Source organism: Zoogloea dura, assembly GCF_012927165.1.
GTDB lineage: Bacteria > Pseudomonadota > Gammaproteobacteria > Burkholderiales > Rhodocyclaceae > Zoogloea > Zoogloea dura.
In genome coordinates, this window is record NZ_JABBGA010000005.1 from 1 (window position 1) to 56,844 (window position 56,844).

49 protein-coding genes and 1 riboswitch (1 of these 50 only partly in view) are annotated in these 56,844 nt (G+C 68.0%); of the genes, 15 read left to right on the forward strand and 34 right to left on the reverse strand.

The features are described 5' to 3' along the window. The 27 genes from HHL15_RS07805 to ubiU form a co-directional block, all read right to left on the reverse strand. Positions 1-175: transposase family protein (locus HHL15_RS07805; protein ID WP_169145293.1), on the reverse strand; the 175-nt coding region annotated here is incomplete at its 3' end. Continuing rightward, positions 126-3,041: a PAS domain-containing protein gene (locus HHL15_RS07810; RefSeq protein WP_169145294.1), complete on the reverse strand. Its 2,916-nt coding sequence runs from the start codon at positions 3,039-3,041 to the stop codon at positions 126-128. The genes HHL15_RS07805 and HHL15_RS07810, both read right to left, overlap by 50 nt. Positions 3,042-3,174: 133 nt before the next feature. Further along, complete coding sequence (locus HHL15_RS07815; protein ID WP_169145295.1) at positions 3,175-4,911, reverse strand: bifunctional protein-serine/threonine kinase/phosphatase; 1,737 nt, start codon at positions 4,909-4,911, stop codon at positions 3,175-3,177. Between the two features lie 48 nt (positions 4,912-4,959). After that, positions 4,960-5,772 carry a formate/nitrite transporter family protein gene (locus tag HHL15_RS07820; RefSeq protein WP_169145296.1) on the reverse strand — a complete coding sequence of 271 codons (813 nt, stop codon included), beginning with the start codon at positions 5,770-5,772 and terminating at the stop codon, positions 4,960-4,962. A 42-nt stretch (positions 5,773-5,814) separates the two neighbouring features. Continuing rightward, the gene (gene nirD, locus HHL15_RS07825; protein WP_169145297.1) at positions 5,815-6,153 is read right to left on the reverse strand and encodes a nitrite reductase small subunit NirD; all 339 of its coding nucleotides are present in this window, start codon (positions 6,151-6,153) and stop codon (positions 5,815-5,817) included. Between the two features lie 11 nt (positions 6,154-6,164). Continuing rightward, a complete protein-coding gene (gene nirB, locus HHL15_RS07830) occupies positions 6,165-8,708 on the reverse strand; it encodes a nitrite reductase large subunit NirB (RefSeq protein ID WP_169145298.1) in 2,544 nt (847 codons plus the stop codon). 387 nt (positions 8,709-9,095) lie between these two features. Then, entirely contained in the window at positions 9,096-10,325 is a 1,230-nt protein-coding gene (locus tag HHL15_RS07835; protein WP_169145299.1) for a hypothetical protein, read from the reverse strand. Between the two features lie 45 nt (positions 10,326-10,370). After that, on the reverse strand, positions 10,371-11,141 hold the full coding sequence (locus tag HHL15_RS07840; protein WP_169145300.1) for a hypothetical protein: 771 nt from the start codon (positions 11,139-11,141) through the stop codon (positions 10,371-10,373). 12 nt (positions 11,142-11,153) lie between these two features. Then, on the reverse strand, positions 11,154-11,666 hold the full coding sequence (locus HHL15_RS07845; protein WP_169145301.1) for a hypothetical protein: 513 nt from the start codon (positions 11,664-11,666) through the stop codon (positions 11,154-11,156). Beyond that, a complete protein-coding gene (locus tag HHL15_RS07850) occupies positions 11,663-11,941 on the reverse strand; it encodes a DnaJ domain-containing protein (RefSeq protein WP_169145302.1) in 279 nt (92 codons plus the stop codon). Before HHL15_RS07850 ends, HHL15_RS07845 begins: the two co-directional genes overlap by 4 nt. A gap of 136 nt (positions 11,942-12,077) precedes the next feature. Beyond that, positions 12,078-14,528, reverse strand: coding sequence for a sensor domain-containing protein (locus tag HHL15_RS07855; RefSeq protein ID WP_169145303.1), 2,451 nt, complete (start codon positions 14,526-14,528; stop codon positions 12,078-12,080). A gap of 84 nt (positions 14,529-14,612) precedes the next feature. Beyond that, positions 14,613-15,449: a methylenetetrahydrofolate reductase [NAD(P)H] gene (metF, locus tag HHL15_RS07860; RefSeq protein ID WP_169145304.1), complete on the reverse strand. Its 837-nt coding sequence runs from the start codon at positions 15,447-15,449 to the stop codon at positions 14,613-14,615. 45 nt (positions 15,450-15,494) lie between these two features. Beyond that, positions 15,495-15,911, reverse strand: coding sequence for a PIN domain-containing protein (locus tag HHL15_RS07865; protein ID WP_169145305.1), 417 nt, complete (start codon positions 15,909-15,911; stop codon positions 15,495-15,497). Then, positions 15,908-16,255 (reverse strand): FitA-like ribbon-helix-helix domain-containing protein, encoded by a 348-nt coding sequence (locus tag HHL15_RS07870; RefSeq protein ID WP_169145306.1) that lies wholly within the window; start codon positions 16,253-16,255, stop codon positions 15,908-15,910. Before HHL15_RS07870 ends, HHL15_RS07865 begins: the two co-directional genes overlap by 4 nt. A 63-nt stretch (positions 16,256-16,318) precedes the next feature. Continuing rightward, positions 16,319-17,731: an adenosylhomocysteinase gene (gene ahcY, locus HHL15_RS07875; RefSeq protein WP_169145307.1), complete on the reverse strand. Its 1,413-nt coding sequence runs from the start codon at positions 17,729-17,731 to the stop codon at positions 16,319-16,321. Positions 17,732-17,835: 104 nt separating this feature from the next. Beyond that, a riboswitch (S-adenosyl-L-homocysteine riboswitch) is annotated at positions 17,836-17,942 on the reverse strand. Between the two features lie 42 nt (positions 17,943-17,984). Further along, positions 17,985-19,826 (reverse strand): protein-disulfide reductase DsbD, encoded by a 1,842-nt coding sequence (locus HHL15_RS07880; RefSeq protein ID WP_169145461.1) that lies wholly within the window; start codon positions 19,824-19,826, stop codon positions 17,985-17,987. 76 nt (positions 19,827-19,902) lie between these two features. Next, the gene (gene cutA / locus HHL15_RS07885; RefSeq protein ID WP_169145308.1) at positions 19,903-20,238 is read right to left on the reverse strand and encodes a divalent-cation tolerance protein CutA; all 336 of its coding nucleotides are present in this window, start codon (positions 20,236-20,238) and stop codon (positions 19,903-19,905) included. Between the two features lie 8 nt (positions 20,239-20,246). Next, the gene (locus tag HHL15_RS07890) at positions 20,247-21,038 is read right to left on the reverse strand and encodes an ABC transporter permease (protein ID WP_169145309.1); all 792 of its coding nucleotides are present in this window, start codon (positions 21,036-21,038) and stop codon (positions 20,247-20,249) included. Between the two features lie 4 nt (positions 21,039-21,042). Beyond that, positions 21,043-22,398 carry a diguanylate cyclase gene (locus HHL15_RS07895; RefSeq protein WP_169145310.1) on the reverse strand — a complete coding sequence of 452 codons (1,356 nt, stop codon included), beginning with the start codon at positions 22,396-22,398 and terminating at the stop codon, positions 21,043-21,045. Positions 22,399-22,481: 83 nt separating this feature from the next. After that, positions 22,482-23,432 carry an ATP-binding cassette domain-containing protein gene (locus HHL15_RS07900; protein ID WP_169145311.1) on the reverse strand — a complete coding sequence of 317 codons (951 nt, stop codon included), beginning with the start codon at positions 23,430-23,432 and terminating at the stop codon, positions 22,482-22,484. After that, positions 23,432-24,040 (reverse strand): glutathione S-transferase, encoded by a 609-nt coding sequence (locus HHL15_RS07905; protein ID WP_169145312.1) that lies wholly within the window; start codon positions 24,038-24,040, stop codon positions 23,432-23,434. The genes HHL15_RS07900 and HHL15_RS07905 overlap by 1 nt, the downstream gene beginning before the upstream one ends. Continuing rightward, a complete protein-coding gene (locus tag HHL15_RS07910) occupies positions 24,037-24,684 on the reverse strand; it encodes an alpha/beta hydrolase (protein WP_169145313.1) in 648 nt (215 codons plus the stop codon). The genes HHL15_RS07905 and HHL15_RS07910 overlap by 4 nt, the downstream gene beginning before the upstream one ends. Before the next feature lie 2 nt (positions 24,685-24,686). After that, on the reverse strand, positions 24,687-24,995 hold the full coding sequence (locus HHL15_RS07915; protein ID WP_169145314.1) for a (2Fe-2S) ferredoxin domain-containing protein: 309 nt from the start codon (positions 24,993-24,995) through the stop codon (positions 24,687-24,689). A gap of 63 nt (positions 24,996-25,058) precedes the next feature. Beyond that, positions 25,059-26,135, reverse strand: a complete 1,077-nt coding sequence (locus HHL15_RS07920) for a VanZ family protein (RefSeq protein ID WP_169145315.1) — start codon at positions 26,133-26,135, stop codon at positions 25,059-25,061. 91 nt (positions 26,136-26,226) lie between these two features. Then, complete coding sequence (gene ubiT, locus HHL15_RS07925; RefSeq protein ID WP_169145316.1) at positions 26,227-26,703, reverse strand: ubiquinone anaerobic biosynthesis accessory factor UbiT; 477 nt, start codon at positions 26,701-26,703, stop codon at positions 26,227-26,229. 23 nt (positions 26,704-26,726) lie between these two features. Continuing rightward, entirely contained in the window at positions 26,727-27,632 is a 906-nt protein-coding gene (locus HHL15_RS07930; protein WP_169145317.1) for a U32 family peptidase, read from the reverse strand. Positions 27,633-27,639: 7 nt separating this feature from the next. Continuing rightward, positions 27,640-28,653, reverse strand: coding sequence for a ubiquinone anaerobic biosynthesis protein UbiU (gene ubiU / locus HHL15_RS07935; protein ID WP_169145318.1), 1,014 nt, complete (start codon positions 28,651-28,653; stop codon positions 27,640-27,642). Between the two features lie 187 nt (positions 28,654-28,840). Here ubiU and HHL15_RS07940 point away from each other — a divergent pair, with 187 nt between their 5' ends. The 5 genes from HHL15_RS07940 (at position 28,841) to HHL15_RS07960 (ending at position 36,093) form a co-directional block, all read left to right on the forward strand. Beyond that, positions 28,841-29,842 (forward strand): ABC transporter substrate-binding protein, encoded by a 1,002-nt coding sequence (locus tag HHL15_RS07940; RefSeq protein WP_169145319.1) that lies wholly within the window; start codon positions 28,841-28,843, stop codon positions 29,840-29,842. Next, entirely contained in the window at positions 29,839-33,138 is a 3,300-nt protein-coding gene (locus tag HHL15_RS07945; protein WP_169145320.1) for an EAL domain-containing protein, read from the forward strand. Before HHL15_RS07940 ends, HHL15_RS07945 begins: the two co-directional genes overlap by 4 nt. A gap of 69 nt (positions 33,139-33,207) precedes the next feature. Further along, positions 33,208-34,716, forward strand: a complete 1,509-nt coding sequence (locus HHL15_RS07950; protein WP_169145321.1) for a sodium:solute symporter family protein — start codon at positions 33,208-33,210, stop codon at positions 34,714-34,716. A 48-nt stretch (positions 34,717-34,764) separates the two neighbouring features. Then, positions 34,765-35,397, forward strand: a complete 633-nt coding sequence (locus HHL15_RS07955) for a flavin prenyltransferase UbiX (RefSeq protein WP_169145322.1) — start codon at positions 34,765-34,767, stop codon at positions 35,395-35,397. Positions 35,398-35,490: 93 nt separating this feature from the next. Next, positions 35,491-36,093 (forward strand): LON peptidase substrate-binding domain-containing protein, encoded by a 603-nt coding sequence (locus tag HHL15_RS07960; protein ID WP_169145323.1) that lies wholly within the window; start codon positions 35,491-35,493, stop codon positions 36,091-36,093. Here the strand turns inward: HHL15_RS07960 and mutY are convergent. After that, positions 36,053-37,135, reverse strand: a complete 1,083-nt coding sequence (gene mutY, locus HHL15_RS07965; protein ID WP_169145324.1) for an A/G-specific adenine glycosylase — start codon at positions 37,133-37,135, stop codon at positions 36,053-36,055. The two genes, HHL15_RS07960 and mutY, sit on opposite strands and share 41 nt — an antisense overlap. Positions 37,136-37,229: 94 nt before the next feature. On the opposite strand from mutY, the gene HHL15_RS07970 reads away from it, so the two are divergent. The 5 genes from HHL15_RS07970 (at position 37,230) to HHL15_RS07990 (ending at position 40,214) form a co-directional block, all read left to right on the forward strand. After that, the gene (locus HHL15_RS07970; RefSeq protein ID WP_169145325.1) at positions 37,230-37,727 is read left to right on the forward strand and encodes a flavin reductase family protein; all 498 of its coding nucleotides are present in this window, start codon (positions 37,230-37,232) and stop codon (positions 37,725-37,727) included. Positions 37,728-37,731: 4 nt separating this feature from the next. Beyond that, positions 37,732-38,529: an alpha/beta fold hydrolase gene (locus tag HHL15_RS07975; RefSeq protein ID WP_169145326.1), complete on the forward strand. Its 798-nt coding sequence runs from the start codon at positions 37,732-37,734 to the stop codon at positions 38,527-38,529. Positions 38,530-38,549: 20 nt separating this feature from the next. Continuing rightward, entirely contained in the window at positions 38,550-38,921 is a 372-nt protein-coding gene (locus HHL15_RS07980) for a diacylglycerol kinase (protein ID WP_169145327.1), read from the forward strand. An 8-nt stretch (positions 38,922-38,929) separates the two neighbouring features. Then, positions 38,930-39,136, forward strand: a complete 207-nt coding sequence (locus tag HHL15_RS07985) for a hypothetical protein (RefSeq protein WP_169145328.1) — start codon at positions 38,930-38,932, stop codon at positions 39,134-39,136. 70 nt (positions 39,137-39,206) lie between these two features. Then, positions 39,207-40,214, forward strand: a complete 1,008-nt coding sequence (locus HHL15_RS07990; protein WP_169145329.1) for a nucleoid-associated protein — start codon at positions 39,207-39,209, stop codon at positions 40,212-40,214. A 1,014-nt stretch (positions 40,215-41,228) separates the two neighbouring features. Here HHL15_RS07990 and HHL15_RS07995 read toward each other — a convergent pair. From HHL15_RS07995 to HHL15_RS08010, 4 genes are all read right to left on the reverse strand, one after another. Next, positions 41,229-41,696 (reverse strand): hypothetical protein, encoded by a 468-nt coding sequence (locus HHL15_RS07995; protein ID WP_169145330.1) that lies wholly within the window; start codon positions 41,694-41,696, stop codon positions 41,229-41,231. Positions 41,697-41,736: 40 nt separating this feature from the next. Continuing rightward, positions 41,737-42,315 (reverse strand): pyridoxamine 5'-phosphate oxidase family protein, encoded by a 579-nt coding sequence (locus HHL15_RS08000; RefSeq protein ID WP_169145331.1) that lies wholly within the window; start codon positions 42,313-42,315, stop codon positions 41,737-41,739. 82 nt (positions 42,316-42,397) lie between these two features. Next, on the reverse strand, positions 42,398-43,201 hold the full coding sequence (locus tag HHL15_RS08005) for a tetratricopeptide repeat protein (protein WP_169145332.1): 804 nt from the start codon (positions 43,199-43,201) through the stop codon (positions 42,398-42,400). 163 nt (positions 43,202-43,364) lie between these two features. After that, the gene (locus HHL15_RS08010) at positions 43,365-44,399 is read right to left on the reverse strand and encodes an RNA methyltransferase (RefSeq protein WP_169145333.1); all 1,035 of its coding nucleotides are present in this window, start codon (positions 44,397-44,399) and stop codon (positions 43,365-43,367) included. 102 nt (positions 44,400-44,501) lie between these two features. Between HHL15_RS08010 and HHL15_RS08015 the strand changes: the two genes are divergently transcribed. After that, on the forward strand, positions 44,502-47,168 hold the full coding sequence (locus tag HHL15_RS08015; protein ID WP_169145334.1) for a bifunctional diguanylate cyclase/phosphodiesterase: 2,667 nt from the start codon (positions 44,502-44,504) through the stop codon (positions 47,166-47,168). Here HHL15_RS08015 and HHL15_RS08020 read toward each other — a convergent pair. Beyond that, positions 47,135-50,290 carry a PhnD/SsuA/transferrin family substrate-binding protein gene (locus HHL15_RS08020; RefSeq protein WP_169145335.1) on the reverse strand — a complete coding sequence of 1,052 codons (3,156 nt, stop codon included), beginning with the start codon at positions 50,288-50,290 and terminating at the stop codon, positions 47,135-47,137. The two genes, HHL15_RS08015 and HHL15_RS08020, sit on opposite strands and share 34 nt — an antisense overlap. Positions 50,291-50,462: 172 nt before the next feature. Between HHL15_RS08020 and HHL15_RS08025 the strand changes: the two genes are divergently transcribed. The 3 genes from HHL15_RS08025 to HHL15_RS08035 all read left to right on the forward strand — a co-directional run bounded on the left by HHL15_RS08025 (position 50,463) and on the right by HHL15_RS08035 (position 53,452). Then, the gene (locus HHL15_RS08025) at positions 50,463-51,602 is read left to right on the forward strand and encodes a GGDEF domain-containing protein (protein WP_169145336.1); all 1,140 of its coding nucleotides are present in this window, start codon (positions 50,463-50,465) and stop codon (positions 51,600-51,602) included. 107 nt (positions 51,603-51,709) lie between these two features. Then, a complete protein-coding gene (locus HHL15_RS08030) occupies positions 51,710-52,924 on the forward strand; it encodes a glycosyltransferase family 4 protein (RefSeq protein ID WP_169145337.1) in 1,215 nt (404 codons plus the stop codon). Positions 52,925-52,927: 3 nt separating this feature from the next. Continuing rightward, a complete protein-coding gene (locus HHL15_RS08035) occupies positions 52,928-53,452 on the forward strand; it encodes a phosphatase PAP2 family protein (protein WP_169145338.1) in 525 nt (174 codons plus the stop codon). A 372-nt stretch (positions 53,453-53,824) separates the two neighbouring features. Here HHL15_RS08035 and HHL15_RS08040 read toward each other — a convergent pair whose 3' ends face one another. Next, a complete protein-coding gene (locus HHL15_RS08040; RefSeq protein ID WP_169145339.1) occupies positions 53,825-54,688 on the reverse strand; it encodes a zinc dependent phospholipase C family protein in 864 nt (287 codons plus the stop codon). Between the two features lie 155 nt (positions 54,689-54,843). Here HHL15_RS08040 and HHL15_RS08045 point away from each other — a divergent pair, with 155 nt between their 5' ends. After that, positions 54,844-56,844: the 5' portion of an ATP-binding protein gene (locus HHL15_RS08045; protein ID WP_169145340.1), read on the forward strand. It continues 1,440 nt past the right edge of the window; 2,001 of the gene's 3,441 nt are visible here — the first part of the coding sequence; it begins with the start codon at positions 54,844-54,846; the stop codon falls past the right edge of the window.

The window sequence follows — 56,844 nt, forward strand, 5'->3', positions numbered from 1 at the left end:
GCAGCTTGATGCGCCCCCACTGGCTGATGTCCTCGAAGTCATCCGCACCGCTGAGGACTGCGCAGACGGCAACGGTCAGCAGCTCGCTCAGCGGGTGGCGCGTTTGCTGAGCGTTGCGCCAGTCCTCAAGCCCCTCGAAAACCTCGACCATGTCTATCAGCTTGCCCGTTTCCATCGTCCGCCCAAAAAGGCAGGAAACTACACAAAACAGAGGGCTGTGGACAGGGGATGGGCAAGCGGCTGATCGTGAACGTTATTTCGGGGTGGGAGATGTCGGGTGGGTAGCTGCGGGAGCCCTGCTGGTCGGCAAGGGTTGAGGTCTGCACCTTGACGATGACATTCCCGCCGGTTGAAAACTTCAGGGCGTTGCTGACCAGGTTGGTGAGGATCTGACCCAACCGGAGTGGGTCGCCCTCGAGGACGTGGGTATCCTCGTCGATGTCGTAATAGAGCTCGATTCCCTGGTTCTCGGCGCGCAGGGCGACCACGCTGGAAAGCCGATCGAACACGCTCTCCAGCACGAAGCAGGCATTTTCCATTTCCAGCTTCCCGGCTTCGATCTTGGAGAAGTCGAGAATGTCGTTGATGATGGTCAGCAGGCTTTCCGAGGCCGACTTGATCTTGGAGACATAATTGAGCTGCTTGGGACTCAGCTCGGTGGCCAGGGCCAGTTCGGCCATGCCGATGATGGCGTTCATCGGCGTCCGTATTTCGTGGCTCATATTGGCCAGGAATGCGCTTTTTGCCTTGGTGGCGGCCTCCGCTTCCGATTTGGCCTCCTGCAGCCGGGTGATATCGAAGAACCACGCCAGCACGGCCGGGCTGCCACCGTAATCGATGTTCATGTACGAGCCCATCGCCCAGACATGCGGTTCGCCCGGATCATCCGGAAAATAGATCTCAACCAGTCGATTGAGCACCATCTCGCCCCGCGACAGGGACGCATAGATATCTTCGAAAACCTGCGGGTCGGCGTAATAGCGGCTGACGTCCTCGTGATTGGCTTCATCCTTGTTGCGGCGAACAAGACTGCAGAATGCCTGATTCACGAACAGGATCTGGTGGTCCTCCGCGCGGGCGATGCGCACGGCCATGGGCGAGGCCGATAACACCTGCTCCAGCATTTCCTGCTGGCGACGGAGCTGTGAATAGTCGATCAATGCCGAACGAGTGCATACGAATCGTCCTGAATCGTCGAGGACGGCGGAGGCTGATAGCAGCACCGGAAGGGTATCGTCATTCCTGCACACCAGTTCCAGCGGCAGTTCGTGCAGTGTCTCTCCGGCGCGGACCTTTGGAAAGTTCTGGCGGAATGTCTCGATGGCCGATGGTGTCAGGAACTCGACCATGTGCCGCTTGCCGACAATTTCGTCGCGGGAATAGCCGAGCCACTCGAGTTCGGTGTTGTTGATCTTCTGGATGACGCCATGCTCATCAAGAGAGTGGTAGCCGCAGGGGGCGTGGTTGTACAAGTCATCCAGTTCGTCGGCCTGCTTCTGGATTTCCTGCTCGGCGGCCTTGCGCTCGGTGATGTCGTAGAGCAGAACGAAGACACCCCGGACCGACCCTGCAGGCCCGTCCGGAATGTAATGGGTGAGGAAATGCCGGCAGGCCCGGCCCGGCTTCGACAGGATGCGTTCGAAGGACTGCCTCTCGCCCAGCAGGGCGGCCTGGACATGAGCCTCGCTGAAACAATAGGCGTCCTCGCCCAGGAGTTCGCGCATCCCGATGCCTTCCATTTGATCGGGCGCTTTTTCGAACCAGTCGAGATAGGCGCGGTTGGCAAAGCGGTTCTGCAGCCGGGTGTCCCAGTAGGCGATCATGCCGGGAAGCGCATCGGCGATGGCCCGGGTAAAGCACTCGCTGCGGGCCAGTGCTTCCGTCCGCTTGCCGACCACGACTTCCAGGTTGTCCCGCTCTCGCTGCAAGGCCAGGAGCTGCTCCTGGATGACCTGGTAGAGCTGGTTGAAATGGTGGAGGAAGACCCGGATCTCGCGGCGCCCGGTTTCCTGCAGTTTCGTCGGCACCCTGTTTGGCAGGGCGTCGATGATTTGGGTTGCGCCGCTTTCAAGAGGCCACAGCTGGTTGCCCATGAAGCGCCAGACAATGAGTCCGGTGACGAGCATGGCCAGCAGCGAGCCGATCCAGATGGTCTGGGTCAGGTCGGCCAGCGGGGCAAGCGCATGTTCCGCAGGCACGTAGGCGACGACCAGCCAGTTGATTGCCCGGAGGTTCATGGCCTGGGAAATGATCTCGTGTCCGGCCGCGTCGATGGAGCGACCCACACCCTCGAACCCGTCCTTGATCCTGCGTTCGAGCAATGGGTCGGCAGCGCCTGCCTGCACCTCCTTCAATACCTTCGATGCATCGGTATGGGCGGCATATGTGTGCTCGGCCAGCGCAATGACCTGGTAACCGCCAAGATTTCCGCCGCCTGCAAAACCGGATATGTCGAAATGGCTGCCAGGGCCAAGGTGGTCCGAGCCGCAGATCACGGCGACCACGTTCCCTGATTTATCCAGCACAGGGACCGCGAATATCAGGTTTGGACGCCCTGAGAAACGGCCGATGACAGGCATCACGACCGGCTGTTTGCTCTGCAGGGCACGGTCGAGATAGGGCGTGTTGCGGTAATCGGCCCCGATTTGCTGGCGGGCGGGGGCTTCGGCAAGACGGCGCCCGCCCGGAGAGAGCACGTAAACATCGCGCCCGAAAAAGCGGGAAATGCTGGATTGGCTGTCGAGGTGATGCTGGACGGTAGTGCTGTTCGACCAGTCTTCAGGGGGCAGACGGCCGGCGATGGCCTGCAGCGAATCGATGCGTTCGCTGATTTCGCTCTCGAGCCACTTGGTGACAAAGCCCAGATCGCTTTGCTGCTGCGACTCCAGTTGAGCCAGGAAGCTGCTCTTCAGGCGATCCTGGGCCATCGCTGCAATGGCAAGAATGCAGATTGCCTGGAGGAGCAGCACGCCAAGGGTGAGCTGAAAGCGGAGGGAGTCCCAGATGAAATGCGCGCCCTTCGGTTTCCTTGGTTCCACCATGTCGTCCCCGGGACTTCTTTTGGTTTGCTTTGCTTGTCGGGAAGTATACCCAGGACCTGCCACATGGCTGAGACAAGTTCCCGCCTGGCGTCGACAAACCGGTATCGGTGTCCTCGCCTGGTGCCGCGGCGGATCAGTGGCCCAGTATTCTCAGGGCGAGCAGGGCCCCGGTGCTGAGGCCGAGCAGGGCGGTGGCGGCTTTCCAGAACATCACCGGGTTGCGTTCGATCAGGGGCGGGCTGCGCCGGTCGTGGAATTCGCGGCGGGGGGCCTTGAGGTCGTGGATGAACTCGGAGATCACTTCCTGCCGTTTGGCCGGGTTGGGGTGCAGGGCCTTGGCCAGCACGGCGTCCACCCAGGCGGGCAGGTCGGGGCGGTGGTGGCGCAGGGGGATGTAGCGCAGGTGGCGCAGGTCGGCGGGGCTGCGCACCCGGGCGGCGTCGAGGCCGTAGGGGAGCTGGCCGCTGAGCGTCTCGTAGGTGATGGCGGCCAGCGCGAAGAGTTCGCTGCGCGGGCTGCCGCCTTCACCGAGCAGGTATTCCGGGGCGGTGTATTGGAGCGTGCCGGGCACCGCCAGGGTGTGGGCGTCCGGGTGGTATTCGGCCAGGCCAGCCACGTGGGCGTTGGCCAGGTCGATGAGCTTGAGCGTGCCGTGCTGGTCGATCATCACGTTCTCGGGGCGCAGGTCCTGGTGCAGCATTTCGCGCCGGTGCAGGGCCTGCAGGCCCTGGGCGAGCTGCTCGACGAGGGCGCGCACGCTGTCCAGCGCGGGCCGTGGGTTGTCCACCCGCCACTGGGCCAGGGTCTGGCCGTCGATGTACTCCATGGCCACAAAGAGGTGGCCGCGCGGCCGCTCGCCGGCCCAGGCCTTGATCACGTGGGGGCTGTCGATGCGGCGGGCGACCCACTCCTCCAGCACGAAGCGGTCGAGGTAGTCCGGGTCCTGGGCCAGGTCCACCGAAGGCGTCTTGATGACCACCTGCTGGCCGCTGGCCTGGTCCACGGCCAGGTGCAGGTGGCTGCGGGCGCTCACCTGCATGTCGCGCAGGATGGTGAAGCCTTCGAATTCCATGCGCGGGGCGAGGGGCGGCGGCAGGGCCAGGCCTTCGCGGCGCAGCTGGGGATGGGCGGCGTCGCCGGCCGGCAGGGCCTCGATGCGCAGCAGTTGCAGGGTGGCGTCGTCGTCGCTGCCGCGGCTGCGGGCGAGGCTCACCAGCTGCGCGGCTGCCGTATCCAGATCGTCGGCATGCGCTTGCAGGGCCTGGTGGACGTCGCCGGCTCCGAGCCCTGCATGGGCGCCGTCGGTGGCGAGCAGGTAGGTCTCACCGAGCTCGGCCTCCCAGCTGCGGTAGTCGATCTCGACGTGGGGGCCGGTGCCCAGGGCGCGGCTCAGGCAGGATTCGGTGGACGACAGGCGTAGCCGGTGGTCGTCGGTGAGCTGCTCCAGGGCCTGGGCGTGCAGGCGGTAGATGCGTGAGTCGCCCACATGGAGCAGGTGCAGGTCGCGGCCCTTGAGGATCAGGGCGCTGAAGGTGCACACATAGCCCCTGTCCTTCTCGAAGCGGGCGTCGCTGCCCATGGTCTGGGCATGCAGCCAGGCGTTGGTGGCGCTGAGCACCCGCTCGGCCGCCCGCCGCACCGACCAGGCCTCGGAGGTGGCGTAGTAGTCCTCGAGAAAGCTGCGCACTGCGGTCTGGCTGGCCACCTGGCTGACGGCGCTGGAGCTGATGCCGTCGGCCAGGGCCAGGGCGATGCCCTTGCTGGCCAGCTGGTGCCCGCGCGGCAGGCAGGCACCGTGAAAGTCCTGGTTGGCATGGTGCTCACCCGCCAGGGAGGCCTGGCCGAGGGACACCCGCAAGCTGGCGGACATGGATGCGGGGCCCCGGGGAGGTTCTCAGGTTCAGGCTCAGGCCCGGGCTCAGGCGGCGCGGCGCTTGGGGGCCGTCTTGTAGTGGGTGGAGTAGAGGGTGGCGCCGACGAAGGTCAGGCCGCCGACCAGGTTGCCCAGCACGGTGGGGATCTCGTTCCAGATCATGTAGTCCATGAAGGTGAAGTTGCCGCCCAGCATCAGGCCCGACGGGAACAGGTACATGTTGACGATGCTGTGCTCGAAGCCCATGTAGAAGAACACCAGGATGGGCATCCACATGGCGATCACCTTGCCCGACACGGAGGTTGACATCATGGCCGCCACCACGCCGGTGGACACCATCCAGTTGCACATCACGGCGCGCACGAAGAGGGTCAGCATGCCGGCGGCGCCGTGGGCGGCGTAGCCGACCGTGCGGCCCTCGCCGATGTGGCCGATCTTCTGGCCGATGGCGTTGGGGGCTTCGGTGAAGCCGTTGGTGAAGATGATGGCCATGAACACCGCCACGGTCAGCGCGCCGGCGAAGTTGCCGGTGAACACCAGGCCCCAGTTGCGCATCACGCCGTTCCAGGTGGCGCCGGGGCGCTTGTCGAAGACGGCCAGCGGGGCCAGGGTGAACACCCCGGTGAGCAGGTCGAAGCCGAGCAGGTAGAGCATGCAGAAACCGACCGGGAAGAGCAGGGCGCCGACCAGCGGATTGCCGGTATTGACCGACACCGAGACGGCGAAGGCCGCCGCCAGGGCCAGGATGGCGCCGGCCATGTAGGCGCGGATCAGGGTGTCGCGGGTGGACATCAGGAGCTTGGATTCGCCGGCGTCTACCATCTTGGTGACGAACTCGGCAGGGGCAAGATAAGCCATGGAGTTTCTTTCTTGAATTCAGTGATTGCGGGTGGCGGGCGGTCAGCCCAGGGCCACCTGCACGCGGCCGTCCTCGATGCGCACGCTGTGGGCGCGCACCGAGTACTCCGGGGCTTCGAGGCAGGCGCCGGTGGTGAGGTCGAAGTGGTTCTTGTAGAGCGGCGAGGCCACCACGACGTGCTCGCCGAGGTTGCCGACCAGGCCGCGGGACAGCACGCTGGCGCCGGACTTGGGGTCGATGTTGTCGATGGCGTGGAAGCGGCTCTCGCCGATCCGGAAGACGGCTACGTGGCGGCCCTCCACCAGGGCACTGACGCCGGTGTTGGGGAGGATCTCGTCGGCCGCGCAGACGGTGGTCCAGGCAAGGGGTGCGATGCTCATGGTCGGGCTCCTCAGGCGGGGGTGGCGACGGTGTCGGGGGCGTCGATGGCGGCCGGACGTTCGTCGGGGCGGGCCGGGCGGATCTGGCCGCGTTCTTCCACGAAGATGATGTGTTCGTCGGGCTGTTCGCTATTCACGAAGGAGCGGAAGCGCTTGCGTACGTCCGGATCGGTGACGGCGGTCTTCCACTCGCACTGGTAGGTGTTCACCACGTGCTGCATCTGCGTCTCCAGCTCGACGGCGAGGCCCAGGCTGTCGTTCACCACCACGTCCTTCAGGTAGTCGAGGCCGCCCTCCAGGTTGTCGCGCCAGGTGCTGGTGCGCTGCAGGCGGTCGGCGGTGCGCACGTAGAACATCAGGAAGCGGTCGATCAGCCGGACCAGCTGCGCCTTGTCCAGGTCGGCCGCCAGCAGCTCGGCGTGGCGCGGCTTCATGCCACCGTTGCCGCACACGTAGAGGTTCCAGCCCTTCTCGGTGGCGATGATGCCCACGTCCTTGCCCTGGGCCTCGGCGCATTCGCGGGTGCAGCCGGAGACGCCGAACTTGATCTTATGGGGGGCGCGCAGGCCCTTGTAGCGGTTCTCCAGCTCGACCGCGAGGCCCACGCTGTCACCCACGCCGTAGCGGCACCAGGTGGAGCCGACGCAGCTCTTCACGGTGCGCAGGGACTTGCCGTAGGCGTGGCCGGACTCGAAGCCGGCGGAGATCAGCTCGTCCCAGATGAAGGGCAGCTGCTCGACCCGGGCGCCGAAGAGGTCCACCCGCTGGCCGCCGGTGATCTTGGTGTAGAGGCCGTATTTCTTGGCCACCTGGCCCACGGCGATGAGGCCGTCGGGAGTGACTTCGCCACCGGCCATGCGCGGCACCACGGAGTAGGTGCCGTCCTTCTGGATGTTGCCGAGGAAGTAGTCGTTGCTGTCCTGCAGGGCGGCCAGGTCCTTCTTGAGCACGAACTCGTTCCAGCACGACGCGAAGATGCTGGCCGCGACGGGCTTGCAGATGTCGCAGCCGAGGCCCTTGCCGTGCTTGGCGAGGAGTTCGTCGAAGCTCTTGATCTCGCCCACCTTGATCAGGTGGAAGAGCTCCTGGCGGGAGTAGGCGAAGTGCTCGCAGAGGTGGTTGTTCACCGCCATGCCGAGGCGCGACATTTCGGCCTTCATCACCTGGGTGACCAGGGGCACGCAGCCGCCGCAGGTGGCGCCGGCCTTGGTGCAGGCCTTGAGGGCGCCGATGTCTGTGGCGCCATCGGCCACGGCGGCGCAGATCTGGCCCTTGCTGACGTTGTTGCAGGAGCAGATCTGGGCGCTGTCGGGCAGGGCATCCACACCCAGGCCGGGCTTGGCCTGGCCGTCGCTGGACGGCAGGATGAGGAATTCCGGGTCGGCCGGCAGGGCGATGCCGTTGAGGGCCATCTGCAGCAGGGTGCCGTATTCATCGGCGTTGCCCACCATCACGGCGCCGACCAACTTCTTGCCGTCGGCGCTGGTGACGATCTTCTTGTAGATCTGCTTGGTTTCGTCCACGTAGCGGAAGCTGCGACAGCCGGCGCTGCGGCCCTGGGCGTCGCCGATGCTGGCCACATCCACGCCCATCAGCTTGAGCTTGGTGCTCATGTCGGCGCCGGCGAAGGCGGCGCCCTGTTGGCCGGTGATGTGGCGGGCGACCACCCGGGCCATGTCGTAGCCGGGGGCGACGAGGCCATAGACCTGGTCCTTCCAGGCCGCGCATTCACCGATGGCGTAGATGTCGTGATCGCTGGTACGGCAGTGGTCATCCACTGCCACGCCGCCACGGGCGCCCACCGCCAGGGCGTTCTGGCGGGCCAGTTCGTCCCGCGGGCGGATGCCGGCGGAGAACACGATCATGTCGGTCTCCAGGTGGCTGCCGTCGTCGAACACCATGCGGTGGCGGGCGCGGGCGCCGTTGGTGATCTCCACCGTGTTGCGGCTGGTGTGGACGTGCAGGCCCAGGGCTTCGATCTTGCTGCGCAGGATGCGGCCGCCGTCGTCATCCACCTGCACCGCCATCAGGCGCGGGGCGAATTCGACCACGTGGGTCTCCAGCCCCAGGTCGCGCAGGGCCTTGGCGCATTCCAGGCCGAGCAGGCCGCCGCCCACCACCACGCCGCTCTGCGAGCGGGTGCCGGCTTCGGTCATGGCCTCGAGGTCTTCAATGGTGCGATAGACGAAGCAGTCGCTGCGGTCGTTGCCGCGCACCGGCGGCACGAAGGGCACCGAGCCGGTGGCCAGCACCAGCTTGTCGTAGGCCAGCACCTCGCCGTCGGCGGTGGTGACGGTCTTCTGGCGGCGGTCGATGGCCGCGGCGCGGGACTTGAGGCGCAGGGAGAAGCCGCTCTTGTCGAAGAAGCCCGGTTCGACAAGGGACAGGTCGTCGGCCGTCTTGCCGGTGAAGAATTCGGACAGGTGGACCCGGTCGTAGGCGGCGCGAGGCTCCTCGCACAGCACGGTGACTTCAAGAGAGGCAAGGGAGAGCGCGTGGAGTTCTTCGAGGAACTTGTGACCCACCATGCCGTGGCCGACAACAATGATCTTCATGATTAATCCTGCACGTCCGGGCTTCCCCGGGGGACCGTGCTGGGTGTCTTCGCCAGGCTCGTGGAATGAGCGGCGCAGACATCATGGCCCCCGCGAAACGCGGATCGAAGTCGAGGTTGGAACGACGGCTCGCCGCGTGTGCGTGACACTCGACTTGCCGGGGTTCCGCCGTCGTTGGCGGAGGCATTCATTCGGGCCCGCGGCGGCTTTGCCTGCGGGCAATAGGGTTAAGCAGGGATCGTGCCGGGTCGTGTTTCCCGTGGATGCGGGGGTTTCCCGGTGGGAGGGGGCATGCTCAGGCGGGTTCGGGCGCCAAAATGGTGCGTCGCAGGTCCACCTTGGCGCATGGAGGCTGCCGGCTCGACCGGCGAGGGGCTGCTGCCCCGGTCAGCCGTTCTTCTTCTTCCAGCCGGCGCGGCAGGTGTCCTGCAGGTAATTCATGACCAGCGTGGTGTCGTCGCTGTCGAGCTGCACGCGGGCTTCGGGGCCGAGGTCGTCTTCCCACATGCGGCGCACGTCGGACTGGTACTCGAAGGGCACGACGCTCTCGATGAAGCGGGCGACGGCCGCCTCGTCGAAGCCGGATTCGCGGAAGTTGTCCCAGATCCGGTTGGCGTCGCGCTTGAGCAGGCTGCGGGTGGGTTCGAGGCCGGTGGCGACCATCAGCAGCACGCCGCACTGCACGTCGGTGTGATCACCCTGGTTGCCGGTGATGCGGGTCCACTCCTCGGCGCAGGCCTTGTCGTGGTGGGTGATTTCGCTGACCGAGCTGGTGTCGAAGAAGAACAGGCCGGAGAAGCGGTCCTGGTTGCGGTAGATCTCGGTGGCCGGAATGTCGCGGATGACGGGGAGGACTTCGGCACTGAAGCGCTCGGTCTCGCGCTTCATCAGGCTGCGTATGCCGGGCGTGGCGTCCTCGAGCCAGGCGTCGAGGGCGGGGAAGCCGGCGCTGCGCTTCTTGCGGGCGGCCTCGTGGAGCTTCATGAAGCGCTCGACACTGAAGAAGCCGGCCGGCTTGCGCTCGGTCAGGAGGACCAGCAGGGCGCTGTTGATCACCGATTCGCAGAACACATGCCACTCGTCGGCGTCTTCACGCTCCACCCCCAGCTTGCCGGCCAGCCAGTAGGTGGCGTCGATGTACTGCTGGTTGCGCTCGCGGCTGGCGTGTTCGGCCAGGTAGCGGGCGTAGGTGATGGGGGTGTCCGCTGTGCACTTGGCCAGGAAGTCCTTTTCGCTTTCGCGGAAGATCTCCGGGGCGCCGAGGAGCCGCTCGGTGGGCAGGCCGTGCAGCCTGCGCAGGCGGTCGGCGCCGGCCTTGGACAGGGCCAGCAGGGTCTTGTCGCGGAGCAGGTGGCCGGCCACGTCGATCTTGCCGCCGGACTCGGCCTCCAGGGCCAGGCCGACCAGGGTCACCAGGCGGGTGCGGGCGGCCTCCAGCTCGGGGCGCAGGTTGGGGGTGCCGAAATAGGTGGCCAGCTGCACGATGCCCTTGGCGCCTTCGCGTCGCAGGGCGTCGAGGCGGGGGGTGTCCACCAAGCCTGCCTGGAGGGCGTGGCACAGCACCCGCTCGAAATACGGGCGGGTGTCGACGGTGGTGAGGGAGGTGTCAGTGAACATCGGGTGCAGGGCGCTGCGCCGCGGGGGCTCAGCGCCGTCTCCTGGTCAGATGGCGGATTCCTCTTCGTCCTCGTCGAGCTTCGGCACGCCGGGCTCGGCGGATTCGGGCAGGGGCATTCTGGCGGCCTCGGCGGCGCGGTTGAGCCGGTCCTGGATCTCGATGACGAGCAGCTCGAAGGTGTCGGAGAACTCGTGGCGCAGGACCCAGGCGGTCTCCATCCAGTCGGAGTCGGCGACTTCGGAGCGTGACATGCGCACCCGCACCATCTCGATGGCGTCGCCGATCTCCAGGCCCTGGTCGAGCTCGTCCACGCGCTCGGCGTCCCAGGTGATGGCGGACTTGGGTGTGAAGGCCTTTTCCAGATCGTTGTCGGCCTCGAAGACGCCGTGGTAGGCCAGGGTCAGCAGGGAGTCGTAGTGGTCGGTGAAGTAGTCGGCCAGCACGCGAACACCGTCGTCATGCTCCACCAGGCAGTCCAGCACTTCGGCGCAGGCGGCCGGGCTGCGATGCATGACGGCATTCATGGTGTTGCGCAGGCGCGGCACGTATTTCTCGAGCGGCTCGCCGTACTGGCGCTCAAGCACGATGGCCTGCACGAACTGCTCGGGGCTGAGCACCAGGCTGACCACCGATTCCTTGCTGGCGTCGTATTCACGGATCACCGCCAGGACGTCCTTGGGCGCCATTTCGTCGAGGACTTCGACCAGGGCGTGGTCGCCTTCCTGTTCGGCGATGACGACGAGGTGGGCTTCAGCCTTGGCGATCTCGCCGGCGAGGATGAGTTCGCGGGTTTCCTTGATGACTAGCTGGGTCATGAACGGTCTTTCTTAACGGTCAACGGCGTCGAAGCCCTGTTCGGACATCCACTCTTCGCCGGCTTCGCCGAGGTCGTCGGTGTCGTCCTGGTCTTCATCGTCCCGGGCGGCTTCGGGGGCGCTGCGTGCGCTCAGGCCGCTGCCTAGCAGCCACTCGAGCACGGCGGTGGTGACGAGGAAGCTCTCGCCGCCGTCCTTGTCGAGACAGATGTTGATCAGGGGGCGGGCCCACGGGGCGATCTCGAGGCTGGCCTCGAGTTCGGCCCAGGAGGGAAAGCCCTCGTCGCCGGGCTCGCTGTTGGAGGCGGTGTACAGGAGATTGCCGCCGCTGAAGCCGAAGGCGCCGTGGAAGGCCGGGGCGACCATCTCGGGGGCGGTGTCGATCATGCCGAGCAGGAAGGAGAACTCCTTGTGCTTGTCGCGCACGCGCTTGTTGAGCACATCCTTGCCTTCGGAGTCGGAGCGCAGGTCGTCGATCTCGCTGGCATAGCGCTCGAAGATGTCTTCAAAGTAAAACGAGGTCAAGAAATTACCTTTTCTATGTAGGAGGCCCACAGGGAGGTGGCTTCCAGCAGGGGGTCGTCGATCAGGTTGCGCCGGCGCAGGGCGTCGTAGTCGCGCCGCTTTGCGTCGTCGGAGAGCAACTCGTAGGCGGCCTGGATGTGGCGGAAGCGGTCGGCGGCGCCGGGGTCGGGGTTGCGGTCCGGGTGGTACAGGCGGGCTGCCTTGCGGTAGGCCGTCTTGATGTCGTCGGCCGCGGCCGTCGGCGAAATGCCCAGGGCTTCGTAGGGATCACGCATGGTGTTCGGTACGGGTGAGAGGTGTCGGTGCCCGGGGTGTCAGGCGGCGGCCTTCGGGGCGGTGCGGCGGGGTGACGGGAAGCCCGGCATTATAAAGGCCTGTCGCGCCGGCGTCGCGTCTGCTGCGTGGGGCGTGTCAGTTGCGGGGCGGCGGGAGCAGCTCGGCAAAGGCTTCGGCCGGCATGGGGCGGCCGAAGTAGTAGCCCTGGGCATAGTCGCAGCCCAGCAGCACCAGGTCGTGGGCGATGTCGGCGGTTTCGACCCCTTCGGCCAGCACGGCGATCTTGAGGCTCTTGGCCATCTGGATGACGCCGCGGACGATGGCGCCGGCGTCCGGGTCGGTGGGCAGGTCGCGGATGAAGGACTGGTCGATCTTCAGCTTGTCGACGGCGAAGCGGCGCAGGTAGGCGAGGCTGGAGTAGCCGGTGCCGAAGTCGTCGATGGCCAGGCGCAGGCCCATCGCATGCAGCTGGCGGACGGTGGCGAGCACCTGCTCGGTGTCCTTCATCAGGATGCTCTCGGTGATCTCGAGTTCGATGCAGGCTGGATCGGCGCCGCTGTCGGTGAGGGCGCGGGTGACCGTTTCCACCAGGTTGCCGCGGGTGAACTGCAGCGGCGACAGGTTGACCGCGATCACCAGCTTGCCGTGGCCGGCATCTTTCCAGATGCGGGCCTGCCGGCAGGCCTCCTGCAGGACCCATTCGCCGATGTTGACGATCAGGCCGCTGTCTTCGGCGACGGGGATGAAGAGGCCGGGCGGCTGCATGCCGAGGTCCGGGCAGTTCCAGCGGATCAGGGCTTCGGCGCCGACGATGCGCGTGCTGCCGAGGTCGATCAGCGGCTGGTAATGGAGGATGAATTCCTGGCGCTCGAGGGCCCGGCGCAGGCGGTTCTGGATGTCGAGACGCTGCACCGCGTCTTCGTTCATCTGCTGGGAGTAGAAGCGGAAGGTGTTCCGCCCGGCGGCCTTGGCGTTGTACATGGCCGCATCGGCATTGCGGATCAGGGTGTCGAAATCGCTGCCGTCCTCCGGGTAGACGGCCAGACCGACGGAGCAGGAGATGCTCATTTCCTGGCCGGCCAGCGGGCAGGGCTGGCCGAGGGTGAGCATGATCTTCTCGACGATGGGGGCGATGTCCTCGGTCTCGCGGATGTCGGTGAGAAGCACCAGGAATTCGTCGCCCCCCTGGCGGCTGATGGTGTCGGTGTCCCGGGTGGTGGTGCGCAGGCGGTCGGCGAAGGTCTGCAGCAGGGCGTCGCCGGCGGGGTGGCCGAGACTGTCGTTGATGTGCTTGAAGTGGTCCAGGTCGAGCAGCAGCAGGGCCACCTTGGTGTTGGCGCGGATGGCGTGGCCAAAGGCCTGCTCGGCCCGGTCGCGCAGCAGGAAGCGGTTGGGCAGGCGGGTCAGGAGGTCGTGGCGGGCCAGGAATTCGGCGCGTTCCTCGGCGGCCTTGCGGTCGGTGAGGTCGGAGAAGATGGCCACGTAATGCTGGATCTCCTGGTCGTCGCGGACCGTCGAGATCGACAGCCATTCCGGGAAGATCGCGCCGTTGCGCCGCCGGTTCCAGGCTTCGCCGCTCCAGTGGCCGGTGTGGGCCAGCTCGGCGAGCAGGCGTTCGTGGAAGCCCTCTTCGTGGTGGCTGGTGGCGATCAGCTCGGCGCGGGTGCCGATGACCTCTTCCGGGGCGTAGCCGGTGACGTCGGAGTAGGCGCGGTTGACCGAGATGACCCGCTGCTGGCCGTCGGTGATCAGGATGGCGTCGCGGCTTTCGCTGAACACCGTGGCGGCGAGCTGCAGTTCGGCCTGCTGGCGGCGCGAGGCGCTGATGTCGCGGGAGGTGCCCTCGACCCCGACGGGGGTGCCGTCGGCATCCCGCAGGTAGTGGGCGTTGGTGGACACCCAGACTTCGCTGCCGTCCTTGCGCCGCATGCGGTATTCATAGCCGCTCACCTGGCCACCCGCCGCCGACAGGGCGCTCAGGAAGGTCTCCCGGGCGCTGGCGCCATCCACGTAGAGGCTGTCGATGCGGGTGCCGATCAGTTCTTCGGGCTCGTAGCCGAGCAGCTGGCGTACCGATGGGGACAGGCGCAGCAGGCGGCCGCTGGCGTCGGAGCGGTAATAGGTGTCCTGCAGGTTGTCGAGGATGGCGCGCACGTCGGCCTCGTGGGCGGCGCTGGCGGCTTCGATGGCGCGCAGGTCGGTGACGAAGCCGAAGGCGCTGCTGCTGCCTTCCGGGTGGGCCGGGTGGAGCGAAACAGTGCTGATCAGTGCGGGGATGACCGTGCCGTCGCGGTGCATGAGTTCGAGCCGGTAGTTGCGCCTGTCGGTGGTCGGGATGCGGGTGATCTGCTGGCGCAGCAGGCCACGGCTGCCGGCGTTGACGAAATCCAGGGAGGTCCGCCCGATCATCTCGTGCGGGGCATGGCCCAGCAGGCGGCACAGGGTGTCGTTGACTTCGGTGAAGCAACCCCGCGCATCCACCATGAAGAAGCCGTCGGTTGTCGTCGCAATCACGTCGCGATACACCGCCTCCCGGGCCGGGAGGCGTGAGTCGGGCAGGTGCTGGAAGAGCGGTGGCAGGTCCATGTCCGGGCGAAAGATGATTTGCCCGGTGTATATCGGCCCTGCGACCTGAAACTTGAAAGCCGGGCTCGGGGGTGCCCGGCGCTGTCAGCCTTGCCGGCCGAGACGCTCGCACAGGGCGAGGGTGGGGCCCGCCTGGTTCATGCTGTAGAAGTGCAGGCCGGGGGCGCCGGCTTCGATCAGGCGGGCGCACAGCTCGCCCACCACGTCCAGGCCGAAGGCCTTGATCGATTCGGAGTCGTCACCGAAGCTCTCGAACTTGCGGCGCATCCAGCGCGGGATCTCGGCACCGCAGGCATCCGAGAAGCGCGCCAGCTTGGAGAAGGAGACGATCGGCATGATGCCCGGCACGATGGGCACGTTCACACCAAGCGCGGCGCATTCGTCGCGGAAGTGCAGATAGGCGTCCAGGTTGTAGAAGTACTGGGTGATCGCCGAATCGGCGCCGGCGTCCACCTTGCGCTTGAAGGCCAGCAGGTCGTCCTTCGGGCTGCGCGCCTGGGGGTGGTATTCCGGGTAGGCGGCCACTTCGATATGGAAGTGCTTGCCGGTTTCGGCACGGATGAACTCGACCAGTTCGTTGGCGTAACGCAGCTCGCCCGGGTCGCCCACGCCGGAGGGCAGGTCGCCACGCAGGGCGACGATGCGATGAATGCCGGCGTCCTGGTAGCGCTTAAGGATCTCCCGGACATGCTCGCGGGTGGAGCCGATGCAGGACAGGTGGGGGGCAGCTTCGTAGCCTTCGCGCTGGGTTTCGAAGACTGTCTCGAAGGTCCGGGCTTGCGTGGAGCCGCCGGCCCCGAAGGTCACCGAGAAGAACTCGGGCTTCAGTTCGGCCAGCCGGGCGCGGGTGACGCGCAGCTTCTCGACGCCCTCGGAGGTCTGGGGCGGGAAGAACTCGATGGAGATGGGAGGCTTGTTCATGCGTCTAACCGTTTGTCGGTGCGTTTCCGATGTGTCTGGACTTGGCTAAGCCAGAAAGGGATTGAGGACGGTGACCCCGTCATAGCTTTGTCCATGGGAGAGGTCTTCGCTGATGACGGTGTGGGCGCCCAGGCGAGCGGCTGCACACAGGATGGCGGCATCCCAGTGGCTGAGGTTGTAGCGGTTGCGCAGGCTGAGTGCAGAGAGTACCAGTTCGCGGTCGACGGCCTGAACGGGGCGGCTGGCGGCGATGTGTTCGACGAAGGCCTGCGGCGCGGTCGGCAGGAGGCCGTGGCGGGTCTGGCGGGCATTGGCGTAGAACTCCATCAGCACCTGGGATGACACCCCCCAGTCGGTGCGGGCCACCCAGCTTCGTGCTGCAGGCCGTTTGGCGGCATGGTTGTCCGCCAACGATGTGGCATAGATCAGGATGTTGGTGTCGAGGAAGTAGGGCGAGCTCATGGTTTGTAGGGCGCCTTGTCTTCCTGCACCTGGAAGTCGAGCTCCCGGGTCAGGGGCCGGTCATGAGCCTGGCTGCGGGTGAGAATCGGCGCGTCTCCCCATCGGCTGTCAGCCACAACGGCGTCGAGCTGTTCGAGGAGGTTGTCGGACGCGACGGGGGCCGGCCTGGCCGCGATCAAGGTCTGGAGCGCAGGGTTTCTCTTGCCGGGATCGTGGTTGAGTACGACGGCTTCGATGATCGCCATCAGTTCGCCCTGGAGCGAACGATGATGAACGGACGCAATCGCGCGGAGACGCTCGGCGATTTCGTCCGGTACATTCTTGATGGTGAGGGTGACTGGCATGGCTTAATCCACAATGGAATCGTTATGGTTCCATTGTGGATGTCGATCGTCCCTGGATCAAGCTCAGTAGCGGTAGTGCTCGGCCTTGTACGGACCGTCCTTGGGCACGCCGATGTAGGCGGCCTGCTCGTCGGTCAGCACGCTGAGCTGGGCGTTGAGCTTCTTCAGTTGCAGGCGGGCAACCTTTTCGTCCAGGTGCTTGGGCAGGGTGTACACCCCGACCGGGTAGTCGGCCGTGCGGGTGAACAGCTCGATCTGGGCGATGGTCTGGTTGGCGAAGGAGCTGGACATCACGTAGGACGGATGGCCGGTGCCGCAGCCGAGGTTCACCAGACGACCCTTGGCCAGCAGGATGATGCGCTTGCCGTCCGGGAAGATGACGTGGTCCACCTGGGGCTTGATCTCTTCCCACTGGTACTTCTCGATGGAGGCGACGTCGATCTCGTTGTCGAAGTGACCGATGTTGCAGACGATGGCCTGGTCCTTCATGGCGGCCATGTGGTCGTGGGTGATCACGTGGAAGTTGCCGGTGGTGGTGACGAAGATGTCGGCCTTGTCGGCGGCGTATTCCATGGTGACCACGCGGTAGCCTTCCATGGCGGCCTGCAGGGCGCAGATCGGGTCGATCTCGGTGACCCACACCTGGGCGGACAGGGCGCGCAGGGCCTGGGCGGAGCCCTTGCCCACGTCGCCGTAGCCGCACACCACGGCAACCTTGCCGGCGATCATCACGTCGGTGGCGCGCTTGATGCCGTCCACCAGCGATTCGCGACAGCCGTAGAGGTTGTCGAACTTGGACTTGGTGACCGAGTCGTTCACGTTGATGGCCGGGAAGCGCAGCTCGCCGCGTTGGTGCATCTGGTACAGGCGATGCACGCCGGTGGTGGTCTCCTCGGTGACACCCTTCACCTCGGCCAGGCGCACGGAGTACCAGGTCGGATCCACGGCCAGCTTGGCCTTGATGGCGGCAAAGAGGATGGTCTCTTCTTCGGAGGACGGCTTGGCGATGACAGACAGATCCTTCTCGGCCCGGGCGCCCAGGTGCAGCAGCAGGGTCGCGTCGCCGCCGTCGTCGAGGATCATGTTGCTATAGCCACCGTCGGCCCACTCGAAGATGCGGTGGGTGTAGTCCCAGTAGTCGGCCAGGGATTCGCCCTTCACGGCGAACACCGGGATGTTCTGGGCGGCGATGGCGGCCGCGGCGTGGTCCTGCGTGCTGAAGATGTTGCAGGAGGCCCAGCGGACTTCCGCGCCGAGCGCGGTCAGCGTCTCGATCAGCACGGCGGTCTGGATGGTCATGTGCAGGGAGCCGGTGATGCGCGCGCCCTTGAGGGGCTGGGCCGCGGCGAACTCGTCGCGGATGGCCATCAGGCCCGGCATTTCGGTTTCGGCGATGCGGATTTCCTTGCGGCCCCAGTCGGCCAGGGAAAGGTCGGCAATGACGTAATCGGTGAACTTGTCAGCCACAGTGTTCATGAGAATTCCTCGAACGTGTGGCCGGGAAGGGACTACGGGTGGCGTCTTGATGAGGGCTCACCACGTCTCCCCGTGCCCGGCACGGGTTTGCAAAACAAAGCATGGACGGGTGAGCGCGGTTGCTGTTGCCGGCACACGTGCCGGCGGTACTGCTGTCGAGCCTGGGACTGCGGGCCTTGCACCCGGTGGTCTTGCAGCGCTCCTCGAAGCAGGGTGGGGATTATATCGGTTTTTGATCGGCGTGCTTGAGCCTTCATTTCGATGGGGTGAGCGCCGCATCCAGTACCTTGCCGAAGCGCTCGGCGTCCTGGAAGCCGATCACCCTGAGCGTCTTGCGCTCGGCGCCGCCCGCGTCGAAGAAGATGATGCCCGGCGGGCCGAACAGGCCGAAGCGCTTGAGCAGGGCCTTGTCGGCGTCGTTGTTGGCGGTCACGTCGGCCTGGAGGAGCTGGAAGCCGGCCAGGCGGCGGGCCACCGCCGGGTCGGCGAAGGTGAAGCGTTCCATCTCCTTGCAGGAGATGCACCAGTCGGCATAGAAATCGAGCATCACCGGGCGGCTGGCGGTCTTCAGGAGGTCGTCCAGGGCCTCCACCGAGGCCACCCGCTGGAAGCGGGTCTCCGCCACCGGCGTGGCGGCGGCCTGGGCGCGCAGGATGGCCAGAGGCTGCAGCGGGTCGCGGGAGCCGGCCAGGGCACCGATGAACAGAGCCGCGCCGGCCAGCAGGGCGATCACGCCCCAGCCCTTCCAGAAGCGCTGCCAGCCACCCGCGTGGGGTGGCAGCGGGTCGAGGGCGTGCAGGTAGATGGCCGACACCAGCAGCAGGCCGGCCCAGGCCAGCATGGGGACGATGCCGGGCACCACCGGGGTGACCAGCCAGATAGCCACGCCCAGCAGCATCACGCCGAAGGTGCGCTTGACCCCTTCCATCCAGGGGCCAGGCTTCGGCAGCGCACTGCGGGCCAGCACGCCCACCACGATCAGCGGGGCGCCCATGCCCAGGGCCATGCTGAAGAGGGCCGCGCCACCGAGCAGCGCGTTGCCGGTCTGGGCGATGTAGAGCAGGGCGCCGGCCAGCGGCGCGGCCACGCAGGGGCCGACGATCAGGGCCGACAGGGCGCCCATGGCGACCACCCCACCGGGCGAGCCGCCCTTCTGGTGATTGGCGGTGTCGGACAGGCGGCTCTGCAGGGCGGTGGGCAGCTGCAGCTCGTAGAAGCCGAACATCGAGAAGGCCAGCACCACGAAGACCACCGCGAAGCTGCCGAGCACCCATGGGTTCTGCAGGGCCGCCGACAACAGGGTGCCGGACAGGCCGGCGGCGACGCCCGCTGCGGTGTAGGTGAGGGCCATGCCCAGCACGTAGAGGGCCGACAGGCCGAAGGCACGCCCCTTCGAGATGGCGTGGCCGTGGCCGACGATGATGCCCGACAGGATAGGGATCATCGGGAAGACGCAGGGGGTGAAGGCGAGCAGCAGTCCGAAACCGAAGAAGCTGGCCAGCACGGCGGCGCTGCTGCCGCCATCGAGCAGGCGGGCGATGCGGCCGGATTCGTCGTGCTCGCCGCTGTCGCCCGCCGCGGGCGCAGCCTGGGGCTCCGCGCTGGACGCCGCCGGGGCGTCAGCCTGGCCGAGGGCGCGCGACAGGAAGCCGCCCTGCTGGTTGCCGCTGGCCAGCGCCACCTTGAGGGACTGGGTCTGGGGCGGGTAGCAGATGCCGATGTCGGCACAGCCCTGGCTGGTCAGCTGCAGGTCGAAGGGGGGCTGGCCGGCGCTCAGTGGCAGGGTGAAGCTCACTGCCTTGCGGTAGATCTCGACTTCGCCGAAGGCGTCGTCCTTCTTCGGTTTGCCGGGAGGCAGGGCGGGCTCGCCAAGGGTGACCCCGTCAGCAGCGAAGCGGAAGCGATGGCGATAGAGGTAGTAGCCGTCGGCGATCTGGAAGCGGATCTCGACGGTCTTGTCGTCGAGGGCCCGGGCCGAGGCCTTGAAGGCCTGTTCGACCGGCAGGGGCTCCTGGGCGTGGGTGAGGTTCGACAGGCCGAGCAGGCCCAGCAGGGCGAACAGGACGGCGAGGAGGAGGCGGGGCAGGCGGATCATGGAGGCGAGAGTGTGGCAGCTCACCCGGGGGCCGTCCCCGGGCTGGATCAAGAAATGGTGCTGAGGGCTGGGGTGCTCAGGGCTGGGTGGTGGTTTCGGCCGCGACCCAGGCCAGGTAGGCGGGCAAGCCCTCCTGCACTGGGATCGCCAGGATCTCGGGAAGTTCGTAGGGATGGGCCTCGCGCAGGGCGGCCTGCAGGGCCGGGTAGCCGGCGCGGGTGGTCTTGATCAGCAGGGGCTGCTCGGAGGCGGTCTCGAGCGCGCCCTGCCAGCGGTACACCGAGGTGCATGGAGCGAGCATGTTGACGCAGGCGGCCAGGCGCTGCTCGATCAGCAGATGGGCGACCCGGCCGGCGCTGTCGGCGTCGGGGAGGTTGGTCAGCACCAGGAGGACGTCGTCGGGTGAGTTCATCGCGGGTCTTAGTTGAGCAGGCGGCGGCGGGTCAGGATCAGGGCCGTCCAGAAGGCGATCACGGTGATTGTCGCGAGCACCCCCAGGTGCAGGCCGATCTGCCCGGGCACATGGCCCAGCAGCAGGGGGCGGATCAGCTCCACGGCGTGGCTGAGGGGCAGGCAGGCGGCGACCGTGCGGACGCCGTCCGGCAACTGGCCTTGGGGGAAGAACACGCCGGAGAGCAGGGTCATGGGCGTGATGAAGAGGGTGAAGTAGTACATGAAGAAGTCGTAGCTGGGCGCCAGGGCCGTCATGATCAGGCCCAGGGCGGCAAAGCACAGGCCGGTCAGGAAGACCACCGGGATGGCGGCCAGGGCCAGCGGCGAGGCGGCAAAGCCGAACAGGGCGATCACCGCCAGGATGGCCGTTCCGGCCAGGCAGGACTTGCTGGCGGCCCACACCAGTTCGGCGGCGACGATGTCGTCCAGCGCCACCGGAGCGTTCATGATGGCTTCCCAGGTCTTCTGCACGTGCATTCGCGAGAAGCCCGAATACAAGGTCTCGAAGGTGGCTGAGTTCATGGTGGAGTAGGCCAGGGTGCCGCCGGCCAGGAAGGCGATGTAGGGCACTCCCTCGACCTCCTGCACCAGCATGCCCAGGCCGTAGCCCAGGCCGAGCATGTAGATCACCGGATCGGCCAGGTTGCCGACGATGGAGGGCAGTGCCAGCTTGCGCCAGACGAAGAAGTTGCGCCGCCAGACGGCAAACAGGCGTAGCGACAGGCGTGGCGGGGCGAGCAGGGGCAGCGTGGCGGTCATCGGTTCAGGCGTCGGACGGGGGCGGTGTGTCCCGCGGGATGCGGCGCAGCCACGGGATGAAGTCCCGGTCGGCGCCCAGGGCATGGTGATCCACCAGGTCGTAGGCGAGGAATTCGATCAGCTTTGAGGTGGGCAGGCTGCCGTGGGCGCTCTGGGTGGACAGGGCGTCGAGCTTGGCCGACAGGATGCGGTGGGCCTTGGCGTGCTGTTCGCGGCGGGGGTAGTCAACCGAGGTCAGGATGGCCTCTTCGTCGCGGAAGTGGCGGCTGGTGGCGCGTGCCAGGTCGCGGATGACGGCGTGGATCTCGGCGGGTGGTCGGGCCTCGCGAACCTGGTGCAGCAGGCGGTTGGCCAGTTCGAAAAGGTGGTGGTGCTGGGCGTCGATGACTGGGTCGCCGACGCAGTGGCCGTCGTCCCAGGTGAGGCGGTCGAGACGGCTGCGGTGCTTGATGGCGCGCTCGTCGAAGGCGCTCTCCGGGGCGCTCATCACCCGGTTGCGGCCGGCGTCCTTGGCCTGGTAGAGGGCCTGGTCGGCGCGGGACAGCCAGTTCGGCCAGTCGTCGCCGGCCAGGCATTCGGCCACGCCGAAGCTGGCGCTGACCGGTCCGGCGGTATCGAAGGGTGTGTCGCAGATGGTTTGTCGCAGCGTGTTGGCCAGCGTGGTGGCGCCGGCCAGGGGCGTGCTGGGAAGCAGGATCACGAACTCCTCACCGCCATAACGGCCGATCACGTCCAGATCGCGGCATCGCTTGCTCAGACGCTGGGCAAACTCGACCAGCACCTGGTCGCCGACGAGGTGGCCGAGGCTGTCGTTGATGCGCTTGAAGTGATCGATATCGGCCATGATCAGCGAGATCGGATGGCCGAAGCGCCGGAAGCGGTGCATCTCGCTGAGTGCGGCTTCCTCGAGCCGGCGCCGGGTCGGCAGGCCGGTGAGGGCGTCGGTGGTGGAGCGGGTCTCCATTTCGGCCAGGGCCTGGCGCAAGATTTCCTGGTGGGCGTTACCGTCACTCAGGTCGATCAGGCATACCAACAGGTAGCGGCCATGGCTGCGCAGGCGGGTGCGCATGTGGTGGCGCCGGCCGTCGCTGCCCAGTATGTCGGACTCGACGCCCTCCTCGCTGCCTGCCAGCATCTGCAGGGCCGGGCCGGGATCGGCGCTGTCCGTGCCTTCGATGTGGTGGGTGTGTGACCACCAGGTGTCGAAGGGGCCGGAGGGCTGGCCGAAGTGCTGGAGAAAGGCCTGGTTGGCGCAGACGAACTGGCCGTTCTCCCCGTTCACCAGAGCAAGGGCCACCGGCAGGCTGTCAAGCAGCGCCGCGCAGTCGAGATCAGGGGGCAGGGTAAGGGGCGGCGGCATGGTGTGTCAGGATAGGCGCCGTGTTTCGGCCTGTCCATGCCGGCGGCTTGCGGGGCCGCCGGAGCGGCGAAATAACCCGGCGTTCAATCCCGCAGCTCCCTGCCGGTGAGCTTGAGGAAGACGTCTTCCAGGTTGGCGGGGCGGTGCAGGGTCCGCAGGCTGGGTTGATGGGCCAGGTGGGCCAGCAGGGGGGCCGCGTCGTCGGTATAGCAGAAGGCGGTTTCGCCGCTGATCTCGCAGCGCCGGCTGAGCGTGCCGGCGTGTTGTGCGGCCCACGCAGCCGCACCGTTGGCGGCCTGGTTGTCGCTGCCGTCCCATTCGCCGAAGACCTCGACCACCTGCGGCTCGATGTGTGCTGCGATGACCTCCCGCGGGCTGCCCTGGACGAGGATGCGGCCGTTGTCGAGGATGGCCAGCCGGTGGGCCAGGCGTTCGGCCTCGTCCATGAAGTGGGTGGTCAGCAGGATGGTGGTGCCCTCGGCGGTGAGACGGCGCAGGCGTTCCCAGATCAGGTGGCGGGCCTGGGGGTCGAGGCCGGTGGTGGGCTCGTCGAGGACCAGCAGCTCGGGCTTGTTCACCAGGGCGCGGGCCAGGGTCAGGCGCCGCTTCATGCCGCCCGACAGGGACTGGATGCGGGCGTTCTCCTTGCCTTCCAGGCCGGCGAAGGCCAGCAGCTCGGGCACCCGCGGCCGGATCTCGCTGTCGCGGATGCCGAAATAGCCGGCAAAGACGATCAGGTTCTCGGCGCAGGTGAAGTCCGGGTCGAGGCTGTCGATCTGCGGGACCACGCCGACCCGGGCGCGGGCTTCGCGGGCCTGCCCGGGAACGGGCAGGCCCGCCAGGTGGATCTGCCCGGCGCTGGGCGTGGTGAGGCCGAGGGCGCAGCGCAGGGTGGTGGTCTTGCCCGCTCCGTTGGGGCCGAGCAGGGCGAAGCACTCGCCCTTGCGCAGGCTGAGGTCCAGCCCGCGTATCACTTCCTTCGCTTCGGCGCCCTTGCCGAAACGTTTGACCAGGCCGGCGATCTCGAGGGGCATCAGGCGCTGGGCGGTGCGCTGGCCACGAAGGAGGGCCGCGCCAGCATGTCGGCAGCCCAGGCGGCCAGGGTCGGGTGGGTGCTGCGCCATACCAGCTGGGCGAAGCGGAAGTCGAGGTAGCCGAGGGCACAGGCCGCGGCGATGTCGCCGATGCCCGGGCTGGTGCCGCCCAGGCCCTTGCGGGCCACCAGGCGCGCTTCCAGGGTGGCCAGGCCGCGGTGGATCTTGGTGATCTGGCGTTCGATGGTGGCGCTGCTCTGCTGCTCGGCTGGGCGGTTCATCTCGAGGAAGGCGGTGACGGCGGCGTCGGTGATGCCGTCGGCGAGGGCCTCGGTCTGGCGTACCGGCAGGGCGGCGCTGCGCTCTGCGGGGAGCAGGGCCAGGCCGCCGAGGCTCTCCAGGTATTCGGCGATCACCGGTGAGTCGTACCAGACCTCACCGTCGTCGGCCACCAGGGCCGGCACCTTGCCGAGGGGGTTGTAGTCGGGGACGCGGGTTTCGGCCAGCCAGGGGATGTCCACCTCCAGGGTGAAGGGCAGGCCCTTCTCGGCCAGGGCCACCCGGATCTTGCGGGCGTAGGGGCTGGTGAGGGATGCGATCAGTTTCATGCGAGGGGCTCCCAGGCGCGTTCGATGATGCCGCGGATGATGTGCAGCTTGCCGTGAAAGAAGTGGTCGGCGCCGGGCACCACCACCACGGGCAGTTCCTGGGGCTCGGCCCACTCCATGACGTTGGCGAGGGCCACGGTCTCGTCCTTCTCGCCGTGGATCACCAGGCTGTCCTTGGGGACCGGCAGCGTGGTGTAGCTGCGCGCGCCGGTGACCTGGCCAGCGGCGGTGCCGACCAGCACGATGCGGCCGGCCGGGGTGACGCCCTCGGCCAGGCGCGCGGCCACCCGGGTCTGCACGAAGGCGCCGAAGGAGAAGCCGCCCAGGGCCAGGGGCAGGCCGCCCCAGCGGCTCTGGGCCCAGCTGATCACGGTCAGCATGTCTTCGGTCTCGGCGATGCCGTGGTCGTGTTCGCCGGCGCTCTTGCCGACACCGCGGAAGTTGGGGCGCAGGGCCGCGTAGCCCAGGTCGCGGAAGACCCGCGCCAGGGTGTGGGCGACCTTGTTGGTATTGGCGCCATGGAACAGCGGGTGCGGGTGGCACACCAGGGCGATGCCCCGGACGTGTTCGGGCGCGTCGATGATCAGGTCGATCGGGCCGGAGGGGCCGCCGATCAGCACGCTTTCGGTGGTGGCGCGGCTCATGCTCAGATCTTCAGGCGTTCGACGATGCGGCCGTGCTGCAGGTGCTCGGTGACGATCTCGTCCACGTCGGCCTTGTCCACGAAGGTGTACCAGACGTTGTCGGGGTACACCACCAGCACCGGGCCCTCGTCGCAGCGGTCCAGGCAGCCGGCCTTGTTGATGCGTACCTTGCCCTTGCCCTTGAGGCCGAGGGCGGCCACCCGGTCCTTGGCGTAGGCCTGCAGCTCGGCGGCGCCATGATTGGCGCAACAGGATTCGCCTTCGGCGCGCTGGTTGCAGCAGAAGAAGACGTGGTGCTTGAAGTAGCTCATCGGGGAACTCCGGATCGGGGCGGTTGCGTGACCGCGATTATCAATCAAAGCGCCTGCCGGCGGTCAGTGGCGCGGGCTGCCCCGCGGGCTGCTGGCACCCAGCAGGCCCAGGTAGGCGAAGGTGGCGAAGGGCCACAGGCTGGCTGTGAGTTGGGTCAGGCCGTGGAAGTTCAGGAAGTTGCCCTGGCTGATGAGCGCCGTGTCGCTGGGAAGGAAGGGGTTCTCGGGGGCCAGGTTGACCAGCGCGGTGCCCACCAGCAGGGCCATCCCGGCCAGCATGGCGTGGCTGCGGGCCGGCAACAGCAGGCCCGTGCCGAGGAGGGCCGCGCCGGCGGCGAGGCCGATCTGCCCGCCCGGGGTGACCCAGTGCAGGGGGTCGCCGGGCGAGAAGAAGGCGGCCGCAGCAAGGCTTTTGGCGCCCAGCCCGAGCAGGATCAGCAGGGCCAGCGGCCAGGGGCTGAATTCGCGCATCATGCAGCGGGCGGTGAGCCCGACGGCCAGCAGCTGGCTGGCGGTGATGGCGGCCTCCACCTTGACGAAGCGCGCCGGGTTGAATTGCAGCGGAGTGGGCAGATCGAACAGGCGGCGCAGGTCGCCGGTGGCGAACAGCAGGTTCTCGGGGGTGAGCAGGGTCAGCAGCCACAGCCCCATCAGCACCAGCCCGATCTCGCCGGGGTGACCGGGCACGATGCGGCGCTGGCGCCAGCGGGTGAGGCCGCTGCGCGGGTCGAACAGGCGGCTGCCCCAGCGCCCGCCGGCGAGAGCGCCGAGCACGCCGCCGAGGGTGTTGCAGCCGACGTCCACGTTCGACGGCACCCGGCTGGGCAGGAAGTTCTGCAGGGTCTCCACCGACAGGCTGAGCAGGCAGGTCAGCAGCATCGCCACGAACACCGCCCACCCCCGCGGCAGGCGGCCGAGGGCGGGCACCAGGGCGAAGCTGAAGGGCACGATGCCGATCACGTTCACCGTCAGGTCCACCCAGGTGTAGTAGCGCGGCCACGGCGCTTGCAGGAACTCGAAGACCGGCAGCCCCGGGTCACGCCAGCCCGAAAAAGGGTGCAGACAGGCGTAGACGATCAGCACCCCGATGGCGGCGGCGAAGTAGGCAGCGAGAGGCGAACTGCGGCGTGGTGGAGGCATCGGGGGCATTCTAGCGCCACAGGGGGCGAAAGGCCTCTTGGTTGCCGCAGCCTGGACGGGCCCGGCCCGGGTGGGCCGGGGGGTGGTCGGGCTAGTGGGGTGCCAGGGACGCACCCTGCTGGGCGGCGGCGAGGCGGGCCAGTAGCGGGATGCGGGCGATGAGGCCGTCCCAGTCCACCGCGTCGAGGGTGTTCTTGACCAGCAGGCCGAGGTCGGTCTCGCCCTCCATCAGCAGGCGCCGGCTGAAGAACAGGGTGTCCGGGTCTTCCTCGCGCAGGGCCAGGGCCAGGTAGTCGCGGGTGGTGGCCGAGAGGGTCAGGTCCGGGGCCTGGCTGTCGAGCAGGGGGCGGAAGCCCCGCGGGCCGAAGGTGAAGCGCAGGGCCAGGCCGGCGTCGGTGACCTTCAGCAGCACGCGCTTGCCGGTGAGGGGCTCCAGGGCATCGCGGGGCAGCAGGCGGTCGAGGGCCAGGTTGAGGCCGGCCACCAGGGCCAGCGTCGGGGGCAGCTGGGGCAGGCGGCTGCCGATGCGGGCGAAGGGGGCGGGCAGGGTGAAGGCGGGGATCTTCATGGGTGGGCTCCAGGAGGCCGGGTTCAGGCGGTGACCAGTTGCTCGACCCCGGGGCGGCCGTGCCAGAAGCCGTTGCACGGCTCGGCAGGCAGCAGGGGGCGGGCGCTGTGCAGGGCGGCGGCGGGCGTCGCCAGCCCGTCGAGGGCGTCGCGGAAGAGCTGGATGATCCCGCCGGTGTGCTCGCCCTGGGGGCTGATGCGCAGGATGTCGAGGCCGTCGGCGGTCACCGCGGGCAGGTCGCCGAGCAGGGTGTGCACCTGGGCCGACTGGGTCTGGATGCCGTTGAGGGTGAGGAAGGGCTGGCCTTCGCGGGTGTTCAGGGCGATGCCATCGGCAAACTGCAGGCAGCGGAACTCGCAGGTGTCTTTCTGCAGGTTGAAGTGGCGGGCGGTGAAGCAGCGCGCCGAGTAGGCCAGGGGCAGGCGGCCGTGGGCGAAGACCTCCACCTCCATCGGCGCGTCGAGGCCGGCGCGCAAGGCGGCGATCTGCTCCCGCGACATCTCCGGCGGGGCCGCCCAGCGGGTGGCGCCGAGGCCGGCGAAGAGGTTCAGGGTGGCGGGGTTGAAGATGTTCAGGGTGGGCCCGGCGACCCAGTTGGTGGCCTGGGTGTCGGCGGCGCTGAGCAGGCGTACCGCGCCCATGTCGTTGGCTTCGACGCGGAAGCGGCCGTTGGCGACGATGCGGCGCAGGGTTTTGAGGTCGGACTCCGATTCCACCAGCACCTGGCTGGACAGCACCACCTCCTTGCCGGCCTCGGCGAGGATTTCGGCCACCTCCAGCCAGTCGGGCAGGCGCAGCTCGTGGCGGCGGGAGCACACCGTCTCGCCGAGATAGACGATGTCCACCGGGGCTTCCGCCATGTCGGCGTAGAAGGCCAGGGTGGACTGGCGGGGCCAGTAGTAGAGCAGGGGACCGAGGGCGAGCTTCATGGGCGGGTCACTTCCAGGGACGGTAGTAGGCGCCGAGGGTGTGGCTCTGGCCTTCGGACACCTTGTTGAGTTCGGCCATCCAGGCGGGCTCCACGCGGAAGGCGGCGGGTTCGCGCTGCAGGCGGTCGAGGGCGGCGCGCCACACACGGGTGACCTGGGCCACGTAGGCCGGGCTGCGCTGGCGCCCTTCGATCTTGATGGCGCGCACTCCGGCGGCGGCCAGCTCGGGCAGCAGCTCAAGGGTGTTCAGGCTGGTCGGCTCCTCAATGGCGTAGTAGGTCTCTTCGTTCACCTCGAAGCGGCCTTTGCAGAGGGTCGGGTAGCCGGCCCGCTCGCCATCGGCGAAGCGGTCGATGAGGATGCCGTTGAGGCGGGCCTCCATGCCCTTGGGGGTCTGTTCCCAGCGCACGTGCTTGCCCGGCGAGCAGGCCCCGTTGCAGTTGGGTGACTCGCCGGTGGCGTAGGCCGACAGGGCGCAGCGCCCCTCCACCATGACGCACAGGCCGCCGAAGCCGAACACCTCGATCTCCACGGGGGTGTTGGCGATGACCTGCTCCACCTGGGCCAGGGACAGCACCCGCGGCAGCACCGCGCGGGAGATGCCGAAATGCTCGTGGTAGAAGTTGATGGCGTCGTAGCTGGTGGCCGAGCCCTGCACCGACAGGTGCAGGCGCAGCTTCGGGTGGGCCCGGCGGGCGTAGGCCATCAGCCCCGGATCGGCCATGATCACCGCGTCGAGGCCGCAGGCGGCGGCCCGGTCCACCGCGGTGGTCCAGCGCTGCCAGTTGTCGGTCTGGGGGTAGGTGTTGAGGGCCAGCAGCACCTTGCGGCCGCGCTCGTGGGCGTAGCGCACGCCCTCGGCCATGGCCTTGTCGTCGAAGTTGAGACCGCTGAAGTTGCGGGCGTTGGTGGCGTCCTTGAAGCCGAGATAGACGCAGTCGGCGCCGTTGTCTACGGCGGTCTTGAGGGCGGGCAGGCTGCCTGCGGGGCAGACCAGTTCGATCGGATGCGCGGGAGTCATGGGCGGGCGGTGGCGTGAATGACGCGGCCGGACTATAGGCGCCCCGGCAGGGGCAGGCCTTGACCGGGGTCAACGGCGAATCAAGCGGAAAGCCGCATGCCTGCAGGGGATGATTCCCCTTCCTGGCGCATGGGCATACCACGCGCAGTGGTGCATACTGCGTCCAAATTTTCAGACACTTTTGTGAATGACTGCTTCCTTGCCCCGTCGCCGTTTCCTGCGTGCCGGACTCGGGACCACGACCCTGCTGCTGGGTGGCGGGAGTGGTTGCAGTTCGAGCCGCCGGGAGCCGATCAAGTTCGCCACCAATCCCTGGCCGGGTTATGACCCGCTGTATGTGGCCAGGGAGAAGGGCTTCTTCGATGAGGCCGGGCTGAATGTGTCGCTGGTGGATCTCACCTCCCTCGGCGCATCCCGCCGGGCCTTCGAGCGGGGGCAGGTGGATGGTTGCGGGGCAACCCTGGTGGAGCTCCTGCTGGCGGCCGACCAGTCCGGTATCCGGCCGCAGATCGCCGCGGTGGTTGACTACTCGAACGGGGCGGATGTCGTCATCGGCAGTAATACCCTGGCCGGCCCCGCCGATCTGCGCGGCCTCCGGGTGGCCATCGAGCCCGGTACCCTGCACATCCAGTTGCTGGCCCTTGCGCTGGCCAGCGTCAAGCTCACCGTGCGGGATGTCCTGCTCGTGCCGATGCCCCAGAACGCGATGCCGGCCGCCTTTGCGGATGGGCAGGTGGCGGCCGCGGTGTGCTTTCCCCCGGAGTCGAACCGGCTCCTCGAGAAGAACGGCAAGGTGCTGTTCCACAGTGGTCAGGTGCCGGGCGAGGTGGTGGACACCCTGGTCTTTGACAGCAGTTTCGTGGCCCGCCGCGGGCCGGAGGTGCAGGCCTTCGTGCTGGCCTATTACCGTGCCATGGAGTTCATGGAGCAGCATGCCGACGAGGCCCACGCCATCATGGCGCGCCGGGAGAACATCGACGTGGCCGAACTGCGGGCGACCCTGGCCGGCCTGCACTATGTGTCCCGCCAGGAGCAGCGCGCCCTGCTGGCTCCCGACGGGCCGGTGGCGCGCTCCCTCGACCACCTGCAGGGGGCCATGATGACCCTGGCCCAGCTGCGGCAGAGCCGCAGCCTGAAGGACTTCCTGATCGCCCGGGACCTCATCGCCGCCAGTGGCGTGGCCGCATGAGTCGCCTGCCGGGCCGCTTCCTGTCCTTGCGCTGGCGCTTGATGGGGCCTTTGCTGGTCCTGTGGGTGGCGGCCATGGCGCTGCTGGTCGGGATCATCCACACCAGTATCCTCGAGCGCTTCCGCTCGCTCGTCGAGCAGCGTGCCGATACCATCGTGGCGGCCATCTATTCGGCGGCGGAAACCGCCCGGGAGCCCGCCGACCTGCGCCGCTTCATCTCCACCCTGGGGGCCTCTCGCGACGTGGTCCAGGTGATCCTGGCGACCGGTTCCCCGCCGCGGGTGCTGGCGGCCACCGATCACGGCCTGCTGGACAGCCCACTTGCCGCCCTGCGTGAGCCCGTGTTCGAGCAAGGTCTGGCCGATGTCCTGCAGGAGCGCACGGGCCGGCGCAAGCTGGATCTGGATGCGCGACGCCTCGAGGTGTTCGAGCCCGTGCTGCTGATGGGCTCCGACGGGGCCCATGGCCGTCTCGAGGACGGTGTGCTGGCCCTGCGCCTGGACGCCGACAGCCTGTGGCTGGCGGCCCGCAGCACGGTCGTGCAGCTGTCCCTGTGGCTGGGGGGCATTCTGACGGTGGTGGCCGTGTTGATTTACCTGCTGCTGGCGCGCTACGTCCTGCATCCCGCGGAGGGCATCCGCAAGGCGCTGGCCGGGCGCAGGGACTACGCGGAAGAAGGGGAGGTTGCGGTGCCCGTGCTGAGGCGGGACGAGCTGGGCGAGCTGGCGGCGGCCCTCAACGGCTTGCTGACCACCCTGCGGACCCGCAACCGCCAGCTCGCCCGGGCCCGCGACGAGCACCTGGTGATGCTCGAGACCTTTCCGCACCTGGCCTGGCGGGCCGATGCCAGCGGCGCCTGCGACTGGTTCAACCGGGCCTGGCTGAATTTCACCGGCCGCAGCCTGGCTGAGGAGACCGGCTATGGCTGGGTTGAAGGCGTGCACCCGGACGACCGCGAGGCCTGTCTGGCCGCCTGGGCGACGGCCCAGGCCACCCGCATGCCGATGGTGGCCGAGTACCGTCTGCGCAGCGCCGATGGCCGTTATCACTGGATCGCCGATCATGGCGCCCCGCTGTATGACGGGGACGGCGTGTTCACCGGCTTCGTCGGATCCTGCTACGACTTGCAGGCGGGTCGCGACACGGCGCGCGACATTGCCCGCATGACCAAGCTCTACCAGGCCCTGTCCGCCACCAACAAGGCCATCGTGCATGCCGCGGATGCGGCCCGTCTGCTGCCCGAGGTGTGCCGCATTGCCGTGGAATACGGCGAACTCGACCTGGCCTGGATCGGCTTCCTTGAAACCAGCGAGACCGGTGGGACCCTCCTCAAACCGGCAGCCGCCTGGGGCCAGGGCGGCGAAGCGTGCCTGACCGGCGTACCGGCCCGGGTACTCGACTCCGGGAGGTTGCCGGCCAGGGCGCAGATAGACAACGACGGCCATGCCGGAGCAGGCTCTTTCGCCCTCTTCCCGATCCACGGCGAGGAGGGGCCTGCCGGCGCGCTGGTGCTGAGCAAGGCCGAGCCGGGTTTTTTCGATGCCCACACGGTGGCCCTGCTCGACGAGATGAGCGCTGATATCGGCTTCGCCCTGCGCAACTACCGGCGCGACGAGAGCCTGCGCCTGGCTGCCCGGGTCTTCGAGAACAACTCCGAGGGCATCGTGGTGGTCGAGCCCGACCGCCGGGTGGTCATGATCAACCGGGCTTTCACCCGCCTGACCGGCTTCACCCGCGAAGACCTTGGCGGGCAACCGCTGCAACTCTTCGATCCAGAGCGCCATCCGGTGGACTTTGCCGCCGGCCTGCGCGAAGTCGCCGCCCGGGATGGCCTGTGGCAGGGCGAGGTGTGGATCCGTGGCAAATCCGGCGAGACTTTCCCGGCCGAAATGTCGGTGAGCGGGGTACGCATGCCCGGCGGTGATGCTGCCCATTACGTGGCGGTCTTTTCTGATATCAGCCAGCGCAAGGCCGACGAGGCCCGCATCCGCTTCCTGGCCAGCCATGACTTCCTCACCGGCCTGCCCTCCCGGGCCGCGCTGGAGGACACGGTCGCCACTGCCATCGCCCAGGCCGGCGCGGTGGGCTGCAAGGTGGCCTTGTGCTTCCTCGACCTGGACCGCTTCAAGAACGTCAATGACACCCTCGGCCATCATGTGGGCGACGACCTGCTGGTCGAGGTGGCGCGGCGCCTGCAGTCGGTGCTGGCCGAAGGCGAGTCGGTGCTGCGCCACGGCGGCGACGAGTTCGTGGTGGTGATGCCGGTGTGCGGCGAGCGGGAGCGCCAGGCGAGCTCGGCCGGCCGGCTGCTCACCGCCCTCGATGAACCCTTCCACCTGGCCGGCTGCGAGTTCTCCCTGTCGGGCAGCATCGGCGTCGCGATCTGGCCGGATGACGGCGGCGACCCGGATGCTCTGCTCGACCGGGCCGACATGGCCATGTACCGGGCCAAGGAGGAGGGGCGCAATGCCGTCGAGTTCTTTGCCGACGGTATCTCCACCCCCACCAGCGAGCGCCTGTCCCTCGAACTGGCCCTGCGCCGTGCCCTCGAGCGCAGCGAGCTGCGCCTGCACTACCAGCCGGTGGTGGCGGCCGCGGACGGCCGCCTGCTCGCCGCCGAGGCCTTGCTGCGGTGGACCCACCCGGAGCTGGGCGAAGTCTCGCCGGGGCGTTTCATTCCCCTGGCCGAGGAGAGCGGCCTGATCCTGCCGATCGGCAACCGGGTGCTCGACATGCTGTGTGCCCAGATGGCCGCCTGGCGCGCCGAAGGTCGCCCGCTGGTGCCGATGGCGGCCAATATCTCGACCCTCCAGTTCCGGCGCAGCGACTTTGTCTCCATCGTCGCCGAGACCCTGGCCCGCCATGCCATTCCGGCCTCGTTGCTGATTCTGGAGGTGACGGAGAGCATGGTGATGCGCGATGTCGAGCGGGCCGCCTACCAGCTGGGCGAACTGAAGGCCCTGGGCGTGTCCATCGCCATCGACGACTTCGGCACCGGCTACTCCAGCCTGGCCTATCTCAAGCGCTTCCCCATCGACAAGCTCAAGGTGGATCAGTCCTTCGTACGTGAGATCAACGAAGGGCCGGAAGACCGGGCCATCGTCGCGGCCATCGTCGGCCTCGGCCACAACCTGGGCCTGGAGCTGGTGGCCGAGGGCGTCGAGACCGCGGCGATGGCCGCTACCCTGCGTGAGCTGGGTTGCGATCAGTTCCAGGGCTGGCACTACGGACGGGCCGAGCCCGCCGGAGTTTTTGCCCAGCGGCTGGTGGGCCGGGAGACTGTTACGGCAGGGTGAATCAGGCGTCCACGCTGCGTTGCAGCGCCCCTATAATCGGCGCACTCCTCAACGCTTTTTCCCGCTGCCATGCTGTTCTGGTTCGTCATCGCCTACTGGCTGATCTCGGTGGCCATCGGTCTCGTCGCCGCAACGCGGGTGCACAACACCCGGGACTTCGCGGTGGCCGGCCGGCACCTGCCTTTCTCGATGGTCACCGCCACGGTGTTCGCCACCTGGTTCGGCGCCGAGGCCGTGCTGGGCATCCCGGCGACCTTCCTCAAGGAGGGCCTCAACGGCGTGGTGGCCGACCCCTTCGGCTCGTCCATGTGCCTGATCCTGGTCGGCCTGTTCTTCGCCGCGCCGCTCTACCGCATGAACCTGCTGACCATCGGCGACTTCTACAAGAAGCGCTATGGCCGTGGCGTCGAGGTGCTCACCACCATCGCCATCGTGATCTCCTACCTGGGCTGGGTGGGGGCGCAGATCTCGGCTCTGGGGCTGGTCTTCAACGTGGTGTCGGGCGGTGAGGTCAGCAAGCTGGCCGGCATGTGGATCGGCTCGGCGACCATCCTCGTCTACACCCTGTTCGGCGGCATGTGGGCGGTGGCGGTCACCGACTTCCTGCAGATGATCATCATCGTGATCGGCATGCTGTGGATCGGCGGCGAGGTCAGCGGCATGGCTGGCGGCGTCGGCGTGGTGGTGAGCCATGCCCTGAACGAAGGCAAGTTCGCCTTCCTGCCCCCGGCCGAACCCCGGGAGATGATCGCCTTCTTCGCCGCCGCCATCACCATGATGCTCGGCTCCATCCCGCAGCAGGACGTGTTCCAGCGGGTCCAGTCGGCCAAATCAGAGAAGATCGCCGTGTGGGGCTCGGTGCTGGGCGGCAGCCTGTATTTCGCCTTTGCCTTCGTGCCGATGTTCCTGGCCTACTCGGCCACCCTCATCTCGCCCGACATGGTGGGGCGCCTGATCGACACCGACTCCCAGATGATCCTGCCCGAGCTGGTCCTGTCCAAGGCGCCGCTGGTGGCCCAGATCCTGTTCTTCGGGGCCTTGCTGTCGGCCATCAAGAGCTGCGCCTCGGCCACCCTGCTGGCGCCGTCGGTGACCTTCACCGAGAACATCCTCAAACCGGCCCTGCCCAATCTCACCGACCGTAAGCTGCTGTTCTGGATGCGCGTGGTGACCTTTACCTTCACCGTGCTGGTGACCCTCTACGCCATGTACTCCAAGGCGAGCATCTTCAAGATGGTCGAGAACGCCTACCAGATCACCCTGGTGGCGGCCTTCGTGCCGCTGCTGTGCGGCCTGTACTGGCGGCGGGCCACCAACCAGGGGGCGCTGGTGTCCATCTTCTGCGGCATCGCGGTGTGGCTGGCGGTGCACCTGGCCGGGGGCGAGGAGCCCTTCATCCCGGCCCAACTGGCGGGCCTGGCGGCGAGCCTGGTGGGTATGCTCGCCGGCTCGCTGGTGAAGCAGCGCCTGCCCCACGACATTCACGTGCACGACCGGCTGCGCCATGGCCATCATGCGGCCGACGCCCACGGTGTCGCCCATGAAGGCATCGGCACGATCCACCACCATCGCTCCTGAGCGGACGATGCCGCGAACCCTCACACACCGGGCCTGTCTCTTCCTGCAATGAACACCGTCGATGCCCGTCCCTGCCGTACCGTTGCCGTCGCCCTGACCGGGGCTTCGGGCATGCCCTATGGCCTGCGCCTGGTGGAGACCCTGCTGGCCGGCGGCTGCCGGGTCTGGCTGCTGTATTCCCAGGTGGCCCAGATCGTCGCTCGCCAGGAGATGGACCTGGCCCTGCCGGGACGCCCCGCGGAGGTGGAAGCCCTGCTGGGAGGGCGCTTCGGCGCCGCCCCCGGGCAACTGCGGGTGTTCGGCCGCGAGGAGTGGTTTGCCCCGCCGGCGTCCGGTTCCAACCCGCCCGATGCCATGGTGGTGTGCCCGTGCACCATGGGCTCGCTGGCCTCGATTGCTGCGGGGCTGGCCGGCAACCTGATCGAACGGGCCGCCGACGTGGCCATCAAGGAAGGCCGCAAACTGATCCTGGTGCCGCGGGAGACCCCGTTCTCGGTGCTGCACCTGGAGAACATGCTGCGTCTGGCGCGCATGGGCGTGGTCATCCTGCCGGCCAACCCGGGTTTCTATCACCGCCCGCAGAGCGTGGAGCAGCTGGTGGACTTCGTCGTCGCCCGCATCCTCGACCAGCTGGGGGTGGCCCACACGCTGATGCCCCGCTGGGGCGAGGATGAGGTGTAGGGGCGGCTTCCGCCGCCCGCGGTACGCATGTCAAGCGCCGGACGTTGATCGATGTCCGAGGGCGGATGAATCCGCCCCAACAGGAGACACATCATGAGCAGCACCCCGAGCACCGTCGAGATCCCGCTGTTTCCCCTCGGTACGGTCCTGTTCCCCGATGGGGTGCTGCCCCTCAAGCTGTTCGAGGCCCGTTACCTGGACATGGCGGCGCGCTGCATGCGGTCCGGTTCGCCCTTCGGGGTGTGCCTGATCCGCGAGGGCGGTGAGGTCGGGCAGCCGGCCGAGCCCCACGAGGTCGGCTGCATCGCCCGCATCATCGACTGGGACATGAACCAGCCCGGCCTGCTCTTCATCACCACCCGCGGCGGCGAGCGTTTCCGCATCGTCGAGCGGGAGATCCGCCCCGACCGCCTGCAGACGGCGCGCATTACGCCGCTGCCAGAGCCGGCCGTGACGGCGGTGCCGGAGGAACTGCAGGCGCTGCTGCCCCTGCTGGAAGCCATCGTGGCCGACGCAGGGGACAAGATGTTCCCGCCGCCCCATCGCTTCGACGACGCTACCTGGGTGGGCTACCGGCTCGCCGAGGCCCTGCCCATCCCGCCCCTGGCGCGCCAGCGCCTGCTGGCGCTGGACGACAGCCTGTCGCGCCTCGAGATCATCCACCAGTACCTGCAGCAGCACCGCCTGCTGGACTGAACAGGTCCCGGGCGGCCAGCGGTTCGAGCAGCTTGCGCACCGGTGCCGGCAGGGCCGCCTCGTCCAGGCGGCCGAGGGGCTGCCACAGATGCTCCGATTCGGCCGCGCCGGGGGGCGGTGGCGCCACCTGGACGGCCTCGGGGCGCATCTCCAGGGTGAAGTGGGTGAACACATGACGCAGGCCGCCCAGCGGGCTCACCGAGTGCACCTGCAGGCCATAGCGGCCGGCGATCCATTCCGCCGTGTCGGCATCCTCGGGCAGTTCCGGCAGGCTCAGCAGGCCGCCCCAGATGCCGCTGGGCGGGCGCCGTTCCAGCAGCACCGCACCATCGGCCAGCACCACCGCGAAGCGTCCCTCGCGGGTGCGCGTCTCGCGTTTCGGCCGCGGAGTGGGCAGCTCGCCGACCCGGCCGTCGCGCAGGGCCACGCAGCGGTCGGCCAGCGGGCAGCGCGTGCAGGCCGGCCGGCCGCGGGTGCACACGGTGGCGCCCAGGTCCATCTGGGCCTGGGTGTAGATGTCCACGTCGCGCTCGGGCAGCAGGCTCTCGGCCAGTTCCCACAGGCGGTTCTCCACCGGCTTGGTGCCGGGGAAGCCGTCGATGCCGAAGGCCCGCGCCAGCACCCGCTTGACGTTGCCGTCGAGGATGGCGGCCCGGGTGCCGTAGCTGAAGGCGCTGATCGCCGCCGCCGTGGAGCGGCCGATGCCCGGCAGTTCGGCCAGCACCGCCGGGTCGGCCGGGAAGCGTCCGCCATGCTGCGCCATCACCGCCCGGGCGCACTTGTGCAGGTTGCGCGCCCGGGCGTAGTAGCCGAGGCCGCTCCACAGGGTCAGCACGTCCTCCACCGGCGCGGCGGCTAGGCTGGGCAGGTCGGGAAAGCGCGCCAGGAAGCGGGCGTAGTAGGGCAGCACTGTGTCCACCTGGGTCTGCTGCAGCATGATCTCCGACAACCACACCCGGTAGGCGTCGTCGACCTGCCAGGGCAGGCCGTGGCGGCCATGCTCGCGCTGCCAGGCGATCAGGGTTTCTGCAAATGTATTCAATCTCTTAACCTCTCGACGCTCGCGCCCCGCGCGGTGATAATGCGGCCCCTTACCGGTTTCCGGTTCACGCCGACGGCGTGGGCCCTCCTCCAGCATGACAGCTCCCAAGCACGATCCGGTGGTCCGCGCCTTTCGCGACACGCTGGGCATGTTTCCCACCGGCGTGACCGTGATCACCGCCCGGGCGCCCAGCGGCGAGCCCATCGGGCTCACCGTGAGTTCCTTCAATTCCGTGTCCCTGACGCCGCCCCTGGTGGTGTGGAGCCTGTCCGGTCACCTGCCGAGCGTGCCCATCTTCGAAAACGCCGGAGTGTACGCGATCAACGTGCTGGCCGAGGATCAGCGGGACCTGTCCCAGCGCTTCGCCCGCCGCAGCGACGACAAGTTCGCCGGCCTGGACTTCACCGAAGGGGTGGATGGCGTGCCCCTGCTGCCCGGCTGCTCGGCCTGGTTCCAGTGTCGCCAGTACGCCCGCCATCCGGGGGGCGACCACGTCGTCTTCATCGGCGAGGTGCTGCGTTTCGAGCGGGACACGGCCAAGCGCCCGCTGGTCTTCCAGGGCGGCGCCTACCGCCGCCTGACGGACGACTGAGGCCATGACCGCCCCGCGCTGGATCGAGACCGGCGAAGGGCCCCGCGCCCTGGTCTTCCTGCATGGGGTGAGCGGCGGTGCCGCCGGGGCCGCCGGGCTGCTGCCCGCCATCACCCCCGCCGGCTGGCGTGGCCTGGCCTGGGACATGCCCGGCTACGGGCGCAGCGCATCCTTGCCGCAAGTCGATTTCGACAGCCTGGCCGACGCGCTGGCGGCCCTGCTCGACGCTGCCGGCCTGGCCCGCGCGGTGCTGGTCGGCCACAGCATGGGCGGCATGCTGGCCCTGCAGGTGGCGGCCCGTCATCCCGACCGGGTGGCCGGCCTGGTGCTGGCCTGCTGCACGCCGGCCTTCGGGGCCCAGGCTGCCGCCCTGCAGCGGGACTTCCTGGCCCGCCGCATCGGCCCGCTGGACGAAGGCGCCAGCATGCGCGACCTGGCCATCGAGGTGATCCCCAGTATGGTCGGCCCGGCGGCCGAGCCCCTGGTGGTGCATGAGGCGGTGGACCTGATGGCGGAGATTCCCCCCGCCAGTTACCGGGCCGCGGTGCAGGCGCTGCTGCATTTCGACCAGCGCGCCACCCTGGGCCGCCTGCGCACGCCCACCCTGGTGCTGGCCGGCCGCCACGACACGGTGTCGCGGCCGCTGGTGCTGCAGCGCATGGCCGAGCGCATTCCCGGGGCCCGCTTTGCCGAGCTGGACGCCGGCCACCTGGCGCCCTTCGAGGCGCCGGAAGACTTCGCCCGCGAGGTGCACGGCTTCCTCGAGGGCTTCGATCATGCGCCTGTCACCTTCCTGCTCTAGCGTGAGGCCCTTTTGCCGCCATGGATGAGAGCCCCTTCAAAGGCAAGACCGGCCTGACCCGCGTCTGGAACGCCTTTCACTACTCGATGGCCGGCCTCGCCGCCGCCTACCGCAACGAAGACGCCTTCCGCCAGGAGGTGTGGCTGGCCGCCGTGCTGCTGCCGCTGGCCCTGTGGCTGCCGGTCGGCGCCATCGGCAAGGCCCTGATGATCGGCAGCGTGCTGCTGGTGATCATCGTCGAACTGGTCAACTCCGGCCTCGAGGCCACGGTGGACCGCATTTCCCTTGAACATCACCACCTGGCAAAGCGCGCCAAGGACATCGGCAGCGCGGCGGTCTTCGTCGCCCTGATCAATGTCGTGGCCGTGTGGAGCCTGGTGCTTTTCGGCTGAGGCCTGCCATGACCCATCCCGCCAGCAAAAAGCCCTGCGTCAATTGCACCTGCGCCACCACCGGCTTTTGCCCGCGGGGAGTGGGCGCCAACATCCCCCCCGGAATGGCCGCCGCCAGCCCCCAGGCCGAGCCGGCCCGACCGCAATCCGCCAACCAGCTGCGCCGGGCCCAGCTGGCGCAACTGCCGGGGAAGCGCAAGGCGATGCGGTATTGAGGGTGGCGGGCCCGCAGGGGCCCCGGCATGAGAGAATCCCGCCCCCTCGAATCCGTACCGGAGCCCCAGCATGTCCGAGACCAGCCACGCCATTTCCGCACTTGTCGTCCACCGCCTGATCCGCGAATCGGAGGGGCCTTCGCGGGTCGAGTTGCGGCCCGCCGCCAACCCGGTGGATGAACCCGCCGCGCGCCTGATGGAGCGGCTGTGCCGGCACTTTGCCGAGCGGCCGGGCAAGGGCTATGGCTGGTTCGAGAAGGACGAGGGCAGTTTCCCCATGCCGCGCCTGATGCGTGCCCACGCCATCGAGGGCAGCATGGACTTCGAGACCCTCTCGAAGGAGATGCTCGCCCAGCTGCAGAAGCGGGTGGACGAGGACAAGGTGGAGGACGGCGGCTACGTGCTGATCGCCCGCGCCACCGTGTTCGGCGCCGACTGCCTCTACGTGGCCCTGCTGCAGGAGACCCTGGGCACCGTGATGGGCGAGGATCTGTCCATCCATGACAGCCCGCACCTGGACTTTGCCGGCCTGCAGGTGGCCGGCCGCATCGACATCAGCGCCTGGCAGGCCGGCGCCGAGCGCTACATCGGCTTCCTCAAGGGCCGCGGCGACGTGGCCGGCTGGTTCAAGCGCTTCCTGGGCTGCACCGACGTGGTGATCGCCCTCAAGGAGACCAAGAAGCTGGTCGAGACCCTCGGCCACTTCGCCGAGACCCAGCAGCTCGCGCCCGCCGAGAAGGACGAACTCCTCGAGCGCGCCCATCTGGTGCTGGAAGAGATGGGCGAGAGCGGCGCACCCCTAGACCTGGTGGCCGTGGCCAGCCAGATCTTCCCCAGCGCCCCGGAGAAGCTCAGCGACACCCTGAAGGACGAAGCCCTCGACCTGGCCAGCGGCTTCGTGCCCGACAAGCGCGCCCTCAAGCCGCTGATCCGCTTCCGCGCCAGCGCCCAGGACTGGAAGCTGGAGTTCGAACGCAGCGGCCTGCGTTCCGGCTCGGTGCAGTACGACAAGGCCAGCAACACCCTGGTCCTCACCAATGTGCCGGATGCGTTGAAGCAGTTGTTGTTGGAGGAGTGAGGGGGGAGTGCCTTTACTGGGCGGCTTTCCTTTCTTTTACGTTGGATTGGCCGGGATTTCGCCCCGGCGGGCGACCCCTTTCTTTGCGTCGCCAAAGAAAGGGGGAAAGAAAGGCGACCCGGCTTCCCCGGTCGTCCGCTACGCGGACGACTCCCCTGCGCTGCTCGCATCGGGCGGCCGGCGCGGAACTCGTCGGCTGCGCCTCCTCAGACAGCCGCGCCGGAAAGCCCCGCCCGCTGCTGCGCTGCTCGGCGGGTCAGAACGGGCTTTTCGCAAACACCGCGCGTTGGCTGAAGCCGAGGTTGGCTTCCAGCGAGAAAAGCAAAACCCCGCGCCTCGCATCCGCCGGATTTTCCGCAGAGGCTCGGTGCTTGGAAAAAGCCCGTTCCGACCCGCCGAGCAGCGGAACGGCAGGCGGGGAAGTCCGGCGCGGCTGTCTGAGCCCGCAGGGCGAGTTCCGCGCCGGCCGCCTGCCGTGAGCAGCGCAGGGGAGTCATTCGCGCAGCGAATGACCGGCGAGGCGGGTCGCCTTCTTTGCCTCCTTTCTTGGCGAAGCAAGAAAGGAGGTCGCCCGCCGGGGCGAATTCCCGGCCAATCCAAGGCGGAACAACGGAAAGCCTCCCTTGCCACCCTCCAAGGCCAACAAGTTCCCTTCAGAGGCCAACAAGTTCCCCCCGCAACCCAGTGAGCTGGGCCCTGACTTGAACTTGTTCCCCTCCGAGCCCAGCGTGTCTGGCCCCGGAGGGGAACCCACTGCCTTCGGAGGGAAACAAGTTCAAATCCAAGCCCAGCAAGTTCAGCTCCGAGGGAAGCCCACTGCCCCCGGAGGGAAACAAGTTCAAGTCCAAGCCCAGCAAGTTCAGCTCCGAGGGAAGCTCACTTCCCCCGGAGGGAAACACGTTCAAATCCGAGCCCGACAAGTTCAGCTCCGAGGGAAACTCACTCCCCCCGGAGGGAAACACGTTCAAGTCCGAGCCCAGCATCCCGGGCTGGTACCGAGGCCATGCAGGGGCCTCAGTCTGCCGGTGTGTTGTCTGCTTCTTCCACGAACACCACCGGCAGTTTGCTGACCGGTACGGTGACCAAATGGAAGGCCGTGGTCATTGCCGCCGGGCAGAGAGTGTTGCCTGGATAGTGGTCCCGCTGGTAGTGCGTGACGAGTCGGTCCTTCTCCGAAATCACCCGGGTAATGCGGACTCCGGTGCATCCATTGGAGTGAGTGGCCAGGACGGCCGCGATCACCATCTCCCGGTCGAAAGGCACCTTGATCGGAAAGCGCTGCCGGTCACCCCTGCGCGCGGCGGCGACCGAGTCGGGCCAGATCGCGTTGAGCTCGGCTTCGCTTCTCGCCACGGTGAATGTGTCTGTCCTGAAAGCGATGGAGTGCGTGTTTCTCCGGGACAGATCCTGAAAGGGAATCTCTTCGGCCGGGCTCTGTGCGGACAGCAGGGCAAGGACAAGGGGCAGGGCGATTTTGCGCATTGGGGTGAGTCCAGGGGGAGATGGGGGACGGACGGGAGGCTCATGGCACAACCCGCAGGCATTTCCATTCCTTCGAGCCCTCGTCGCGGGTGAAAACCTCGTGCTGCGCAAAAGGGCCCGTGCCAACGGAATAGAAGGCAACCCGGCCAATCCCGGTGAAGCGGTAGCCGATGAAGCTGTCTGGTGTTTCGTTCTCCGCCCCCGGGGGAATGCCCTGGAGCGTCTGCTCCAGGGCCTCAGTGGCGTCGAGAGGCAGGCCCGAGCGGTGGCCGAACACCAGGTAGCTGCGCCGGAAGCTGGGCTCAAGGGCCAGCCAGTCCTTGATCAGCTGATGCCGGGGAATGGGTTCGAGCGTACCTTCAAGAGACACCGAACGCAGGCTGTGCTGGAAGGCGAAGGTTAGCGAGGCGCGCGGGTTCAGCTCGAGATCCTCGACTTTCCGGCTCCCCGGCGAGGTGTGGAAGCGGGGCCAGCCATCTGCATCGAAATGCACGCCCAGCATCCGCGTCCGTGGGCTGCCGTCCCGGCCCGTGGTGCCCAGCACAGCGCCATGGCTGAAGGGCGCGCCGGTGGTGCGTTCTTCCTGCACCCATTGGAGGAGTCGTGACAGGGGATTCATTGCATTGCCTGGCCGAGTTGTGGATGGATCGTTGCAACGGTAGCGGGAGTGCGGGCTCTGCCCTCGCGATGTGGAGACCCGTTCAGGGTGTCCGGGGCGCCCCGGTGCCGGCCTCCAGCGCCTGCGCCTCCCTGTCCCTGCCCGCCTTGCGCAGCAACTCGGCATAGCGTTTGCGGGCCCGTTCGATGCGCCAGGCTTCCACCTCGCGGCCGCCGGTGCTGAGCGTGGCGATGGCCTGGCGGAAGCAGGCTTCGGCGTCCTGCTCACGTCCCAGCTTTGCGTAGGCGTCCCCCAGGTTGTGCAGGATGGTGCCGCGGGTGCGGGCGAGGTATTGGCCGTCCGTCGTGCGCAGGGCGATGTCCAGCGCTTCCTGATGCAGCCCAATGGCGGTCTGGAACTGTCCGAGGCTGGAATGAGCCTGGGCCAGGTTGTCGAGATCGATGGCGTGGAGTATCGGTTGGTCGTCAGTCCTGGAGATGTCGGCGGCGCGCTGGAGAAGAGGCAGGGCCTCGGCGGGTTGACCGAGGCGCTGCTTGAAGAGGCCGGTATTGACCAGGGCGTTGCGGAGGCGCCGCGTGTCGACGGGCTGGAGGGCCTCGGCGGCCTTGAGGGCGCGGGAGAAGAAGTCGGCGGCAAGATCGTTCCGCTTGTCCTGCTGCGCCATGTTGCCCAGGGCGATCAACACATCGACCAGGCGCGGGTCGGGCGGGTTTTCCTTTTCGAGGGATTGGGCTGCCGTGATCAGCGGCGGGATGGCATGGCCGGGCAGGCCCATCTCGTAATGGTTGAGGCCGTAGCTGATCTGCCTGTCGGTGCTGAAGTAGACACAGCCCGACAGCATGATGCACAGCCCGGTGAGGATGGGCAGGCGGAGGATGGGCGTCATGTCGAGTCCTTGCGCGGGAGAACGGTGGGACGCCGCCGACGCTGTTCGGATTGCCAGGGTGGGCAGGAAACAGACGGTCCAGGCGCGAGGCCGTGATTATGGCGCAAATGCCGAAGGCATGGATCGGAGGTGTGGGGGTGGCTGAAGCCGCCCCTGCAGGCCCCTACACCCGGCGCTTGTGCACCCGCACCGGTGCCTCCCCGGCGATGACCCGCGCGCGCAGCTGGCCGCAGCCGCCGTCCACGTCCTGGCCGGCGGAGTTGCGCAGTTTGGTGAGGATGCCGCGGCGGTGGAGCTGGCGGGCGATGTCGGCGGCCTTGTCCCAGGCGGGGCGGCGGTAGGGCAGGTCGGGCACGGCGTTGTAGGGGATCATGTTCATGATCGCGTACTTGCCGCTGAGCAGGCGGACGATGCCGTCGAGCTCTTCCGGAGTGTCGTTGAGTCCCTCGATGAGGGTCCATTGGTACTGGATGGGGTAGCCGGTGGCGCGGGCGTAGGCTTCGGCCTCGGCGACCAGCTGGTCGGGGCTGAGGGGCGGGGCCTTGGGCAGCAGGTCGGCGCGCAGGTCGGCCCGGGTGGTGTGCAGGGACAGGGCCAGGGCGGGCTTGACCGGGCCCTGGGGCAGGCGCTCGAAGACCCGCGGGTCGCCCACCGTGGAGAAGACCAGGTTCTTGTGGCCGATGCCGCCTTCGGTGCCGAGGAACTGGATGGCTTCGAGCACGTTGTCGATGTTGTGGGCAGGTTCGCCCATGCCCATGAAGACCACTTTCTTGACCGGCCGGCGGGCGCGGGCCAGCACCACCTGGGCGACGATCTCGGCGCTGCCCACCTGGCGCAGCAGGCCGTCGCGGCCGGTCATGCAGAACTTGCAGCCCACCGCGCAGCCGACCTGGCTGGAGACGCACAGGCCGTCCCGTGGCAGCAGCACGCTTTCGACGGTCTGATTGTCGGCGAGCTGCACCAGCAGGCGGGCGGAGCCGTCCTCGCCGGGATGTTCGGAATGCACGCGGGCCAGCCCGGCCAGCTCGGCAGCCAGGGCGGGCAGGGCCTCGTGCACGGCCTGGGGCAGGGCCGGGCCACGCCGGCCGGCGCCGGCGTCGAGGGGCAGGGCGTGGGCCCAGGCGCGCAGCACGCGCTGGACGTGGACGGGTTTGGCGCCCAGGGCGGCCAGCCGCTGGCGGATGTCGTCGATTCGCATGAGGAGGCGAATGATAGGCTTTTTGCCCGGCGCTTGCCGCTTGCCGTGACGGCGTTTGGGTGCCGGCTTCAGTTCGCAGTGGGGCTGCCGATACTGTGATCCATGTCACGTCGCCTGCGCCTGGGGTATCCAGGTTTCTTCCTGCTGGTTGCCCTGGCCATGGCTGCATTGATGGTCTTTCTGCTCGGAGCGGCCCATGGCGATCTGCAGCGACAGGCGGCGACCGATGCCCGCAATATGGTCGGGGTGCTTGAGGCACGCCTGGAGTCGACCTTGCGGCGGGCCCAGGCCAACCTGGAGGAGCTGGCCGTCGATGTGCCGCTCGAGGCGCTTGCGCCGGAGGTGCCGGAAGCCCTGCGGGAGAAAGTGCGCCACAAGCTGGCCCTGGAGGCCCGGCATTTTCCCGAGATCACGGGCTTCCGCCTGATCGACCGCAGTGGCGTGGTGCGCTATGCCTCGGAGATAGCCGAGCCCCAGGCGGATGCCCGCGGGCGCAGCTATTTCGAACTGCTGCGCAAGGACCCGTCCCTCAGGCTGGTGTTTTCCGAAGTGGCGGTGGGGCGCATGGCCGGCCGGCCGCTGCTCTTCATGGCGGTGCCGATCCGTGATGCGGCGGGGGCTTTTGCCGGGGTGGCGATGGCGCCCCTGGAGCTGAGTTATCTGCAGGGCCTTTTTGAAGCGCTGGATCTCGGTCCCAACGGGGTGGTGACCTTCCGGCGCGCCGATGACGGCCGCCTGGTGATGCGCCGGCCGGCCCAGCCCGACCGGGTCAACCAGACCTTGAGCAACAATCCCATGCACCTGCGCGTGGAGGCCGGCGAGATGGAGGGGGCCCTGCGTTTCCAGGCGGCCATCGACGGGGTGGAGCGGGTGTACGCGTTCAAGCGCGTGGGGGCCTTTCCTTTTTATGTGGCGGTGGGCATCGCCCTGCCTGATTTCCTGAGCCACTGGCAGCGGGACGCGGCAGGGGCGGTGGGGGCCACCGTGCTCTTCCTGCTGCTCCTGGGCCTGATCCTGAAGCGTCTGCATGCTTCCGAGCTGCGGGGTAAGCGGGCCACGGTGGATCTGCAGGCCAGCGAGGACCGCTTCCAGCAATTGCTCGGTTCGGTCGGCGAGGGCATCTGTGGCATGGACCGCCAGGGCCGGCTGCTGTTCTGCAACCCGGCGGCCCTGAAGATCCTGGGTTACCGCAGCGAGGCCGCCTTGCAGGGGCGCGACCTGCCGTCCCTGCTGCATACCCATGGGGCCGACGGCCGCGAGCTGGTGCCGGAGGCGTGTGCTGTGCGCCAGGCCCTGGTGGTGGGCACGGTGGTACATAGCAGCGACGGGGTGTTCACGCGTGCGGACGGCAGCCGCTTTCCGGTGCGCTTCGATGCCTATCCGCTGATCAAGGACGGCGAGGACATCGGCGTGGTGCTGCTCTTCGCCGACATCACCGAACGCCGCCGCAGCGAGGAACGCATCGAGTTCCTGGCCCACCACGACCCGCTCACCGGGCTGCCCAACCGCCTGCTGGCGGAGGACCGCTTCGAGCAGGCGAGGGGGCATGCGGCCCGCTCCGGCGAGCGGACGGCGCTGCTCTTCCTCGACCTGGACGGCTTCAAGACGATCAATGATTCGCTGGGCCACGACATCGGTGACGAGATGCTGAAGGCGCTGGCCAGCCGGCTCCGCCAGCAGGTCCGGGAAACCGATACGGTGTGCCGCCTGGGTGGCGACGAGTTCCTGGTGATCCTGCCGGGCGTCCGCGACCTGGACAGCCTGAGCCTGCGCGTGGGCAAGCTGCTGACTGCCGTCGAGGCACCGGTGGAGCTGCCGGGGCGCAGCCTGTCCACCTCGGTGTCGATCGGGGTGGCGCTGTATCCGGACGACGGCGAGGACTTCACCACCCTGATGAAGAACGCCGACACGGCCATGTATCACGCCAAGGATGCGGGGCGGAACACCTACCGCATGTTCGACGAGGCCATGAACCACCAGGTGCAGGAGGCCCTGCGCCTGCGCTCCAACTTCCAGCGCGGCCTGGCCGGCGGCGAGTTCGTGCTGCATTACCAGCCCCTGCTGGATCTGCAGACGCGGCGGGTGGTGGGGGCCGAGGCGCTGGTGCGCTGGCACGACCCGGAGCGCGGCATGTTGTCGCCGGGGCACTTCATCCCGGTGGCCGAGAGCAGCGGGATGATCGTGCCGCTGGGGGCCTGGGTGCTGCGTGAAGCCTGCCGGCAGGCGGCGCGCTGGCCCGTGCAGGGCGGCCAGCCGCTGGTGGTGGCGGTGAACATTTCGGCGATCCAGTTCAAGCGCGGCAACCTCGAGCAGACCGTGGCGGATGCGCTGAGCGAAAGCGGGCTGGCCCCTGACCGGCTGGAGATCGAGCTGACCGAGAGCACCCTGCTGCATCAGACCGACGAGGTGCTGGCCACCCTGCAGCGCCTGCGGGAGTTTGGCGTGCGCCTGTCCATCGACGATTTCGGGACGGGCTATTCGAGCCTGGCCTACCTGAAGAAGCTGGCGGTGAACAAGCTGAAGATCGACCAGTCCTTCGTGCGCGACCTGACCAGCGACCCGGAGGATTCGGCGATTGTCCGGGCCATTGTCGACATGGCCCACAGCCTCAACCTGGTGACCATCGCCGAGGGCGTGGAGAACACCGAGGTGCTGGCCGTGCTGCGCAGCTTCGGCTGTGACGAGGGCCAAGGCTATTATTTTGCCCGCCCCATGCCGGAGGCGGAATTCCGGCGCTACCTGGAGGCGGCCGAGGGCGTTCCGGCCTGAGCCGCCTCCCGGCTCCGGGGTGACAGCCACCTGAGCAGGGTCTGGAACAGGGCGTCGGTGTTCACCGGCTTGCTGATGAAGTCGCTCATTCCGGCCTCACGGCAGCGCACCTGGTCTTCGGCGAAGGCGTTGGCGGTCATCGCGATGATCGGCACCTGGCCGCCATCCGGGCGCTGGCGGATGCGCCGGGTGCATTCCAGGCCGTCGAGGCGGGGCATCTGGATGTCCATCAGGATCAGCGAATAGGCCTGCCGGTCGAGGCAGGCCAGGGCTTCCAGCCCGTCGCTGGCGGTGTCGAGGAGCAGGCCGGTGTCGGCCAGCAGCTCCAGCACGATGTCCTGGTTGATCGGCTCGTCCTCCACCACCAGCACCCGGGCACCCCGGCATTCCCGTGCCAGGGCGGCTTCGGCTTCTTCCGCAGTGATGGTGGCGGGCGGCGGCGTGCTGCGCTGCTGGCGCTGCAGGCGGGCCGAGAACCAGAAGCAGCTGCCCACGCCGGGGGTGCTGTCCACGCCGGCTTCGCCGCCCATCAGCTCTGCCAGCTTGCGGGTGATCGCCAGGCCCAGCCCGGTGCCGCCGTACTGGCGGGTGATCGACTCGTCGGCCTGGGAGAAGGGGGCGAACAGGCGCGGCTGGAGCTCGGGCGGAATGCCGATGCCGGTGTCTTCGACTTCGAAGCGTACGTTCAGGCCTTCACCGTCCTCGGCGTCAGGAATGGCCCGCAGGGTGATCGAGCCCTTCTCGGTGAATTTGATGGCATTGCCGGCGTAGTTGAGCAGGGCCTGCTGCAGGCGCGTACCGTCGCCGAGGAGGGGCGGGAATGGAACCGGCAGGTCCACCTGGAGCTTGAGCCCGCGTGCCCGGGCCCGATCCGCCAGCATGGCGGCCACGTTGCCGATAAGGGTGGGGATGTCGACGGGCGAAGCGTCCAGGGCAAATTTGCCGGCCTCGATCTTGGACAGGTCAAGGATGGCATTGATGATCTCCAGCAGGTGATGTCCGGCCGTCTCGATCTTGCTCAGGCGTTCCGCCTGCTCGGGCGTGACGTGGGCGCGCCGGATCAGGTAGGCCATGCCGATGATGGCATTGAGGGGGGTGCGGATCTCGTGGGACATGTTGGCCAGGAAAGCGCTCTTGGCCTGGTTGGCAGTCTCGGCGGCGAGGCGGGCCTGCTCCAGCTGGGCGGTGCGCTGGCTGACCAGGTCTTCCAGGTGGTTCCGGTGGCGGTCGAGCTCGCGGGCAGTGCGCACGCTTTCACTGATGTCGGAGAACACCACCACCGCACCGGTCAGCTCGCCGTCGCGGCGGCTGGGGGTGATGGTCAGATGTACCGGGAAGCTCTCCCCGTCCTTACGCCAGAAATGCTCGTCCAGGCGTCGGGTCTTGCCGTCCCGGGTGGTTTGGCACACCGGGCAGTGCTCACGGGGGTAGGGGCGCCCGTCGGGGTGGCGGGCATGGACCAGCGCATGCATGGACTGGCCGAGGATGTCGTTTTCGCTATAGCCGAGCAGCTTGGCGGCGGCCGGGTTGATGAAGGTGCAGTGCCCCTCCCGGTCGGTATCGAAGACCCCTTCGCCGATCGCCTCGAGGATCAGGCGCTGACGGGTTTCGCTTTCGATCAGGGCCCTTTCGGTGCGGGTCAGGGCAGTCAGGTCTATATCCAGGCAGAACAGGACGAGGCCGTGTTCCACGGTGTCCACCACCACATGGCTGGAATAGACGTTCACCGGCTGGCCCTGCTTGTCCTGTAGCTGGAGGCGGCCGGCCTCCATGCCGTTGCGATGCTCGACCATCCAGGCCACGCTACGGCGCACCGCTTCACAGGCCTCCCCGGGAATGATCAGATCGTAGAGCGAGCGACCGATCGCCTCGTCGGCTGTGTAGCCATACATCAGCCGGGAGGCGGGGTTCCAGTAGACCACCGTGCCGTCGGGCCGGTAGCCCTGGATGGCGAGGGCATTGACCTGCTCGAAGATGCTCCGGAAACGGAGCTCGCTGGCGCTCAGGCGCTGCAGCACGGTGTCCGCCCGGGCCTGCTCGTCGCGCAGCCGGCGGTTGGTGCGCAGGAGCAGGAGGATTGCACTGAGGAGAATGGCGAAACCGAGCGTGGTGAACAGGGCGATCAGACCGTGGTACTGGGACCACACATCCGCCGCCGTGATGCGCTGGGGGGCGTCATAGGGTGGGATGCGCAGCTGGCGCATCAGGCTGTCCACCGGCCGGTAGTCGCCGGGGACGGTAAAGCCGTGGATGCCGGCGGCGCGGGCCACCTCGCCCCCATGGGGCAGGGCCAGGATCGCGGCGGCCACCTGGCGGGCCAGGTCCTCGTCGGCCCAGGGCATGGCGGCCACCGGCCATTCCGGATAGAGCGGGGTCGACAGGGCGAAGGGAAAACCGTCCACCCGGTGTGGGTTGATGATCTTCAGCCGCTGGATGTCCAGCCGTCCTGCCCGCTGCATGGCTTCGATGACGCCGGTGCGGACAAAGGCGGCGTCCGCCTGGCCGGCGAGTAGGTGTTCGATGGCCCTGTCCTGAGGCTGGCCGGTTTCGATGATCTGGGCATCCTGGGGCAGCTGGATGTCTTGCTGGAGCAGCTCCAGGGCCTGCATTTGGTAGCTGCCTAGGGACGCCGTTGCGCTGCTGGCGATGCGCTTGCCGCGCAGGTCGGAGAGTGTGTTGAGGGCGGTGTTGTCGGCCCGTCCGACGATGACGCCGCCGAAGCTGGCGAGGGCGTGGCCACCGTCGTTCTCGACCAGGGTGGCCAGGGGGGAATGCAGCCCGCCGAGCTGGGTCAGGCGGATGTAATGGCCGGGCTGGGTGGTGACCACATCCACCCGGTGTTCGCGCACTGCGGCATCCATCTCGGGGTAGGTCAGCACGTCGAGCTCGAAGTGCCGCCCCAGGCCGGCCTGGTTGAGATGGTCCACGACAGGCTGCCAGCGGGCCTGCATGTCGGGCTTGGGGCGGAAAGCCAGCACGGCGAACCGGGCTACGGGGGTGGGGGAGGCCCAGGTGTCGGCCCGCAAGGGCATGGCAGGGAAGGCCAGCGCGAGGAAAAGCACCAGGCCGGTCAGGCTCCGTCCGGCGTATCGGCGAAGGGTCAGGTGCAAGGGGTCTGTCACTGGGCGTGCCTCGCAGATCGTTGAAAGCCCGAACATCTCTGGGCCTGTGGTCCCGTCTCCCATATTACGCTTCCAGGCATATGTGGCGCGAAACGTACAAGTGCGGGGCTGGTCGGGCCGCGTTGGGCGGGAGGGGGGCTGGCCGCATGAGGGCTGCTGGTATATTGCCGGCATGCACAAAACACCCCCGACCTTCCAGGACCCGGGTCTGGCCGATGACGGCTATCGGGTCTTCCAGCGTGTCTTCCTCCGCGCCCTGCTGGGCGCCGCAGGCAGCGTGTCGGGTTTGTTCGTGCTGGCTGACCTGATGGGCATCAATCATCTCGGCGAGACGCAGCTCCTGGGAACGGTCGTCTACTGTCTGGCCAACGTGGTCATGCTGTCGCTGACCTGGCGGCGGGCCCTCTATGTGCCACTGGCGGCCATCCTGGTGCTGGCGAGTTTTGCGATCTACACCCTGGCCTTGGTCAGCGTGCCTGGCGATGAGCTGCGCATCGTCTGGTACTTTCTGGGCATTGGTGGCAGCTACATCCTGCTTGGGCGGTGGGTCGGACTGGCGTTTACCGTGGCCAGCATCGGCGTCATCCTGGCTCTCAATCCGGGCCTGCCCATTCCCTATTCCCGCCTGTCGGTGGTGACCATCACCCTGGCCCTGGTGAGCTGCAGCATCATTTCCCTGGCCGTGACGGCCTATGCCCAGGGGGTCTATCGCCAGTTGCTCGAGGCCAATCGCCACCTGCGCTCCCTGTCGCTGGTCGATCCGCTGACCGGGTTGCCCAACCGACGCCTGCTGGACGACCGGCTCCGCCAGACCCTGGCGGAAGGGGGGCGCCATCCGCAACAGACCTTCGGAGCCTTGATGTTCCTGGACCTGGACCACTTCAAGGAAGTGAACGACACCCTGGGGCACCAGGGCGGCGACGCCCTGCTGATCGAGATCGGCCACCGCCTGCGTGCCCAGGTGCGCGATAGCGACACGGTGGCCCGCCTGGGGGGGGACGAGTTCGTGATCCTGCTGCCGCTCTTCGCGCCGGACCGGGACGCGGCACTGCAGGGCGCGCAGACGGTGGCGGGTAAGTTGCTGGAGGCGGTGGGCCAGCCCTATACCGTCGACGGTCATGTGGTGGCACGTACCCCGAGCATCGGCCTGACCCTCTTCCCCGAGCCGGGCGATACGGCGGCGGCGGTGCTGCAGAGGGCCGATGCCGCCATGTACCAGGCCAAGGCGGATGGCCGGCGCTGCCTGAGGGTGAGCAAGGGCGGGGCCGATCGCGCACCGCTTCAGACGGGGGCCGATCTGGCCGGGGCCTAGGGCCTGTCTTCACGCTGGACGGTCTTCATCAGGCGGCTGTTGCGGGCGTCACCCAGCCATCACTTCGCCGTCACACCCCTGCAGCATGGTCTGGCGACACTGCCGCCATGGACCGCGCCGGACTCGTATGCCAGGAACTCGCCAGCCAACTGACCTCCCTCCGGGTGGCCGTGGTGACCGAAACCTATCCGCCTGAAATAAACGGGGTGGCCATGACCACCGGCCGCATGGTGGATGGCCTGGTGGCTGCCGGCCACCGGGTGGACCTGATCCGGCCCCGCCAGGCCCACGAGGGCGGGGCGATCGTCAGCGGCGATGGAATCGACGGGGTGGAGGAGATGCTGTCCCGGGGAATTCCGCTGCCGCGCTACGCCAACCTGCAGATGGGCCTGCCGGCCCGCAAGGTGCTGCTGCGGCGCTGGTCGGTGCAGCGCCCGGACGTGGTGCAGGTGGTGACCGAAGGCCCGCTGGGCTGGTCGGCTCTGACCGCGGCGCGCAAGCTCGGCCTGCCGGTGATCAGCGAGTTCCATACCAATTTCCACCGTTATAGTGGCCACTATGGGGTGGGCTGGCTGAAACGCCCCATCGCTGCCTACCTGCGCAAGTTCCATAACCGGGCCGACCTGACCCTGGTGCCCACCCGCGCCCTGTGCGACGAGCTGGCCGCCCAGGGGATTCCGCGGGTCGATGTGGTGTCCCGTGGCGTCGATACGCGCCTCTACGATCCAGCCCGGCGCAGTGATGCCCTGCGGCGCAGCTGGGGGTTGGGGCCCGACGACCTGGCGGTGGTCTACGTCGGCCGCATCGCGCCGGAGAAAAACCTGGCCCTGCTGGAGCGCGCCTTCGAGGCGATCCTGGCGCGGCGGCCGGAGGCGCGCCTGATCATGGTCGGCAGCGGCCCGGCCCTGCAGGGCATGCGCGCACGCCAGCCGCGGGCGATCTTCACCGGCCCGCAGACCGGCGAGGTGCTGGCCGGGCACTACGCCAGCGGCGACCTGTTCCTCTTTCCCAGCCTCACCGAGACCTACGGCAACGTGGTGGCCGAGGCCCTGGCCAGTGGCCTGCCGGTGGTGGCCTACCGGGATGCGGCCGCCCAGGAGCTGCTGACCCACCGGGTCCAGGGCTGGCTCGCCGAGCCCGGCGACGAAGCGGCTTTCATGGCAGGTGCGGTGACCCTTGCCGAATCCCCCGAACTGCGTGCGCGCCAGCGCCTGGCTGCCCGCGAGCGGGTGGCCAGCCTGGCCTGGCACGCCATTGTCGATAGCCTGGTGGCCTTGCAGCGCCAGGTGATCCTGAGTGCCCCCTTGTCTGCCCGGAGGTAAGCCATGTTCGCCCTGCCAGCCCGTCTCCAGTTGCTCGACGACCGCCTGGCGGTGCGCTCCAACCGCTTGTGCCGTTACCGTGGGCTGCGCGACCTGATGCGCGTGGTGAGTCGTCTCGGCGACGGGGTGGCCTGGTATGTGCTGGCCGCCTGCCTGTTTGCGCTGTGGGGCGCGGCGGCCCTGCCGGCCCTGCGTCAGATGCTGCTGGCCGGGGTGGCCGGGGTGCTGGTGTACAAGTTCCTGAAGACCCGCACCCTGCGGCCGCGCCCCTTCGAGGTGGTGAGCGACGTGGTGTGTGCCGGCTGCCCGCTCGACAAGTTCAGCTTTCCCTCGGGCCACACGCTGCACGCGGTGTGCTTCTCCCTGATCCTGTCCCAGCACTTCCCGGCGCTGGCACCTCTGGTGCTCGGCTTTGCCCTGCTGGTGGCGGTGTCCCGCCCGGTGCTGGGGCTGCACTACCCCAGCGATGTGCTGGCCGGCGGCGCGATCGGTGCGGTGCTTGCTGGAGTCGCCATCCGTTTCGCCTGAAAACCCTTCCCCTGAAGTCCCGGCCAAGCCCCTGTCTCCCGGCAGGGGCTTCTTTCATCGCCGGGCCGCCCCAAGATGAAAGGTGCCCCCCCGGGGGGCAGCGAAGCGCGAAGCGGTGAGCGTGGGGGTCCTCTTTCATCGCCGGGCCGCCCCAAGATGAAAGGTGCCCCCCCGGGGGGCAGCGAAGCGCGAAGCGGTGAGCGTGGGGGTCCTCTTTCATCGCCGGGCCGCCCCAAGATGAAAGGTGCCCCCCGGGGGGCAGCGAAGCGCGAAGCGGTGAGCGTGGGGGTCCTCTTTCATCGCCGGGCCGCCCCAAGATGAAAGGTGCCCCCCGAGGGGCAGCGAAGCGCGAAGCGTGGGGGGGCCTCTACCTCAACGCTGCTGCGCGGCGAAAAGGTCTTCCGGAAGGGGCAGGCAGGCCCGCAGCAGGCGCCGCGGCGCGTCGATGAGGCGCGCGCGCGCGGCGATAGGTTCCACCTCGGCGGTCCACCCGGGGAGCTCTCCTTCCAGCAGCCGGTCCAGTTGGGTCAGGCGCCGTGCCGTATGACCCAGGTAGAGGTTGAAGCGCCGTTGCACCCGCCGGTCGACGAAGCGGGCCGCATGGTAGAGCCCTGCGTGCAGGCGGCTGCTGCGCAGCCAGCTCTCCCCCTGGGCGAGGGTCGCCAGGGCCTGGCCGACCCGCTCCGGGGGGCTGTCGAAGGCGCGGGCCATGAGGGGGGTGAGGATCTGCCTCTCTTCGTGCATCAGGGTCGCCGGGCGGACGAACAGGTGCTGCCCGACATGACGGTCCATGGCCCATTCGACGGCGATGTGGGTCGTGATGTCCGATTCGAACCACAGCCGCTCGTGGGCTGGCACGAAATGGTTGTGGGCGATGATGTCGGCCATCAGGTGGCTGGCGTAGCCGAGCACCGCGGCGTGTTCGGCGTCGCTGCGGGCGGCCTCCATCAGGGCATGCAGCTGGGGCCAGCGGTGGCTGCTGGCGAGGGCGTCCGCGCCGGCCCGGCGCGCCGTGAGGGCGACATCGGGCAGGCAGGAGCCGGCCATCACCAGGCGCGGATGGCGACGCGCCAGGCGGCGCAGGGCCGGATCGGCGAGGGGGATCGCCCACAGCAGCAACTGGGCGAAATAGACGTGGGTGTAGAGCCCCCAGGCCAAGGCGTCTCCGCTGGTCAGCAGGAGGGGCAGTAGCCACAGGGCGGCGCGGCGATGGCGAGGGGTGAGTAGTGCATCCATGCCTCGAATCTGCCCGTTCCTGATGACAGCCTCGTGCCCTCCCGGTGTCAGCCTGGTGAATAACAGCCTACAGAGACGCCTGGAGAGGCCGATAACAATTGCTAATGCACGGGGTGTCGGTGGTTTATGCCGTGTGGCCCTCTTTTTGTCGGAACATGAACGCTCCGCTCCCCGCTCCTTCGAGGATTGCAGCTACCGCCCCCGCCGGGGTGGTGCGGCGTTTTTTTCGCGGCGGCTGGTCTTTCGAGCGGATCCTCCTGCTGGCCGTGCTGCTGATCAACCTGGCGGCCGGGTATCAGGGCTGGGCACGTCTCGCCGAGGGGCGATCGCGGGCCGAGGAGAGGGCCGCCCAGGAAACCCGCAACCTGGCACAGGTCCTGGAGCAGAGCCTGGGGAGCACCGCCCGCTCCATCGATGTCACCCTGCGGGCCGTGGTCGATGAACTCGAAGCCGCTGCAGGCGGCGCCCATGCCTTGCGGACCGAGGGGGGCCGCGACATGCTCGCCCGCTACAAGAGCTGGCTGCCCGAGATAGAGGGACTGCGGGTCTTCGATGCCGAGGGGCGGCCGCGCTGGGCACGCGCGGGTGCGCCGCCGGGGCAGGGGCTGATCGGGGCGGAGGCGTTCCGGACCCTCGCCGGCCTGGTCCATGACCAGCTGATGGTGTCACCGCCGCAGATCGAGGCGGATTCCGGGGTCCGGGTGCTGTCCTTCTCGCGGCGCTATCGCCTGCCCGACGGGCGTTTTGGCGGCGTGGTGACGGCGGCGGTGCCGCTGCACTATCTCGAGGAATTACTGGCTGTCCCGCGCCTGGGCAGCAAGGGCTTGTCGATGCTGCGCTACGAGGATCGCAGCCTGATCGCCGTGCAGCCGCCGATTCCGGGTGAAGCAGGGCAGGTCGGCAACAAGGCGATCTCCGCCGAATTGACCGGCATCCTCGATTCGGGCCTGCAGGCGGCAAGCTACCTCGCTCCCCACATGAAGGATGGCGTCGAGCGGATCAACTCGGTGCGCCGGGTGGCGGGCCTGCCCTTCTTGCTGGTGCTGGGCATGGCCAGCGAGGAATACCTGGCCGAATGGCGCGACGATCTGCGCAACACGCTCGCCTTGCTGACGGTGTTCCTGCTGTTGACCGCCGGGTCGGCCTGGCTGGTCATCCGTTATCACCGCCGCCTGCAGGCCCACGCGGCACGCCTGGGCGAGACGCTGGCCGAACTGCGCGACCGGGACAAGGTGCTGCGTGTGACCGAGAGGGTGGGAGGCTTGGGGGTGTTCTCCATCGATTCACGAAGTGGCAGCACTCGTTTCTCGGAACAGTTTCTGCAGGTCTTCGGGCTGCCGCCGGGCCGGCCGTTTCCTGTGGAGGTGTGGCAGCAAGGTATTCACCCGGACGACCGGGAGGAGACGCTGGCCAGGGCCGCCGAGGTGAGTAGCCCCGCCGGGCGGGCCTTCGATCACGAGTATCGCTACCTGTGGCCGGATGGGCAGGTGCGCTGGATCCATGGCCTGGCGGAAGCGGAACGGGACGTCGAAGGCCAGTCCGTGCGCGTCCATGGTGCGGTGCGGGACGTCACGGATAGGCACCGCGCGGAGATTTCCCTGAAGGCTGCGCTGGATGAGTACGAACGGCTGGTGGCGCGGATTCCGGTGGGGGTGTTCAAGATCCACTGGACGCAGGATGGACGGCCGTGCTTCGATTATGTGAGCCCCCTGTTCTGTGAGCAGTGCGGGCTGGACGAGGCGGCCGTGCTGGCCGACGCCACCACGGTCTACCTGAGCCTGCACGAGGACGACCGGGCCTCCTTCGACGCGATGTGCCATCGGGTGGTCAGGACTCTGGAGACCTTTGAATGGGAGGGGCGCATCCGTGCCGGCGGCCGTCTGCTGTGGATCTCGGTGCAGGCCCGGCCGACACGGATGGAGGACGGTTCGGTGATGTGGGAGGGCATCCAGTCGGACGTGACCGGCCGCAAGCTCGCCGAACTGGCATTGCGCGAGAGCGAAGAGCATGCGCGCCTCCTGCTGCGTCATTCGCCGGTCGGGATTCTCAAGTACGACAACGACCTGAAGGTGAGCTACTGCAACCAGCAGTTCGCCCGGATCATGGGCGCGCCGCTCGACTACATGCTGCGTCTGGATTGCAGCAAGCTGCAGGAC

Coding starts and splice junctions, on each gene's coding strand:
- HHL15_RS07810 (WP_169145294.1), bottom strand. CDS start 3,041: ATGGTGGAACCAAGGAAACCGAAGGGCGCGCATTTCATCTGGGACTCC.
- HHL15_RS07815 (WP_169145295.1), bottom strand. CDS start 4,911: ATGTCCGCCAGCTTGCGGGTGTCCCTCGGCCAGGCCTCCCTGGCGGGT.
- HHL15_RS07820 (WP_169145296.1), bottom strand. CDS start 5,772: ATGGCTTATCTTGCCCCTGCCGAGTTCGTCACCAAGATGGTAGACGCC.
- nirD (WP_169145297.1), bottom strand. CDS start 6,153: ATGAGCATCGCACCCCTTGCCTGGACCACCGTCTGCGCGGCCGACGAG.
- nirB (WP_169145298.1), bottom strand. CDS start 8,708: ATGAAGATCATTGTTGTCGGCCACGGCATGGTGGGTCACAAGTTCCTC.
- HHL15_RS07835 (WP_169145299.1), bottom strand. CDS start 10,325: ATGTTCACTGACACCTCCCTCACCACCGTCGACACCCGCCCGTATTTC.
- HHL15_RS07840 (WP_169145300.1), bottom strand. CDS start 11,141: ATGACCCAGCTAGTCATCAAGGAAACCCGCGAACTCATCCTCGCCGGC.
- HHL15_RS07850 (WP_169145302.1), bottom strand. CDS start 11,941: ATGCGTGATCCCTACGAAGCCCTGGGCATTTCGCCGACGGCCGCGGCC.
- HHL15_RS07855 (WP_169145303.1), bottom strand. CDS start 14,528: ATGGACCTGCCACCGCTCTTCCAGCACCTGCCCGACTCACGCCTCCCG.
- metF (WP_169145304.1), bottom strand. CDS start 15,449: ATGAACAAGCCTCCCATCTCCATCGAGTTCTTCCCGCCCCAGACCTCC.
- HHL15_RS07865 (WP_169145305.1), bottom strand. CDS start 15,911: ATGAGCTCGCCCTACTTCCTCGACACCAACATCCTGATCTATGCCACA.
- HHL15_RS07870 (WP_169145306.1), bottom strand. CDS start 16,255: ATGCCAGTCACCCTCACCATCAAGAATGTACCGGACGAAATCGCCGAG.
- ahcY (WP_169145307.1), bottom strand. CDS start 17,731: ATGAACACTGTGGCTGACAAGTTCACCGATTACGTCATTGCCGACCTT.
- HHL15_RS07880 (WP_169145461.1), bottom strand. CDS start 19,826: ATGATCCGCCTGCCCCGCCTCCTCCTCGCCGTCCTGTTCGCCCTGCTG.
- cutA (WP_169145308.1), bottom strand. CDS start 20,238: ATGAACTCACCCGACGACGTCCTCCTGGTGCTGACCAACCTCCCCGAC.
- HHL15_RS07890 (WP_169145309.1), bottom strand. CDS start 21,038: ATGACCGCCACGCTGCCCCTGCTCGCCCCGCCACGCCTGTCGCTACGC.
- HHL15_RS07895 (WP_169145310.1), bottom strand. CDS start 22,398: ATGCCGCCGCCCCTTACCCTGCCCCCTGATCTCGACTGCGCGGCGCTG.
- HHL15_RS07900 (WP_169145311.1), bottom strand. CDS start 23,432: ATGCCCCTCGAGATCGCCGGCCTGGTCAAACGTTTCGGCAAGGGCGCC.
- HHL15_RS07905 (WP_169145312.1), bottom strand. CDS start 24,040: ATGAAACTGATCGCATCCCTCACCAGCCCCTACGCCCGCAAGATCCGG.
- HHL15_RS07910 (WP_169145313.1), bottom strand. CDS start 24,684: ATGAGCCGCGCCACCACCGAAAGCGTGCTGATCGGCGGCCCCTCCGGC.
- HHL15_RS07915 (WP_169145314.1), bottom strand. CDS start 24,995: ATGAGCTACTTCAAGCACCACGTCTTCTTCTGCTGCAACCAGCGCGCC.
- HHL15_RS07920 (WP_169145315.1), bottom strand. CDS start 26,135: ATGCCTCCACCACGCCGCAGTTCGCCTCTCGCTGCCTACTTCGCCGCC.
- ubiT (WP_169145316.1), bottom strand. CDS start 26,703: ATGAAGATCCCCGCCTTCACCCTGCCCGCCCCCTTCGCCCGCATCGGC.
- HHL15_RS07930 (WP_169145317.1), bottom strand. CDS start 27,632: ATGAAGCTCGCCCTCGGTCCCCTGCTCTACTACTGGCCCCGCCAGTCC.
- ubiU (WP_169145318.1), bottom strand. CDS start 28,653: ATGACTCCCGCGCATCCGATCGAACTGGTCTGCCCCGCAGGCAGCCTG.
- HHL15_RS07940 (WP_169145319.1), top strand. CDS start 28,841: ATGACTGCTTCCTTGCCCCGTCGCCGTTTCCTGCGTGCCGGACTCGGG.
- HHL15_RS07945 (WP_169145320.1), top strand. CDS start 29,839: ATGAGTCGCCTGCCGGGCCGCTTCCTGTCCTTGCGCTGGCGCTTGATG.
- HHL15_RS07950 (WP_169145321.1), top strand. CDS start 33,208: ATGCTGTTCTGGTTCGTCATCGCCTACTGGCTGATCTCGGTGGCCATC.
- HHL15_RS07955 (WP_169145322.1), top strand. CDS start 34,765: ATGAACACCGTCGATGCCCGTCCCTGCCGTACCGTTGCCGTCGCCCTG.
- HHL15_RS07960 (WP_169145323.1), top strand. CDS start 35,491: ATGAGCAGCACCCCGAGCACCGTCGAGATCCCGCTGTTTCCCCTCGGT.
- HHL15_RS07970 (WP_169145325.1), top strand. CDS start 37,230: ATGACAGCTCCCAAGCACGATCCGGTGGTCCGCGCCTTTCGCGACACG.
- HHL15_RS07975 (WP_169145326.1), top strand. CDS start 37,732: ATGACCGCCCCGCGCTGGATCGAGACCGGCGAAGGGCCCCGCGCCCTG.
- HHL15_RS07980 (WP_169145327.1), top strand. CDS start 38,550: ATGGATGAGAGCCCCTTCAAAGGCAAGACCGGCCTGACCCGCGTCTGG.
- HHL15_RS07985 (WP_169145328.1), top strand. CDS start 38,930: ATGACCCATCCCGCCAGCAAAAAGCCCTGCGTCAATTGCACCTGCGCC.
- HHL15_RS07990 (WP_169145329.1), top strand. CDS start 39,207: ATGTCCGAGACCAGCCACGCCATTTCCGCACTTGTCGTCCACCGCCTG.
- HHL15_RS07995 (WP_169145330.1), bottom strand. CDS start 41,696: ATGCGCAAAATCGCCCTGCCCCTTGTCCTTGCCCTGCTGTCCGCACAG.
- HHL15_RS08000 (WP_169145331.1), bottom strand. CDS start 42,315: ATGAATCCCCTGTCACGACTCCTCCAATGGGTGCAGGAAGAACGCACC.
- HHL15_RS08005 (WP_169145332.1), bottom strand. CDS start 43,201: ATGACGCCCATCCTCCGCCTGCCCATCCTCACCGGGCTGTGCATCATG.
- HHL15_RS08010 (WP_169145333.1), bottom strand. CDS start 44,399: ATGCGAATCGACGACATCCGCCAGCGGCTGGCCGCCCTGGGCGCCAAA.
- HHL15_RS08015 (WP_169145334.1), top strand. CDS start 44,502: ATGTCACGTCGCCTGCGCCTGGGGTATCCAGGTTTCTTCCTGCTGGTT.
- HHL15_RS08025 (WP_169145336.1), top strand. CDS start 50,463: ATGCACAAAACACCCCCGACCTTCCAGGACCCGGGTCTGGCCGATGAC.
- HHL15_RS08030 (WP_169145337.1), top strand. CDS start 51,710: ATGGACCGCGCCGGACTCGTATGCCAGGAACTCGCCAGCCAACTGACC.
- HHL15_RS08035 (WP_169145338.1), top strand. CDS start 52,928: ATGTTCGCCCTGCCAGCCCGTCTCCAGTTGCTCGACGACCGCCTGGCG.
- HHL15_RS08040 (WP_169145339.1), bottom strand. CDS start 54,688: ATGGATGCACTACTCACCCCTCGCCATCGCCGCGCCGCCCTGTGGCTA.